Source organism: Paenibacillus woosongensis, from assembly GCF_030122845.1.
GTDB classification, from domain to species: Bacteria; Bacillota; Bacilli; order Paenibacillales; family Paenibacillaceae; genus Fontibacillus; species Fontibacillus woosongensis_A.
In genome coordinates this window covers 864,367-920,746 of record NZ_CP126084.1, presented here as the reverse complement: position 1 = coordinate 920,746, position 56,380 = coordinate 864,367, and the positions used below count along the sequence as shown (strand labels likewise).

General features: G+C 51.7%; 63 protein-coding genes, 1 pseudogene and 1 riboswitch (1 of these 65 cut by a window edge). Of the genes and pseudogenes, 12 read left to right on the top strand and 52 right to left on the bottom strand.

Going from position 1 to position 56,380, the window contains the following annotated elements; translation table 11 throughout:
- Positions 1-82: 82 nt before the first annotated feature.
- From QNH46_RS04075 to QNH46_RS04060, 4 genes are all read right to left on the bottom strand, one after another.
- Positions 83-1,150 carry a bifunctional 3-deoxy-7-phosphoheptulonate synthase/chorismate mutase gene (locus tag QNH46_RS04075; protein ID WP_283927035.1) on the bottom strand — a complete coding sequence of 356 codons (1,068 nt, stop codon included), beginning with the start codon at positions 1,148-1,150 and terminating at the stop codon, positions 83-85.
- Positions 1,151-1,556: 406 nt separating this feature from the next.
- Complete coding sequence (locus QNH46_RS04070) at positions 1,557-1,880, bottom strand: DUF418 domain-containing protein (protein ID WP_283928345.1); 324 nt, start codon at positions 1,878-1,880, stop codon at positions 1,557-1,559.
- Positions 1,781-2,179 carry an acyltransferase family protein gene (locus tag QNH46_RS04065; protein WP_283927034.1) on the bottom strand — a complete coding sequence of 133 codons (399 nt, stop codon included), beginning with the start codon at positions 2,177-2,179 and terminating at the stop codon, positions 1,781-1,783. The genes QNH46_RS04070 and QNH46_RS04065 overlap by 100 nt, the downstream gene beginning before the upstream one ends.
- Positions 2,176-2,427, bottom strand: coding sequence for a hypothetical protein (locus QNH46_RS04060; RefSeq protein WP_283927033.1), 252 nt, complete (start codon positions 2,425-2,427; stop codon positions 2,176-2,178). The genes QNH46_RS04065 and QNH46_RS04060 overlap by 4 nt, the downstream gene beginning before the upstream one ends.
- Before the next feature lie 343 nt (positions 2,428-2,770).
- Between QNH46_RS04060 and QNH46_RS24530 the strand changes: the two genes are divergently transcribed.
- Together QNH46_RS24530 and QNH46_RS04050 are read left to right on the top strand one after the other, a co-directional pair.
- Positions 2,771-2,980: a hypothetical protein gene (locus QNH46_RS24530; RefSeq protein WP_430691877.1), complete on the top strand. Its 210-nt coding sequence runs from the start codon at positions 2,771-2,773 to the stop codon at positions 2,978-2,980.
- A complete protein-coding gene (locus tag QNH46_RS04050; RefSeq protein ID WP_347342990.1) occupies positions 2,917-3,213 on the top strand; it encodes an ATP-binding protein in 297 nt (98 codons plus the stop codon). Before QNH46_RS24530 ends, QNH46_RS04050 begins: the two co-directional genes overlap by 64 nt.
- A gap of 135 nt (positions 3,214-3,348) precedes the next feature.
- Here the strand turns inward: QNH46_RS04050 and folE are convergent, their stop codons facing one another.
- The 7 genes and pseudogenes from folE to QNH46_RS04015 all read right to left on the bottom strand — a co-directional run bounded on the left by folE (position 3,349) and on the right by QNH46_RS04015 (position 9,007).
- Complete coding sequence (folE, locus tag QNH46_RS04045) at positions 3,349-3,942, bottom strand: GTP cyclohydrolase I FolE (RefSeq protein WP_213595010.1); 594 nt, start codon at positions 3,940-3,942, stop codon at positions 3,349-3,351.
- Between the two features lie 71 nt (positions 3,943-4,013).
- Complete coding sequence (locus QNH46_RS04040) at positions 4,014-4,247, bottom strand: YneF family protein (protein WP_155611913.1); 234 nt, start codon at positions 4,245-4,247, stop codon at positions 4,014-4,016.
- A 116-nt stretch (positions 4,248-4,363) separates the two neighbouring features.
- Positions 4,364-5,398: an HD-GYP domain-containing protein gene (locus QNH46_RS04035; RefSeq protein ID WP_283927032.1), complete on the bottom strand. Its 1,035-nt coding sequence runs from the start codon at positions 5,396-5,398 to the stop codon at positions 4,364-4,366.
- 23 nt (positions 5,399-5,421) lie between these two features.
- Positions 5,422-7,181: pseudogene (gene queG / locus QNH46_RS04030) on the bottom strand (tRNA epoxyqueuosine(34) reductase QueG).
- Positions 7,182-7,245: 64 nt separating this feature from the next.
- Entirely contained in the window at positions 7,246-7,686 is a 441-nt protein-coding gene (gene rnhA / locus QNH46_RS04025; RefSeq protein ID WP_213595002.1) for a ribonuclease HI, read from the bottom strand.
- A 27-nt stretch (positions 7,687-7,713) separates the two neighbouring features.
- Positions 7,714-8,376 (bottom strand): signal peptidase I, encoded by a 663-nt coding sequence (gene lepB / locus QNH46_RS04020; protein ID WP_283927031.1) that lies wholly within the window; start codon positions 8,374-8,376, stop codon positions 7,714-7,716.
- A gap of 199 nt (positions 8,377-8,575) precedes the next feature.
- Positions 8,576-9,007, bottom strand: coding sequence for a GNAT family N-acetyltransferase (locus QNH46_RS04015; RefSeq protein WP_155611909.1), 432 nt, complete (start codon positions 9,005-9,007; stop codon positions 8,576-8,578).
- Between the two features lie 497 nt (positions 9,008-9,504).
- On the opposite strand from QNH46_RS04015, the gene QNH46_RS04010 reads away from it, so the two are divergent.
- On the top strand, positions 9,505-9,720 hold the full coding sequence (locus QNH46_RS04010) for a hypothetical protein (protein ID WP_230873862.1): 216 nt from the start codon (positions 9,505-9,507) through the stop codon (positions 9,718-9,720).
- 162 nt (positions 9,721-9,882) lie between these two features.
- On the opposite strand, the gene mutY is transcribed toward QNH46_RS04010, so the two are convergent.
- Positions 9,883-11,073 (bottom strand): A/G-specific adenine glycosylase, encoded by a 1,191-nt coding sequence (mutY, locus tag QNH46_RS04005; RefSeq protein ID WP_283927030.1) that lies wholly within the window; start codon positions 11,071-11,073, stop codon positions 9,883-9,885.
- 19 nt (positions 11,074-11,092) lie between these two features.
- Positions 11,093-11,485 (bottom strand): holo-ACP synthase, encoded by a 393-nt coding sequence (acpS, locus tag QNH46_RS04000; protein WP_283928343.1) that lies wholly within the window; start codon positions 11,483-11,485, stop codon positions 11,093-11,095.
- A 178-nt stretch (positions 11,486-11,663) separates the two neighbouring features.
- Between acpS and QNH46_RS03995 the strand changes: the two genes are divergently transcribed.
- Positions 11,664-12,488, top strand: coding sequence for an alpha/beta fold hydrolase (locus tag QNH46_RS03995; RefSeq protein WP_283927029.1), 825 nt, complete (start codon positions 11,664-11,666; stop codon positions 12,486-12,488).
- A gap of 82 nt (positions 12,489-12,570) precedes the next feature.
- Here QNH46_RS03995 and QNH46_RS03990 read toward each other — a convergent pair whose 3' ends face one another.
- The 7 genes from QNH46_RS03990 to QNH46_RS03960 all read right to left on the bottom strand — a co-directional run bounded on the left by QNH46_RS03990 (position 12,571) and on the right by QNH46_RS03960 (position 19,577).
- On the bottom strand, positions 12,571-13,770 hold the full coding sequence (locus QNH46_RS03990; RefSeq protein ID WP_283927028.1) for an ABC transporter permease: 1,200 nt from the start codon (positions 13,768-13,770) through the stop codon (positions 12,571-12,573).
- Positions 13,767-14,456, bottom strand: coding sequence for an ABC transporter ATP-binding protein (locus QNH46_RS03985; protein ID WP_155611904.1), 690 nt, complete (start codon positions 14,454-14,456; stop codon positions 13,767-13,769). The genes QNH46_RS03990 and QNH46_RS03985 overlap by 4 nt, the downstream gene beginning before the upstream one ends.
- Entirely contained in the window at positions 14,453-15,445 is a 993-nt protein-coding gene (locus QNH46_RS03980) for an efflux RND transporter periplasmic adaptor subunit (RefSeq protein ID WP_283927027.1), read from the bottom strand. The genes QNH46_RS03985 and QNH46_RS03980 overlap by 4 nt, the downstream gene beginning before the upstream one ends.
- 92 nt (positions 15,446-15,537) lie before the next feature.
- Positions 15,538-16,185, bottom strand: a complete 648-nt coding sequence (locus QNH46_RS03975; RefSeq protein WP_283927026.1) for a Yip1 family protein — start codon at positions 16,183-16,185, stop codon at positions 15,538-15,540.
- A gap of 200 nt (positions 16,186-16,385) precedes the next feature.
- Complete coding sequence (gene nadE, locus QNH46_RS03970; protein ID WP_283927025.1) at positions 16,386-17,195, bottom strand: NAD(+) synthase; 810 nt, start codon at positions 17,193-17,195, stop codon at positions 16,386-16,388.
- Positions 17,196-17,311: 116 nt separating this feature from the next.
- The gene (locus tag QNH46_RS03965; protein ID WP_155611901.1) at positions 17,312-17,746 is read right to left on the bottom strand and encodes a BrxA/BrxB family bacilliredoxin; all 435 of its coding nucleotides are present in this window, start codon (positions 17,744-17,746) and stop codon (positions 17,312-17,314) included.
- Positions 17,747-17,864: 118 nt separating this feature from the next.
- Positions 17,865-19,577, bottom strand: a complete 1,713-nt coding sequence (locus tag QNH46_RS03960) for an ATP-binding protein (RefSeq protein ID WP_283927024.1) — start codon at positions 19,575-19,577, stop codon at positions 17,865-17,867.
- A gap of 147 nt (positions 19,578-19,724) precedes the next feature.
- Between QNH46_RS03960 and QNH46_RS03955 the strand changes: the two genes are divergently transcribed.
- Complete coding sequence (locus QNH46_RS03955; protein WP_283927023.1) at positions 19,725-20,987, top strand: BaiN/RdsA family NAD(P)/FAD-dependent oxidoreductase; 1,263 nt, start codon at positions 19,725-19,727, stop codon at positions 20,985-20,987.
- 347 nt (positions 20,988-21,334) lie between these two features.
- Positions 21,335-21,802 (top strand): MarR family winged helix-turn-helix transcriptional regulator, encoded by a 468-nt coding sequence (locus QNH46_RS03950; RefSeq protein WP_283927022.1) that lies wholly within the window; start codon positions 21,335-21,337, stop codon positions 21,800-21,802.
- A 160-nt stretch (positions 21,803-21,962) separates the two neighbouring features.
- Here QNH46_RS03950 and QNH46_RS03945 read toward each other — a convergent pair whose 3' ends face one another.
- The 6 genes from QNH46_RS03945 to QNH46_RS03920 all read right to left on the bottom strand — a co-directional run bounded on the left by QNH46_RS03945 (position 21,963) and on the right by QNH46_RS03920 (position 27,477).
- Positions 21,963-22,304, bottom strand: coding sequence for a hypothetical protein (locus QNH46_RS03945; RefSeq protein WP_283927021.1), 342 nt, complete (start codon positions 22,302-22,304; stop codon positions 21,963-21,965).
- 46 nt (positions 22,305-22,350) lie between these two features.
- Entirely contained in the window at positions 22,351-23,835 is a 1,485-nt protein-coding gene (locus tag QNH46_RS03940) for an MDR family MFS transporter (protein ID WP_283928342.1), read from the bottom strand.
- Between the two features lie 88 nt (positions 23,836-23,923).
- On the bottom strand, positions 23,924-25,459 hold the full coding sequence (locus QNH46_RS03935) for an ABC transporter ATP-binding protein (protein ID WP_283927020.1): 1,536 nt from the start codon (positions 25,457-25,459) through the stop codon (positions 23,924-23,926).
- Positions 25,460-25,476: 17 nt separating this feature from the next.
- On the bottom strand, positions 25,477-26,022 hold the full coding sequence (locus tag QNH46_RS03930; protein ID WP_213595101.1) for an ECF transporter S component: 546 nt from the start codon (positions 26,020-26,022) through the stop codon (positions 25,477-25,479).
- 127 nt (positions 26,023-26,149) lie between these two features.
- Positions 26,150-26,908, bottom strand: coding sequence for an energy-coupling factor transporter transmembrane component T family protein (locus QNH46_RS03925; RefSeq protein ID WP_283927019.1), 759 nt, complete (start codon positions 26,906-26,908; stop codon positions 26,150-26,152).
- Positions 26,902-27,477 carry a GNAT family N-acetyltransferase gene (locus QNH46_RS03920; RefSeq protein WP_283927018.1) on the bottom strand — a complete coding sequence of 192 codons (576 nt, stop codon included), beginning with the start codon at positions 27,475-27,477 and terminating at the stop codon, positions 26,902-26,904. The genes QNH46_RS03925 and QNH46_RS03920 overlap by 7 nt, the downstream gene beginning before the upstream one ends.
- 184 nt (positions 27,478-27,661) lie before the next feature.
- Between QNH46_RS03920 and QNH46_RS03915 the strand changes: the two genes are divergently transcribed.
- The gene (locus QNH46_RS03915) at positions 27,662-28,609 is read left to right on the top strand and encodes an alpha/beta hydrolase (RefSeq protein ID WP_283927017.1); all 948 of its coding nucleotides are present in this window, start codon (positions 27,662-27,664) and stop codon (positions 28,607-28,609) included.
- Here QNH46_RS03915 and QNH46_RS03910 read toward each other — a convergent pair.
- Positions 28,510-28,797 (bottom strand): aspartyl-phosphate phosphatase Spo0E family protein, encoded by a 288-nt coding sequence (locus QNH46_RS03910; RefSeq protein ID WP_283927016.1) that lies wholly within the window; start codon positions 28,795-28,797, stop codon positions 28,510-28,512. The genes QNH46_RS03915 and QNH46_RS03910 overlap by 100 nt on opposite strands.
- Before the next feature lie 170 nt (positions 28,798-28,967).
- On the bottom strand, positions 28,968-31,007 hold the full coding sequence (locus QNH46_RS03905; RefSeq protein ID WP_430691917.1) for an endonuclease MutS2: 2,040 nt from the start codon (positions 31,005-31,007) through the stop codon (positions 28,968-28,970).
- A gap of 534 nt (positions 31,008-31,541) precedes the next feature.
- Here QNH46_RS03905 and QNH46_RS03900 point away from each other — a divergent pair.
- Positions 31,542-33,416, top strand: a complete 1,875-nt coding sequence (locus tag QNH46_RS03900) for an LTA synthase family protein (protein WP_283927014.1) — start codon at positions 31,542-31,544, stop codon at positions 33,414-33,416.
- 120 nt (positions 33,417-33,536) lie between these two features.
- On the opposite strand, the gene QNH46_RS03895 is transcribed toward QNH46_RS03900, so the two are convergent.
- Complete coding sequence (locus QNH46_RS03895) at positions 33,537-34,898, bottom strand: MATE family efflux transporter (protein WP_283927013.1); 1,362 nt, start codon at positions 34,896-34,898, stop codon at positions 33,537-33,539.
- A gap of 306 nt (positions 34,899-35,204) precedes the next feature.
- On the opposite strand from QNH46_RS03895, the gene QNH46_RS03890 reads away from it, so the two are divergent.
- The 4 genes from QNH46_RS03890 to QNH46_RS03875 all read left to right on the top strand — a co-directional run bounded on the left by QNH46_RS03890 (position 35,205) and on the right by QNH46_RS03875 (position 38,624).
- Complete coding sequence (locus QNH46_RS03890) at positions 35,205-36,098, top strand: AraC family transcriptional regulator (protein WP_283927012.1); 894 nt, start codon at positions 35,205-35,207, stop codon at positions 36,096-36,098.
- Positions 36,099-36,216: 118 nt separating this feature from the next.
- A complete protein-coding gene (locus QNH46_RS03885) occupies positions 36,217-37,077 on the top strand; it encodes a DegV family protein (protein ID WP_283927011.1) in 861 nt (286 codons plus the stop codon).
- A gap of 232 nt (positions 37,078-37,309) precedes the next feature.
- On the top strand, positions 37,310-37,717 hold the full coding sequence (locus QNH46_RS03880) for a hypothetical protein (protein WP_283927010.1): 408 nt from the start codon (positions 37,310-37,312) through the stop codon (positions 37,715-37,717).
- A gap of 199 nt (positions 37,718-37,916) precedes the next feature.
- Positions 37,917-38,624 carry an AIM24 family protein gene (locus QNH46_RS03875; protein WP_283927009.1) on the top strand — a complete coding sequence of 236 codons (708 nt, stop codon included), beginning with the start codon at positions 37,917-37,919 and terminating at the stop codon, positions 38,622-38,624.
- Between the two features lie 904 nt (positions 38,625-39,528).
- Here QNH46_RS03875 and QNH46_RS03870 read toward each other — a convergent pair.
- From QNH46_RS03870 to QNH46_RS03760, 23 genes are all read right to left on the bottom strand, one after another.
- Positions 39,529-39,915: a rhodanese-like domain-containing protein gene (locus QNH46_RS03870; RefSeq protein WP_283927008.1), complete on the bottom strand. Its 387-nt coding sequence runs from the start codon at positions 39,913-39,915 to the stop codon at positions 39,529-39,531.
- A gap of 27 nt (positions 39,916-39,942) precedes the next feature.
- Positions 39,943-40,305 carry a rhodanese-like domain-containing protein gene (locus QNH46_RS03865; RefSeq protein WP_283927007.1) on the bottom strand — a complete coding sequence of 121 codons (363 nt, stop codon included), beginning with the start codon at positions 40,303-40,305 and terminating at the stop codon, positions 39,943-39,945.
- A gap of 101 nt (positions 40,306-40,406) precedes the next feature.
- Positions 40,407-40,718: a rhodanese-like domain-containing protein gene (locus tag QNH46_RS03860; protein WP_283927006.1), complete on the bottom strand. Its 312-nt coding sequence runs from the start codon at positions 40,716-40,718 to the stop codon at positions 40,407-40,409.
- Between the two features lie 41 nt (positions 40,719-40,759).
- Complete coding sequence (locus QNH46_RS03855; protein ID WP_055106565.1) at positions 40,760-41,026, bottom strand: metal-sensitive transcriptional regulator; 267 nt, start codon at positions 41,024-41,026, stop codon at positions 40,760-40,762.
- A gap of 148 nt (positions 41,027-41,174) precedes the next feature.
- Positions 41,175-41,969 carry a sulfite exporter TauE/SafE family protein gene (locus QNH46_RS03850; protein ID WP_283927005.1) on the bottom strand — a complete coding sequence of 265 codons (795 nt, stop codon included), beginning with the start codon at positions 41,967-41,969 and terminating at the stop codon, positions 41,175-41,177.
- Between the two features lie 320 nt (positions 41,970-42,289).
- Positions 42,290-42,484: a sulfurtransferase TusA family protein gene (locus QNH46_RS03845; RefSeq protein ID WP_033403679.1), complete on the bottom strand. Its 195-nt coding sequence runs from the start codon at positions 42,482-42,484 to the stop codon at positions 42,290-42,292.
- A gap of 112 nt (positions 42,485-42,596) precedes the next feature.
- The gene (locus tag QNH46_RS03840) at positions 42,597-43,748 is read right to left on the bottom strand and encodes an MBL fold metallo-hydrolase (RefSeq protein WP_283927004.1); all 1,152 of its coding nucleotides are present in this window, start codon (positions 43,746-43,748) and stop codon (positions 42,597-42,599) included.
- Positions 43,749-43,782: 34 nt separating this feature from the next.
- The gene (locus tag QNH46_RS03835; protein WP_283927003.1) at positions 43,783-44,178 is read right to left on the bottom strand and encodes a DsrE/DsrF/DrsH-like family protein; all 396 of its coding nucleotides are present in this window, start codon (positions 44,176-44,178) and stop codon (positions 43,783-43,785) included.
- Positions 44,179-44,236: 58 nt separating this feature from the next.
- On the bottom strand, positions 44,237-44,758 hold the full coding sequence (locus QNH46_RS03830; RefSeq protein ID WP_283928341.1) for a sulfurtransferase TusA family protein: 522 nt from the start codon (positions 44,756-44,758) through the stop codon (positions 44,237-44,239).
- Positions 44,759-45,079: 321 nt separating this feature from the next.
- Complete coding sequence (locus QNH46_RS03825) at positions 45,080-46,303, bottom strand: FAD-dependent oxidoreductase (RefSeq protein ID WP_283927002.1); 1,224 nt, start codon at positions 46,301-46,303, stop codon at positions 45,080-45,082.
- A 32-nt stretch (positions 46,304-46,335) separates the two neighbouring features.
- The gene (locus QNH46_RS03820; protein WP_283927001.1) at positions 46,336-47,115 is read right to left on the bottom strand and encodes a thiazole synthase; all 780 of its coding nucleotides are present in this window, start codon (positions 47,113-47,115) and stop codon (positions 46,336-46,338) included.
- Between the two features lie 4 nt (positions 47,116-47,119).
- Entirely contained in the window at positions 47,120-47,335 is a 216-nt protein-coding gene (thiS, locus tag QNH46_RS03815) for a sulfur carrier protein ThiS (RefSeq protein ID WP_283927000.1), read from the bottom strand.
- A complete protein-coding gene (thiE, locus tag QNH46_RS03810; RefSeq protein ID WP_283926999.1) occupies positions 47,313-47,960 on the bottom strand; it encodes a thiamine phosphate synthase in 648 nt (215 codons plus the stop codon). The genes thiS and thiE overlap by 23 nt, the downstream gene beginning before the upstream one ends.
- 73 nt (positions 47,961-48,033) lie before the next feature.
- Positions 48,034-48,143: riboswitch (TPP riboswitch) on the bottom strand.
- A 54-nt stretch (positions 48,144-48,197) separates the two neighbouring features.
- Complete coding sequence (locus QNH46_RS03805) at positions 48,198-49,403, bottom strand: TraB/GumN family protein (protein WP_283926998.1); 1,206 nt, start codon at positions 49,401-49,403, stop codon at positions 48,198-48,200.
- A 48-nt stretch (positions 49,404-49,451) separates the two neighbouring features.
- A complete protein-coding gene (locus QNH46_RS03800; RefSeq protein ID WP_283926997.1) occupies positions 49,452-50,747 on the bottom strand; it encodes an ABC transporter permease in 1,296 nt (431 codons plus the stop codon).
- Positions 50,740-51,645: an ABC transporter ATP-binding protein gene (locus tag QNH46_RS03795; RefSeq protein WP_283926996.1), complete on the bottom strand. Its 906-nt coding sequence runs from the start codon at positions 51,643-51,645 to the stop codon at positions 50,740-50,742. The genes QNH46_RS03800 and QNH46_RS03795 overlap by 8 nt, the downstream gene beginning before the upstream one ends.
- A 54-nt stretch (positions 51,646-51,699) precedes the next feature.
- Entirely contained in the window at positions 51,700-52,599 is a 900-nt protein-coding gene (locus QNH46_RS03790; protein WP_283926995.1) for an ATP-binding cassette domain-containing protein, read from the bottom strand.
- Positions 52,600-52,601: 2 nt separating this feature from the next.
- Positions 52,602-53,009: a GntR family transcriptional regulator gene (locus QNH46_RS03785; RefSeq protein ID WP_213594925.1), complete on the bottom strand. Its 408-nt coding sequence runs from the start codon at positions 53,007-53,009 to the stop codon at positions 52,602-52,604.
- A gap of 48 nt (positions 53,010-53,057) precedes the next feature.
- Entirely contained in the window at positions 53,058-53,696 is a 639-nt protein-coding gene (locus QNH46_RS03780; protein WP_283926994.1) for a hypothetical protein, read from the bottom strand.
- Between the two features lie 295 nt (positions 53,697-53,991).
- Entirely contained in the window at positions 53,992-54,456 is a 465-nt protein-coding gene (locus tag QNH46_RS03775; RefSeq protein WP_283926993.1) for a DUF420 domain-containing protein, read from the bottom strand.
- A 27-nt stretch (positions 54,457-54,483) separates the two neighbouring features.
- Positions 54,484-55,410, bottom strand: a complete 927-nt coding sequence (gene ctaG, locus QNH46_RS03770; RefSeq protein WP_283926992.1) for a cytochrome c oxidase assembly factor CtaG — start codon at positions 55,408-55,410, stop codon at positions 54,484-54,486.
- A 101-nt stretch (positions 55,411-55,511) separates the two neighbouring features.
- Positions 55,512-55,832: a cytochrome C oxidase subunit IV family protein gene (locus QNH46_RS03765; RefSeq protein WP_283926991.1), complete on the bottom strand. Its 321-nt coding sequence runs from the start codon at positions 55,830-55,832 to the stop codon at positions 55,512-55,514.
- A gap of 3 nt (positions 55,833-55,835) precedes the next feature.
- Positions 55,836-56,380 carry the 3' portion of a cytochrome c oxidase subunit 3 gene (locus QNH46_RS03760; RefSeq protein ID WP_283926990.1) on the bottom strand. Its footprint extends 85 nt past the window's final position, so only the last 545 of its 630 coding nucleotides appear in the window; its start codon lies off the right edge, out of view — the gene reads right to left on this strand; it ends in the stop codon at positions 55,836-55,838.

The window sequence follows — 56,380 nt, the reverse complement described above, 5'->3', positions numbered from 1 at the left end:
AATGGCTGCCTCTCGGAACGTCATCCGAAAAGCAGCCGTTTTCTTCATACTCTCATATCTTACTTTTTCAAAACTACAATGTTTACAGCAATCCCGACTTCCTCACGCTGGCCAGAAAATCATGAAATTCCGGAATATTCAGCTGCTGCGCCGCATCGGAGAGCGCTGTTGCCGGATCAGGATGCACCTCAACCATGACACCATCTGCGCCTGCAGCTAGAGCCGCTCTGGCACAAGGGGCCAGGATGTCTTTGCGCCCTGTAGAATGCGTCACATCCACGAGCACCGGAAGATGCGTTTCTTGTTTCAGAATCGGCACCGCCGAGATGTCCAAGGTGTTTCTCGTAGCCTTTTCGTACGTCCGTATACCGCGTTCAATTAGCATGACCTGCGTATTGCCGCGGGAAACGATATATTCCGCAGCGTGCACGAACTCATCGATCGTTGCCGCGAGACCACGCTTCAGCAGCACTGGCGTCTGAACGTTGCCTGCAGCTTTTAACAACTCAAAGTTCTGCATGTTGCGCGCGCCGATCTGAATGACGTCAATGTATTCGCACGCAAGCTCAATATGCGCTGGGTCCACGATTTCGCTAATCGTCTTCAGCCCGAACTCGGACGCCACGTCCTTCAGAATTTTCAAACCATCCATGCCCAAGCCCTGAAAATCGTAAGGCGATGTTCTCGGTTTAAACGCACCGCCGCGCATGACCGTCATGCCCGCTTGCTTCAGGGCCGCTGCAACCTGGCGCACCTGTTCATAGCTTTCAACCGAGCATGGCCCTGCAATCATCACCGGTGTGCCGCCGCCAATCACCGTGCTGCCCAGTTGAACCAGCGTATCTTCCTGCTTCTTCTTCCGGCTGACCAGCAGATGCTTCTTATGATCGACCTGCTGCAGCTTCAACGATGCTTGAAAAATCTGTTTAAATAAATGACGTACTGTTTCATGATCGAAAGGACCTTGGTTATGCTCCACCAGAGCATCCAGCATTTTTTTCTCGCGTACCGGATCAAATGCAGGGACGCCCTGTTTTTGCTTCTCCTGACCGATCTCCTGGGCGATCCGCGCCCGCTCCGACAACAGTTCCAGCAGCTGCAGATTCACGGAATCCAGCTCTGATCTTAATTGTTCCAAACGTTGACTCATTTACATTCTCCTCTCCACATTTTCCAGTGTATAAAACAAAAAGACCCCCGTCCGGAAAGGGACGAGGAGTCGTGGTACCACCCTTATTAGATATGCCGAAATAATCAGGCACATCTCACTTGAACCTCTTAACGCAAGGGTTACGGGTAAACCTACCCTCTGCACGAAGCATGCAGATTATCAGCCTACCAGCTCCGGAATGAACTTCAGCGGAGAACCTTCGCCCGGGCGCTCTCAGTCGGTGGCAGCCCTTTCCTGTCAGGAACGTTCTTTCGCTTACTCTTTCCATCATCGCTTGCTTGAACATATTGTATTGATTAATTTAGAAGCATTGTATTACACCCCGGATCAACATTGCAAGGCTATGTTTTAAAGCTCAGGTGCATTGATGCAGTGAAGATTTAAATCATTGTGCTTCATGAACAGGAGCAGCCTTCCCTCTCTCGCCTCGATTCAGCGGATTTCCCCAATAGGTGAACAGGCGCCAAACATATTCGAGGGGTCCGATCGGAAACCAATTGAACCAGACCCGGCTAAATACCGCTTGCAGAGCAAAAATGCCGACAGCAATCAACATTTGCAAGACTGGCTCGATCTTTCCATACCATCCCAGACCATAGCTGTAAAAGATCAATCCGCAAAGGACCGATTGAAGCAGATAGTTCGTGAAGGCCATTTTTCCAGGGTAGAAAAACCAATGGAGTACCTTCTTCCATAGTTGTTCTGGTATAAAAGTGCAAATATTCCGATATAAGCCAGATCTAAGAGCGGTGCCCCTACGAACAAAGCTGCCGCCTCGCCCCAGAACGGAAGCCCTTTCGCCAGCGATAGAATGAGCTGAAGCACAAGACCGGCGCTTCCGCCAAGAATGACCAGCCGTAAGATTCCCTTCCGGTTCTCCTGAACCTGATGCAAGAATCGGCGTTTGCAGAAGTAGGCGCCCATCAAGAACATGCCTAGAATTTGCGGGTAAAAGAGCAGCATATTAAAGATGGAGCCAATAAAATCATTCACCCGCTGAATGGTCATCTGGGGAATGGTCCCCTTGCCATAAATGGCGGCCTCCCGCTCTTGATAAGCATAAATTTGCCGTCAATGACAATCCCGCGCAGCAGCATTGCCAGCTCATGATACCAGCCAGACCATAAATCAACCCCATATGAGATCGTCTGAAGCGACGTTGTGAAAAAGGTGACGTTGACCAGAATGATTCCTAATAGTGCAAATCCCCTTAAGCTGTCTATCAGCTCTATTCTTGATTGTGATTTCATTGCCATCCTCGTGCCTCCTTATCATGATGCCTTCAGGTTAAAGTACAATCATAAAGAAAGGATAAAGATGTACATATTGAACGAATAAATACAGTAGCTTAAACACCACTACGCATGCGGATCATTCTTCCGATCGCTGTTGCCCCCAGATTTCTATCAATCAATTAAAACTGTTGAAATCCGGGGGCAAAGGCGACCGCTGCCGCTTCTCCAGATTGATTCCGCCTTCTCCGTTGAAGTATGGGCAATTATTAACTTCAAGTAATTAGACTTTCTTTATTTATTCTTTAGAATTGACGTGTACAATAACAAGATGGACCTTTTTATAGCTAGTTCTTGGAGGGTGCAATTGAATATGGCAAACGAAACGATCCTATTGGTGGATGATGAAGAAGAAATCATTGCTTTTATACAAGATGCGCTGGAGCTTGAAGGCTATCGCGTACTTACGGCCGGTAACGGGCGGGATGCCTTAATCCAGAGCAAACAAACAGCATCCGGTATACGCCTGAAGGCGGACGGATTCAATGGCGCATCGAAATTACCGAGCAGCAGGTGATGATGTCTATCACGGATAATGGAGCAGGGTTTGCACAGCCGCAGGATCTGCAACAGGCATTCAAGCAGTTTTATCAGGGGAATCACTCATCCTCCAGGCAAAAAGGACACTCGGGGCTTGGTTTATATATCGCCAAGCCGCTGATTCAGCATCATGGAGGACAGATTTGCGCCGAGAACAATCCAGCTTGCGGGGCGACGGTACGCTTTACCATCCCGCTTCAGGACACATAAGCTATCCAAACTAAATGAAGAAGGCATCCTGTACAGGATAACGGGATGCGTTGGATTAACAAATTTAAAAGTAAATAAAAACACGCCATGAAGGCGTGTTTTGTTTTTAGGGTTTGAGCTAGAGCAACCCGTTCACTATTCCTTAATCAGCGACAAAAACTCTGCTCTAGAAGCTGCATCGGAACGGAACGTTCCCCGTACGGCCGAGGTCACCGTCTTGCTTCCCGGCTTCTTGATGCCGCGGGCACACATGCAGAGATGCTCGCCTTCCACGACGACCATCACACCTTGCGGCTTAAGAACCTCGTCCATAATGTCGGCGATTTGCGACGTAATGCGCTCCTGTACCTGCAGTCTGCGGGTGACCGCCTCCACCAAACGGGCCAGTTTGCTAAGTCCGGCGATTCTGCCGCTCGGGATATAGCCGATATGCACCTTGCCGAAGAAAGGGGCCGTGTGGTGCTCGCATTGACTGTAGTACACGATATCCTTTACGATTACGAGTTCTTCATGGTTCTCCTCGAACGTAACTCCAAGCACATCGCGAGGATCCACTTCGTAACCGCCGTATATTTCTTCGTACATCCGGGCTACCCTTGCCGGTGTATCGATAAGGCCTTCCCGCTCAACATCTTCACCAATCAGCTTCAATATTTCGCGGACATGGTGTTCAATCTTCTCCCGGTTGGCTCCAACCTGAGTATTTACATAATCTTTGACGCCTGCCACTCGCGCCTCCTCCTTCCTGTTCTCCCTATCCAGGGAGCAGAGTGTGTCTGTCGAAAAAAATAGACTACCTATTATTTCTTCTTCCGGCGGCCTTGCGGCTGCGTCATGCCCTGCTTCTTCATCATTTGCTGAGCGCGCTGCATTTGCTGCCCGTTCAAATTGTAGCCCATTTGCTTCGCCATCTTCTGAAGCATTTGCGGATCATTCTGCATCTTCATCAATTGTTGGCGCAAATAGATTACGCCAATGAAGAAACCGCCGACCAAGCCGACGATAAGTGTAATAATAGGAATTACGTAATTCATGGTTCAGCCACCCCTGTATTGTGATCAAATGTTTCATTCTTGTTGTGGTATGCTTTCAGTACCTCAAGATATAATATCATTTCCGCAACATACCTAGCAAATGAATCTTTAAAAATTCAAGCCAATACCGCTTCGATAAAAGTCGTCGTCTCTACGGCAAGGTCAACTTCTTTGACCTCGATATCTTCTCCTGAGCCGAAAATGACGCGAACAACCGGACGTCCGGGCAATCCCCGATGCTGCCGCACTACGACGCCAGTCTCCTTCGTCGATAGGCGCACGGAAGTTCCGTTCGGATAAACCGAGACGATTCTTGTAAATTCGACAAGCACCTCATGATCCAGCTCCTTCTCGGAGTAGGCCATCAGTTGCTCACATGCTTCATGAGGAAGCATAGGGCGGCCATTGCTGCCGCCACCGCCAATCAGATTATCATACCGGTTTGCCACAGCTACAATTTTAGGAAAAAGATGAATGTCGTCGCTTTCCAGCCCGCGCGGCAGACCGCTGCCGTCCAAGCATTCGTGATGCTGAAGAGCGGTGTGCGCGATCAGCAGGCTGAACTCGCGCTTATTTTTCAACACCTCGAAGCCTCTCCAGGTATGGTGATCTTCCATTCCACTCCCGAATGCCCCTTCCGCCAATGGATTCGCTTTACCGATATCATGCAGCAAAGCGCCGATCGCCAGGTCCTTAAGCTGGGAGTAATTCAGCCCCATATTAAGCCCGATCATTGAGGACATCAGGCACACATTCACCGCGTGAATGTAATCGTTATTATCCGCAGTGCGAATATCCGTTAACTGAAGCAGCACGCCCCGGTGATTCAAAATATCCTCCAGCAGTGCGTCCACGCTGACGCTGACTTTTTTCGTACTCCAGTCCTTGCCGGACCTTACCGCCTCCAGCGTATGGCTCATTTCCTTGAAGACCGCGCTTTTCGTCGATTCGCTGAGCACTTCTTCCGTCTCAATGTCCTCGAAATTCGGATCTTTGATGTAGATCATGGTTACACCGATACGCTTCAGTGTCGTAATCATGTAGACCGTAAGCTGGATTCCAGCCGACAGTAGCACCGTCCCGTTAGAGGAATATACTGTCTTGCCAAGATACTGCCCCGGTTCGATATCCTCAACACTCATGAATCTCATGAATTAATCCCCCTTAGCGATCGCTATTCGCCTGATGTCGTCAATGTACAATCATGATGCTGGCGCTCTAAAGAGAGCAGGCTTTCTTTGATGGATAATCCCCCTCCGTATCCGACAAGCGCTCCGCCTGAGCCTATGACGCGATGACAAGGAACAACGATAGGCAGCGGATTTTTATTATTTGCGCCGCCAACAGCCCGAACAGCCTTGGGCTGGCCGATCTGCTCGGCAATCAACTTATAAGAGACGGCTGCGCCATACGGAATATCCAGTAAGGCTTTCCATACTTTTTGCTGGAATTCTGTGCCTCGCATGTCCAATGCAAGGTCGAAGCTATGCCGTTTCCCGGCGAAGTATTCGCCAAGCTGAGCCATGGCCGGAGCCAGCGGCTCCGCGACATACACATACTCAGCACCCGAATAGTAGCGGTTTGCCCATGTTCCGAGAAAATCCGCCCGGTCCGCGTACGAGCCAAATTCAATATGGCACAGTCCCTGTTCGCTTCCGCAAAGGGTAAGCATGCCGATGGGCGAGTCCATCTCCGCATAGTACAAGCTCTTCACTGCGTCCGAATTCACTCCATCCCATCCTCCCGTTTTACTTCGTGCTCCTGCAGCACTGTCAAAGCTTTCTGCAAGTATGCAAGCACCTCTTCGTCCTTCTCGGCAGATACGGCCTGGCTGATTGCTTGAAGCGCTTCCTCTCCGCCGATCCGGCTCAAAGCCCAAGCTGCCGTTCCCCTTAATACCGGCCTTGAATCATTTCGCATGATATCTATTAATTTCGGCACGGCGGCCTGATCTTTGAAGTTACCCAGCGCGATCACCGCGTTCCGCTGGATCGGCTTCTTTCCTCTCCAGGCGGCGGCGCTGGAGCCGAAGCGTTCCTTGAACTCCCGGTTGCTCAAATCAAGGATCGGGAGAAGCAGCGGCTTCACCGTTTCCGGATCAGGCTGCAGCTCTGGCCGGTGATTCCACGACTTGCCCTTGTTCTTCGGGCAAACCATCTGACAGGTATCGCAGCCATACAGGCGGTTGCCGATCTTCCTCATGAACTCATCTTCAAGGAAGCCCTTCGTTTGGGTCAGAAAAGATATGCACCGCTGCGCATTCAGCTCGCCGGGTCCCACCAGGGCGCCCGTCGGACAGGAGTCGATGCACTTCGTGCATTCGCCGCAGTCCTCGGTTACAGGGGTATCCGGCTCAAACGGAATATTCGTAATCAGCTCGCCAAGGTAGATCCAAGAGCCCCATTTCGGCGAAATGACCATACAGTTCTTCGCCTTAAAGCCGATACCGGCCCGCTCGGCCACGGCACGGTCCACCAGCGCTCCCGTATCTACCATGCTTTCGATGCGGGCTCCTTCTACCCTCTCCTTGATGAACTCCTCCAGCCGGGCCATTGCCTCACGCAGCACGGTGTGATAATCCTGGCCCCAAGCTGATCTGGCCAGAATCCCCCGGCGAAGGCCTGGCTCCGACTTCGGTGGATTGTTGAGCTTGGAAGGATAGGCTACCGCAATAGAAATCAAGGAAGCCGGCCGTTCCAGCGACAACTCAGGATATATCCTTTTATTGATGTCAGGTTCCTCAAACCCGGATTCATAACCTTTAGCCCGGCGATCGAGGAGCACATTTTTTAATGATAGGAACGGATCGGCCGAGGCGAATCCGATATCATCGATTCCCATGGAATATGCAGCGTCCTTAATCTCCTGCTTCAGCTTGGCCCAGTCCTGTGAACTGTTCTGCTTCCCTTCAGCAATAGGTCGCGCTTCCGTCATCTCCGATCCCTCCTTAGATGTAATAGGCAAGTCCTCCGCACTCCCGCGTTCTGTCCCGCCCCGATTACCGGGACATCCGCTTGATCGCTTCCCTCGCCAAGAAGTCACAGTGGTTATTCAGCTCATTATCGCTGTGTCCCTTGACCTTGATATATTCAACCTGATGAATCTGCATCAGGCGCCATAATTCCTGCCACAGCTCCTGGTTCTCGACCGGCTGGTTTTTGCTGTTCTTCCAGCCATTTCTCAGCCAGTTGCGAATCCATCCCTGCTTAAAGCAATTGACAACATAGGCAGAATCGCTGTATACCTTTACAAGGCACGGCTCCTTCAGCTGCTCCAATGCCGAAATGACCGCTTGGATTTCCATGCGGTTATTCGTCGTCATCGGCTCGCCGCCAGATAGTTCCTTACGATGGCCGTTATACATCAATATGGCTCCCCAGCCCCCAGGGCCTGGATTTCCGGAGCAGGCTCCATCGGTATAAATCGTAATCTCCTTCACGGGATATCCTCCAACCTACTGTATTTTTTACAAACCTCTTATTTTAGTCACCGGCCAGTACACGAATTCTGCGCGGCCGACGATGTCCTTCTTCTGCACACTGCCGAAGCTGCGGCTGTCCTTGCTGCGACCGTAGCGGCGATTGTCTCCCATCACGAAATATTCGTTCTCGCCCAGCCTTATTTCCGCGAAATCCCGATCCTCGATCTGCACATCGGTATAAGGCTCGTTCAGAGCTTGTCCGTTCACGTACAGGACATGGTCGCGAATTTCCACCGTTTCGCCAGGGGCAGCAACAACCCGTTTGACAAGGTAATGCTTCTTATCAGGCCCGGTGCTGGGATCTTTGAGCACAACGATATCCCCGCTGCGTGGTGATGAGAAGTAATAAACGATTTTGTCGACGAATAACCGCTCCCGCTCTTCCAGTGTCGGCTGCATCGATTCGCCCTTCACCATCGACAGGTTAAACACGAACATATTCAGCAGAAGCATAATGATAAATGCAATTGCGGCCGTCTTGCCCAATTCCCACAGCTCACGAACCCATTTGTTCTGAAGAACGGGCGGAGCAGATTCCTCAGCTACACGCCCCTCGGCTTCCGCGTAATCCTTGTCAACCTCAGCTCGCTTGCGAACATACTCTGGATGGTCCGTATCCCGGTGCTCCGGTAAATTGACTGGCTTCATACTGCACCTCTTCTATATCGTAATCCATTGAATTCATGTAAATCCATGCCTAAAAACGACCTGCTTATCAAAAATAAGGCATAATAATAGAAAAGCATATCTATCGCCCAATTGCAACGGACGGAAGATATGCTTCATCATCACATGAGATCATTATCCAATTTAACCGCAGCGCGGCATTGGATTTATTTATAGAACCTTACAGCGAACGGACTGCTGCGATACCCAAATTATGGAACGCTTCCAGAAACTTGCTTGCTCCGTATCCCATCGCTTCGTACAGCGGCATAACAGCCTTATTGTGTTCATCGCCAGCTACAACGATTCGGCGAACGTTGCGCTGCTGGAACCGCTGCTCCATAGCGCTAACCAGCCTCTTGCCATACCCTTGACGACGGTATTCGGGATGAACCGCAGTCCGATAAATGCAGCCTAGATTTTGATCGATGGTCCCGATTAAGACCCCCACGATTTCCTCTTCGGCTTCCGCAACCATGATTAATTCCGAATCCCAGGACAATTGTCTGGCAAAAGCCCGCTTAGTGTCTTCGTAGCACTGCTCCGACAAGGATACCTGCAGAAGCTCCATCACTTGATTGGCATCACTCAACTGGAAGGAACGAATACGCATGCTATGATCTCCCTTTTCCTTTGCTTTGATAGAATCATGTAAAACACACGGTCCATTTTTAACATCCAACGAATAATTAAATCTAGACAAAAACCGAGGAAAAACTCCTTACTTGTCCATTAAACCATAATAATCAGGGAAATACACCATTTTTCTTCTGAAAGCGCTTTATATTAAGCGTTTACATTATTTATCGATAAAATTAATGCTAGTACTGGAAATGTAAGTGCATAAAAAAAGGGGCCTGCCAAAAATAGGGTTTGTTAAAGCGGGGGTAATTCCAAGGGGGATATTGCTATTTTCAGAGAGTTCTTAAACGGAAAATTAACAAAGGAATTATAAACAAGTTCAATTCAGGAAAGACCTGCCACACATTATATCATATTGGCAAGGATAACGGGGCATTTTGCAGCCTTTTTTCCTTCGCCTGAAACACCGATTGAAAAACGGCGCTTCGGGTAATCTTAAAATATATGACCCTGAAAGGAGGTATTACATTGACCGATGACACGTTACAACCGTTGACCAATGACCCGCAGGAGCTGCTTGCGGCCAAGCAGGAGGCTGACAAGCAAAAGTTGCAATTCACCAGCTTTGTACGCAGCGTTAGCGGCGATGCTCCAACGGAAAAAGGACAGGTCGTTGAGCCGCAGCACCGGGAAACCGACCAACAGAACAATATGAAGGACGTCGAGAACCGGATGCTTGAATAGCCGGGTTTGCCAGAACATGCAAGCTCAGACATCATTCGACACTAACTGGCACATATACTGCTGCCCACAGCCGAACCAAGAAATGGCTAACGTTCACCATCAATAACCCGCATACACAAAAGCAGGCCAAGAACGTTCCCGATTCCTGGTCTGCTTTTATAGTTACCTCTGCTGTTTATCATTGAAATATTGATGAAGAATCTTTAAGAATACGTTGGGAAAAGCGAGCTCCTCCATATCCTCAAGCGTAATCCAGCGATATTCCTCAGCCCGCTCCCCTTTATCATATGCAGCCTGGGACTCCGCCACCGCCAGCTCGGCAAAGCCGGCCAAGGCGCTCAAGGCGGCGGCTTCCTGGAAGCGGAACACGCGCATATACCAATGGATATGGCTGAAAATATGCTCCGCCGTCATAAACGGCCCTTCTGGCCGGACGTACGTGCCCTCCTCGGCCAGCGTTCCCGCCAGACGGCTCATCGCCGCGCCATCCGGCAAATCGGCGCCCTCGCCGGGCTTCGCGGCAGCCAGCACATGGGGCAGCTCCCACATCCGCGCGAGCAGCCCCGTGTCCGGCCGCCGGCGCACGAGCACGCGTCCCTCTCGATCTCCTTCGCCCTCCACGAGGGCGACGATCCGATGCTCGGGACGCGGCGGCTTCGCCTTGCTCTTCACCGGCAGGCGAAGCTCGGCGCCTTCCAGGCGCGCCGAGCAATGCGCCATGACCGGGCATGTCAGGCATTGCGGAGCCTTCGGGGTGCATACCAGCGCCCCCAGCTCCATTAATGCCTGATTGAAATCAGCGGCCCGGCCTGCCGGAATAAGCGACGCCGCGAGCCCTTCCATCAGCGCCCGCGTTCCCGTCTTCATGATATCCTCTTCGATGAAGAAATACCGGGAAAGCACGCGCATTACATTTCCGTCGACGGCGGGCTCCGGCTGATCGAAGGCGATGCTAAGTATCGCCCCGGTCGTATACGGGCCGACTCCTTTAAGCGCCGCGACAGACGCCTTGTCGCGCGGCACCTGGCCGCCGTGTCGCTCCATCACCTGGCGGGCGGCCGCCTGCAAGTTCCGGGCCCGGGAATAATAGCCGAGCCCTTCCCAGCATTTCAGCACGTCCTCCTCCGGCGCTTCGGCCAAGCTCGCTATCGTCGGAAAACGCTCAATGAACCGGAGGAAATACGGAATGACCGTATCCACGCGGGTCTGCTGCAGCATAATCTCCGATATCCAAATATAATAGGGATCGCGATGCCTGCGCCACGGCAAATCCCGCTTCGACCGTTCATACCAGGACAGCAGCTCCGTGCTGAAATACGTTCTGCTCTCCATGCTCCATTTTTCTTCGAACATCCAGTAGCTCTCTCCTTCGTTACACTCTCTCTACAACGACGAATGCCGAAGCCAGCTGGCGCTCATGCGTGATGCTGAGATGCACGGCATAGCCTGCCCGACCTTCAGCCAGACCGAGCCGCTGCCATGCTTCCTGCGTCAATACGACATGAGGTTTCCCCTGAGCATCCGGCAGAATGGACATGTCCGCGAAGCCAAGCACACTGCCGATACCGCAGCCAAAAGCTTTGCTGATGGCCTCTTTGGCCGCGAACCGGCCGGCCAGAAATTCCGCAGGACGCGACATGCTGCCAGGCAGCTTCTGCTCATCCGGCGTCAGCACGCGCTTCAGCAGCCTGTCCCCCGAGGCTCCGTCTAGTATTTTACGAACCCGATCTATTTCAACCACATCATGACCTATGCCATATATCAACGACATCACTTCCTTCAAAAAAGGCTGTATTCGCATTCCGTTCAGCGGTCTCACGAATCCCTTCCCAATTGTAACAGGGAACATCCTGTGAAGCGAGAGCCTTCCGATTCAGTATGGTATAATAGCACAAAATAAGGATTTACCGTCTCAAACCTGTCACGAAAGGATGCGTTTGATCATGCCGATGGATTTCAACATTCCGCTGGAAGGCGGCCATTTGCTGCGCTGTACCCGATTCCCCGCCCAGGAAGAAGCAGCAAGCCTTATCATTATCGCTCATGGATACAAGGGCTTTAAAGACTGGGGCATGTTCCCTTACGTCGCTGAACAGCTGAGCAAGCAGCACGAGGTAGTTACGTTCAACTTCTCCCATAACGGAATCGGCGACGACCCCTTTGAATTTACGGAGCTCGAACGGTTCGCAACGAATACATATGAGCGGGAGCTAACCGATCTCGGCGCACTGATCGCCCGCCTGAACCAGGAAGAGAATCTGCGTTCCCTGCCGTTATTCCTGCTTGGACACAGCCGCGGAGCCGGCGTGTCGCTCGTGTATGCGCTCGATCATCCGGACAGCGTAACCGGCGTTCTGTCCTGGAACGGAGTGACAAACCTCGATGTGTTCACGGAATCCCAGAAGCGGGAAATGCGCGAGAATGGACGAAGCTATGTGATGAACGGCCGAACAGGACAGCAGATGCCGCTTGACGTTGCCATCCTGGAGGATATGGATCGCCATAAGGAGCGCTACGATATCCTTGGCCGCATTCCCTCGGCTGCTTTTAAGGTCGCCCTGATCCAGGGCTCGGATGACGGAGCGCATCTGCGCCAAGGCTCCAGCCGTCTCGTATCCATCAGACCGGATATTCCCTGGATTCATATTCCGGGAGGCAATCATACATTCAATACCGTCCATCCCTTCCAGGGACCAACTCCACCGCTGGAAGAAGCCATTAAGGCAAGCCTGTTGTTTATATCCCAAACGTTGTCCACCGTTAAATAAATCGCAAAGAAGCCGGGTTATCCGTTCCATACGGATAACCCGGCTTCTGCGTATACCCTCGAATCCATCGTTTAAACCCCTCTTACTCATAACGCAGAGCTTCAATCGGATGCAGCTTGGATGCTTTATTGGCCGGGTACAAGCCAAAGAAAATACCTACGGCTGCAGAGAATCCGAACGCCAGCAGAATGGCCCATAACGATACGACGAACGGCCAGCCGGAAATGGTCGAGAAGAGAAAGGCTGCTCCGAGTCCCAGCAGCGCGCCGGCAGTTCCACCAATGAAACACAGCACGACCGCCTCAATCATAAATTGCAGCATGATTGTACCTGGCGTAGCTCCGATCGCCTTGCGGATCCCGATTTCCCGTGTCCGCTCCGTGACGGAGACGAGCATGATGTTCATGACGCCGATTCCGCCGACCAGCAAGGAAATGCCGGCAATCGAACCGATGATCGTCTGAAGGATCGAGAAGGTGCTGGATACCATCTGCTCCGCTTCCTTCCCGGTCTGTGATGCATAAGCACTAGTATTCACATTATTCAGATTAGCGAGCCACTTCTTTACCGTCTGCACCGTTTCATCCGTTCTTTCCGGTGACGCAGCAACCACTTCGAGTGCCTGAAAACGCTCGCCCTCTCCATTTTTCCCCGGAGGCATAGCCGTAATCGGCGCAAAAGCAGAATATTGCTCCCCCTGCATCCCGCTCAGAATGGAATCCTGCGGTTTATAGACGCCAACGATGCGGAATGTTCCATCCGAAAGCACCAGCTTCCGCCCGATGGCCGCCCTCTCCGAGCCATACACCTTTTCGGCAAACTTACTGTCCACCACAGCAACCTTCTGCCTGCCCCGCTCCTCTTGAGAAGTAAAGAAACGTCCCGCAACGATGTCGATTTTTTGCATCCTGCTCGTTTGATGAGTCGTAGCCGTTATGGTAAAACGGAGCGTGTCCTTCTTATATTTCATGGTCATGGAATAAGGCAGTGACGAAGAGGCGTAACGCACGCCATCCAGCTTCCGGATTTCCGTCAGATCCCGCAGGCGAAAATCGGTGTTGCCGTCGCTGCCGCTCTCCATCGGATTCTGGTAAATGACAAAATACCCGTCTTCATAAACAGACACAATGGACAAAATGGAGCTTTGGCCGGCCTGGCCAATCGATACGACGGTGACTACCGCCGCGACGCCAAACACAATACCGATCATCGTAAGGAACGAGCGCAGCTTGTTCAGCCGCAAATTATCAAGCGCGACCCATATACTCTCCCATATGCTCATGTGACCACACTTCCTTTGCGCGTATCTTTGAGCATTTGCCCATCGCCGAACAGCAGAATTCGGTCCGCGTGTTCTGCGATATCAGGCTCGTGGGTTACCAGCACGATGGTTGTTCCTTCCTGATGAATCTCTTTGAACAGCTGCATGATTTCATGAGATGATTTCGTATCCAGGTTACCGGTCGGCTCGTCCGCAAGCAGGATTGGGGCATTCATGGTCAGGGCTCGGGCAATGGCTACCCGCTGCCGCTGTCCCCCCGACAGCTCGGTCGGCCGATGCTTGACGCGCCCCTCCAACCCAACCTTCTTCAGCAGCTCGAGCGCCCGCTCATTCCGCTGCTCGCGGCCGATCCCCGCGTACATCATCGGCAGGGTTACGTTCTGGAGCACCGTCTGTCTGCCGAGCAGGTTGAAGCTCTGGAAGACGAAGCCGATTTTACGGTTGCGCACCCGCGCAAGCTGCTCTTCATCCAAAGTATGGACTTCTTCGCCGTCCAGCACGTACTCGCCGGAAGACGGCACATCGAGACAGCCTATAATGTTCATTAGCGTAGATTTGCCGGATCCAGACGAACCCATAATCGCGACGAACTCCCCCTGCTCTACCTTCAGGTTAAGCGGTTGCAGGGCCTGTACTTCCAACTCGCCGTTCTTATAAGTTTTTGAAATGTTCTTTAGAGTAATCATTGCAGTTTCACCTTATCGCCGTCCCGGAGCTGTCTGGCCCCTTCCGATACGACACTTTCCCCCTTAGTGACCCCGGATACGATCTCGACGTACTCCTCGTTCTCTTTACCCGTCGTCACGTCGGTTTTGACTGCGACTCCATCTTGAATTTTGAATACATAGGCTTTGTCCCCATCATATTGAACCGCGTCCAGCGGCAGCAGCAGCCGCTCCTTATCCGGGATTTCCAGTTCGATCGTCACGTTGTAGCCGGGACGAAGCTCTGGAGAAATGCGGCTTAGCTCCACCGTCATTTCAACGGAAGCATCTTTAGAAGTAGGATCGGCCAGAACGGCGATCGGCGACAAATAAGTGACTTCGCCCTCATAGCTCTCCTCGATCGACTCCCCGGTAATTACTGCCTTCATGCCTTCGTATACTTTACCGGCATCCAATTCGTTCAGATTTGCTTTGACTTTGTAAGACGATAAATCTACAACGGTGGCAATGTGGCCGCCCTCCGCAATCATTTGGCCAGGATTGACGAGCACCTGCGTAAGAACGCCCTCATCCTTGGCGCTGACAACGCGATTGTTCAAGCGTTTCTCTAGAGAGGCGATCGTCAATTTGCTGCTCTGAATCCGCAGATCATAGGATGACAAATCCAAATCCTCGATTTCCGCTGCTGGATCCTCCGTCACCTTCTGCTTGAACATTTCAAAATGCTGCTTCTTCGCATTCAGGCGCTCCGTTTCGATCATTTCAATATTGAGACGCTCCTTCTCAATCTGGTCCTTAATGTCGTCAATCTGCAGCGTCATAAGAACCTGCCCTTTGGTGACCGTGTCGCCCTGCTTCACTTCAACCGACTCGACAACTCCGCTGGTCGGCGAATAAATATCCGTACTGTTACCTGCTTCCAATTTGCCGCTCGTATAGATTTCCTCCGTAATCAGGCCTTCAAATGCCTCGGTCGTCTCTACGGCAACAGCGCGATTCATGTTCGACATATTGACGACAACTAAGACAATAATCACTAAACCCAGTATGGCACCCCAAAACCATTTTTTCCTTAACAAAATCATCACCCTATCCTATGTACTTAGACTGCTGGAGCCGAAAGAACCGTAACGAGCGAGTAAATTAACCAGACAGCCACGATCCAGATTGCAACCTTCTTCCGGGGACGTTTCATCATGGTTGCCGCACCCACAATATACAAATACAAGCCCCATATCGTGAAAGGGTTAATTAGCGATAGTATGCGATAAGCCATACTCGTCTTGTCGGCTACAAGCGCCCCCAGGCTCAGCGAAACATCGGTCAGGGATTGCGCATTCATGGCTACCAGCAATACAGCTGTCAACAATCCGCCAATGACAGACGGCAAGTTCGCATAAGCAACCACGTTGACGAATTGCATGTACTTTCCTTCGCCCCGTACGATGAGATTCAATAACACGAGCAGGAGCGCCACCAAGAAGAGCATGATGATGATCCCGACAATACCCCCGACATAAGTTGTTATAGTGGTCATGCCTAACATCTGCTCGATTTGCGCTGGATCTATCGTCCCCATCTTCAGCCATGCTTGTCTGGTGTAATCCAGCAAATAAGGCATCTGCAATACAAGCGAAACAAGACTAATGAGGATTACAAGAATTGTCGGCAGGATCCAGGCTACCTTACTGCCTCTTACTCTTTCGAAGGTGTCTCTTGGTGAAGAAAATACCGTCACTAAGTTTTTCATACTACTCCTCCCATTTCTATGAATTTATTTTTGTTAAAATATACCACACAGTCTTTGAACACTCTAGCTATATATACGACTTAATCCAAAAGAAAGATTCAACAAATTTTCATACGAGCCAGCCTCGCCCCTCCTACAGAAGCAGGAAGAAGCCCTGTTCCTTAGAGGATGCAGAGCTTCTTCTCGCTTGTTCCTTCACGCTATATGCGAGGAATCGGATTGCGCTTATGATTTGTTTTCATATAATAGGACTCCAGCCGCTTCTGTACCCTTGAATCTATCACTTTACCCTCCAAATAATCGCAGTTATCTTCGTAACTTACGCCCATTTCCTCCTCGTCATTCTGCCCCGCCCACAGACCGGCAGTTGGAGCTTTATTGATAATGCTGTCCGGGATGCCAAGGGCCACAGCGATCTGACGGATTTGGCGCTTGGTCAATGACCCTAGCGGCATAAGATCGGCAGCACCATCGCCCCATTTGGTATAGAACCCGGCGACGGCCTCCGAGGCATGGCCAGTGCCAACGACAAGCAGATTGAGCTCTTGGGACAAGGCATATTGCATAACCATTCGCGCCCGGGCTTTGACATTTCCTTTGCCGGGTATGCTTAAATGCCTGTATTGACCGATGCTTCTCATCCCATGCTCCACTTCTAGAGCGATCTCGTCCACCGTATCTTCGATATTCGTCTCCACCGTATGCGCAAGCCCAAGCGACCTCGCCGTCTCATAGCTATGTTCAATGTCCTCCTGCTCCCCATAAGGCTGAAAGACGCCCAACGTCATGTAGTCCATTCCCGTCTCCCACGTCAATTCATCCGTTGCCCGTTTGCAGAGCCCTGCAGCTGCGGCACTGTCCAATCCGCCGCTGATGGCGATCAGCAGTCCGGTTGCCCGCGAGCTCGTCACGTGATTTTTCAGAAACTCGACACGAGCCGCAATTTCCTCATCTGCATCAATGCTCGGCTTGACCCCTAACGCTTCAATGATTTCCTGCTGCATCCCCATGGTCTGATCCCTCTTCCCCTCTATAATCACGTGGAACAACTGTCGGTGTCCCTTATCCTAAAAAAGCCCCGCCAATCGGCAAATTTGCCGAAATCAGCGGGGCTAGACGATGCTCCTTAGCGGCAGAAACGGTCGAAAGCGCTGGTCAAATCAGCAGCAATCTCCTCAGCCGAACGGTCCTCAATTTGATGGCGCTCGATAAAGTGAACAAGCTCGCCATCCTTCAGCAGCGCAATGGAAGGAGATGAAGGCGGGTATGGCGCAAAATATTCGCGAGCCTTGGCTGTCGCTTCCTTATCTTGTCCGGCGAATACCGTATAGAGGTGGTCCGGCGTCAAATCATGCTGCAGCGCTCTGGCTACGCCCGGACGGCATTGCCCGGCGGCACAGCCGCATACTGAGTTCACGACAACAAGTGCCGTTCCTTTCGCTGCAGGCAGCTTAGCCTCGACATCCTCCGGCGTTCTCAGCTCCTGGATTCCCAAGACAGTTAATTCATCTCTCATCGGCTGAACCATATCGCGCATATATTGGTCAAATGACATGGACATTACTTTCACTCCTTAAACACTGATTGGCACAGATTTGTGACTTTTATCTCATCTGTGTTTGGCTATACTTTATTATACATTCATAAAGGAGGAAAGCAACTTAAAGTCTGGCGGCTCCTCAATTCCCCCCTTGCGAAGAGCTTACATCTACCGGAAAAACAGAAATAAAAGTCGTGCCAATTCCTTCCTTCGACCGAACGGTAATTTCCCCGCCATGACGCTCCATAATGCTCAGGCATAACGGAAGGCCCAATCCGGTTCCTTTTTCCTTCGTCGTATAAAAAGGGGCAAACAGCTTCTGCTGCTGTGCGGGAGAAATCCCCGCCCCCATATCTGTAATGTACAGCTTGACGCCGTCTTCGTCCAAACGCGTGCTCACCGTCAGAAGTCCCTTCTCCCCCATCGCTTCCATGCCGTTTCGGGCCAAATTAAGGATCAGCTGCTTGATTTCCTTCGGATTTAGGTAGAGCATGGGAACGCGCTCATCCAGTTTGACCTCGATGCTCTGCCCGCGCAAATTGGCATCCGCCCATAACAGCGGTTTCAGCTCTTCGATAATGTGATGCAGGCTGCACAGCTCCTTCGTAACGATCCGGTTTTGTGCCAAAGCCAGAAAATCATTGATGATGCTGTTAGCCCGGTCAAGCTCCTCCATCACAATCCGGTAATAATGATCCAGATCATTTGCGCTCTTCTCGCGCATCAGCTGCAGGAAACCTCTGACCACCGCCATCGGATTGCGGATTTCATGGGTGATTCCGGCCGCCATTTGGCCGACAAGACTCAGCCGCTCTACATGGATCAGCTCCATCCGCAGTGTCTCGAGTTCGGTAATATCCTGCACGATAATTACTACTCCGGTTACATCGTTGGTGCGCCCATCCATGATCGGGGAGGTGCTCGTGAAGAATACTTTCTCCTCTTTTTGCAGCAGCTCCGTCGTCTTGACGCCCGCCATCAACGTCTTCTCAACCCGCGAAGCGACCATGCCTATATCGAGTCCGCCGCAATTCCCGCCGAGCTTCCTGCCAATTAAGTCCTCCCTGGTCGCAGAAGGATGTTCATTTCGGTATAATTGAAGAAATGTGTCATTCACTGAGACAAGGCAGCCCTGACGATCGATCAAAATAATATTTAGCGGAGCGGCATCCATGATCTGCTGCAATTTGTCCGTTTCTCCGATATATTTCACCGTTAGCTCCGCCAGCTGCCCCCGCAGCTGCTCCATCTCCATTGCGCTCTCCACGTAATAGTTATACAAGCAGCACACGATGGCTGCGGCAGCCAGATGGAGAATGACAGCAAAAATGAGGTCGGAAACACGAGGCTGCTGAATGCTGCCGGACAACAGCGGAGAGACCACAGCCGCCATTTGACCCGCAGCGAACCATAGAAACAGGACGACTGCCTTGTCGTGACGCTGCATGCTTTTAAACCGCCTGGACAGTATCAAGATGAAGGGATACAGCGCCAGTCCCGATTCCAGCAGCAAGCCCGTCAAATTGTCATTAACGGCATACAGCGGGAATAAGGCTACCCGAAAGACAGCCACAGCGAGGCCCGTACGCAGTCTGCCGTATAACAATAGTGCAAATAAGGGCAGGCTGCCAAATTCCATGGGAATGACATCATGATATGGGCGGGAGAACAAGGCGCAAAACAGCACGCTCGCAGCGCAAAGAACCGCTAGCATGATAGAACGGGTCGTTTCCGGGTCCTGTCTTGGGGACAGCAGTCCGGGTTTACTCCCTTTCCGGGATATTAACGGAAACAGGAATGCTGGCAAACCGGCAATTAGAACTTGCATCACAATCTCTTTTACTGCATCCAAGTTCTCCCTCCTCAGGCGGGAAATACTATACTAATTTCGATTAAAGCATAGCCGACAAAGTTTTACAATATTTCATGTTTAATGAAAATCATTTCTGTGCTTTTATTCGAAAAATAGTCTAAAAAGTACAAATGAAAGGAACGTCCTATGAGCAAATATGATGTCATCGTGATCGGAGGGGGCCCTTCGGGGCTCATGGCCTCTATCGCCGCAGCGGAGCAAGGCGCAGCCGTAGCGCTCCTGGACAAAGGGGACAAGCTGGGGCGGAAGCTGGGAATTTCCGGCGGAGGGCGCTGCAATGTAACGAATGCAAAGGAAATCGACGAGCTGATTACCTACATACCGGGAGGAGGGCGCTTTCTGCACAGCGCCTTCTCCCTGTTCAGCAATCGCGATATTATTGCTTTTTTCGAGGGGCTCGGCATTGCGCTTAAAGAGGAGGATAACGGAAGAATGTTCCCCGTGTCCGACAAAGCGAAAACCGTGGTCAACGCGCTGATCGGCAAGGCCAGATCGCTGGGTGTTGAACTGCTCGTGCACCATCCGGTTCAGGAAATCATTTATGCGGAAGGCCGCGTACAGGGCGTGAAGCTGAGCTCCGGAACAATATTCAAAGCCCCGGCCGTCGTCGTAGCCACCGGCGGCAAGTCGGTGCCGCATACCGGATCGACTGGGGACGGCTATCCATGGGCCGAGGCGGCAGGACATACGATTACAGAGCTGTATCCAACCGAAACACCGATCGTCTCCAAGGAACCGTTCATTACGAGCCGGGAGCTCCAAGGGCTCTCGCTGCGGGATGTGAAGCTGTCGCTCATCGATCCGAAAGGCAAAACCGTCATCGCTCACCAGGGCGATATGATTTTCACCCATTTCGGCTTGTCCGGACCGATCGCCCTGCGCTGCAGCGGTTTTATCCGGGGCGTCAAGAAGAAGCACAACGTATCCCAGGTCACGATGTCCATCGATTTGTTTCCGAACAAGAAGGCAGGAAGCTTGGAGCAGGACCTGCGGCAGCTGGCCGCAGCTGAGCCGAAGAAAGCGCTCAAAAACGTGTTTAAAGGCACTATTCCCGAACGAATGCTTCCCCTGCTTTTTGAACGGGCCGGCCTTCCCGGGGAAACGACCTATGAGCATTTGCCGAAGGAGGCATGGCTTGCCTGGATTCAGCAGCTCAAAAACTTCACCCTGCAGGCCAGCGGAACCCGACCCTTTGAGGAAGCCTTCGTGACGGGAGGCGGCGTGCATCTAAAGGAGATCAACCCGAAGACAATGGGTTCCAAGCTTATGCAAGGCCTGTACTTCTGCGGAGAGGTGCTGGATGTTCACGGTTATACCGGCGGCTACAACATCACCGCAGCCTTCGCCACCGGCTATACCGCGGGCCATCATGCAGGTAAAAGGGAGTGAGCCTTGGCTCGCTCCCTTTTTTTGGCGTCCCATGCTTCGAACATACGCATACTGACCGCTGCCACACACGGACAACCCCATTGACCTCACCTTGCAGAACTTACTTATAAAAAATTTCGGCGACAACAATCGAAGCCAACAATATAATAAGGACATATCCCGCCCAAATTTTGGATAAACCATGAACTTTTCTGTTTTTATTCAAGTTTTAAATATGAAAACCGTAAATTGTGATAAATTATATTTTTAAAAAATCGGCAGTCCTCTAACATGATAAGTGTGAAGCAATCGCGAAGTGATTCTACTTTCTATGGCTTTATGAAAATATAGATTAAGGCGGGATGATGATGTTGAAGACCGAGGAGCGCGGAACCGATTTATCACTGCACTTGTACCGGGTATTTGCCAAGTCTTTCAAAAGTGTCAATGAACATGCCGTAACGGGAAGCAAAATTCAAGGCTTCAATCCGACAGCCTTTGCCGTGCTGGAGGTACTCTACTACAAAGGGCCCCAGCCCATTCAGCAAATCGGGGCCAAGCTGCTGCTGCAAAGCGGCAACGTCACTTATGTCATCGACAAACTGGAGGCGGCGGGGTACTTGCAGCGTCAGCCTTGTCCGCGGGATCGGCGGGTCATCTTTGCCGAACTGACTCCGAAGGGAAATGAACTGATGAACAGGCTGTATCCGGAATTTTCCGAGCGGATTGATTATGCCCTGAGCGGTCTGAATCAGGAAGAGAAGCAGCTTATGATTACGCTGCTGAAGAAAATGGGCCGAGAGGCCGAGAAGCTCGCGCCTCTTGCCCGCAAATAATTGAACTGTGCGGAGTTCGGGCGTAAGTAGTTTGACACTGCACTGAGTTCGAGCGCAAATAGTCGGCACTGCGCAGCGCTTGAACCAAGCACAAAAAGGCTGCATCCGTCCGCCAGGCGGGGAGCAGCCTTTTTTGTACCCTTCAGCAATCGTTCCTAGATTATGGATTGGTAATGCGTTGAAGCGCCTGTGCGCACTCGTGAATATGCCGAACGTAATCCTCGGTCAGATTCTGGACTTGCTCGGACTGCTCATTCACCGTCGCTCCCTCTCGCTCCACATCTACCAGCTCCACCTTCACTTCCCGCCGGTCCATATAGGTGCACTGAAAGTCAAAAGAGTAATCCTGACGCCCTTCCGCGTTGATATGTATCCGCAAGCCGTAAGGGTCGGCAAGATCAGCCTGGACGATGGATGTATCTCCCGGACTCAGATACTCCGGCAACTGCTGCTGCCAGGCCTTGACTAATGTTCCTTGATCGACGAGCATTTCCTCATTCATCCTAACACCTCCCCTTTCAGTTAAGGTGTGTCAGATGCCGCCTATTTTATGCATGATCCTCTTCGGCAGCTTGAGGCGCGCGGTTTCTCAGCCCGAATACCGAGAGCACCCCGGCAACCGCCAGCACGGCCATGACGATGAACAGCGTGTGCAGGCTATTTTGCAGCACATGCTTGAGCTCGCTCCACAGCTCCGGTGACAGCCCATGGACCTTCTCCGGAGACAGCAGGTTGTTGATGTCGTCTTGGGATACCTCAAGTCCGGACGGTGTTCCAGCCGAAGTCTGGGCCACAATGCGCAAGTTGATCAGCGTGCCGAACACGGCAACCCCGATCGTCTGCCCGATCGATTTCGTAAACGTGTTGAGGGCGTTCGACGCTCCCCTCAAGCTGTAGCCGACCGATGACTGTGCAATGATCGTATATACCGTAAAAGATAAGCCGAAGCCGACGCCGTACATTGCGTTGAAGAACAGCAGCAGGTAAAGCGGCGTATTCTCCGTCATAAACGCGATTCCTGCCGCTCCGATGGCAATCATCACCATGCCGCTCAAAGAGGTGTAGCGGGAGCCTTTGCTGATAATCCAGCGCGCGCCATATACGGAGCCAAACAGCCAGCCAATCGACATCGGTGCTAGTATGAGCCCGGACATCGTGGCATTCTTCCCCAGCACTCCCTGAACCCAGAGGGGCAGATAGGAGGTCAGGCCGATTAGCAGGGCGCTGCCTACGAGACTCGCGAGATTAGAGTAAGCGATGTCTTTGACTTTAAACAGCTTCAGCGGCACAAGCGGCTCTTCCGCCCGGTTCTCTATGATCAGAAACAGAGCAAGAGAGATGACCGCGACAGCCATGATAGCCAATAGCCACGGCGAAGTCCAGGCAAACTGCTGTCCGCCCGTAGCCAGCCCGAACAAAAGTGCCGTGACCCCTACCGTAAAGGTGACCGCACCGCTTATATCGATTTTGACCTTGCGCTTCTCAATGTTCTCATGCAAAAACTTCATTATAAATATTAACGATAGCAGACCGAACGGGACATTAAAGCCAAACACCCACCGCCAATTGAAATAATCGACGACGTACCCGCCCAGCAGCGGGCCGACGAGCGAGGAGATTCCCCATACCGAGCTGATCATGCCCTGAACCTTCGCTCTTTCCTCGATGGAATAAATGTCGCCGATGATCGTAAACGTGACCGGAATCAGTGCACCGGCTCCGATCCCCTGCACCGCACGGAACAAAATCAGCTGTTCCATGCTCTGCGAGAGTCCGGATAACAACGATCCCGCCAAAAACAATACGGAGCCGATAATAAAGACGGGCTTTCTGCCATAAAGGTCGCTCATTTTGCCGAAAATCGGCGTGGAGACAGCCATCGTTAGCAGATAGGCAGTAAATACCCAGCTCAGCAGCGCCACTCCGCCCAATTCGCCGACAATCCTAGGTCCGGCCGGCCCGATCACGGTGCCTTCGATGGCCGCAAGGAACGTGGACAGCAATAAGCCGCCCAAAATATAATTTCGTTTCAATGGCTTGTTCAAGGGGAAGACTTCCTTTCAAGTGAAAGTATGTAATCTAATAGTATATAGGAAGCCCCTATAAATTGAAAGAAGCAGGCTACGCCCGCAGCCTGCCCTTCTCCATCGTCCAGATCGATAAATCCTCACCCGCAAAGCATTCGGGCTCATGGGTAATGATAATGACAGATGCTCCCTCATCCACTGAGCGCCGGCATAATTCAGCCAGAATCCTGGCTCCCCTGTAATCCGCCCCGGCGGTAGGTTCATCCAGTATATACAGCTTCTTCGGCACAATCATCGCTGCAGCCGCGCTGAGCAGGCGCTTCTCTCCGCCGCTGAGCAGATACGGGGAATCATCGGCTCGCCCGGCAAGCCCGATCAGCTGCAGAAGCTCCGCGGCACGTTCGGCGACATGCTGCGGCAGCTGCTCCCCCGGCTTCAGGCGGAGCTGAAAGCGCGGGCCGTACAGAAGCTCCTCCAGCACCGTAGCAGCCACGAACTGGTGCTCCGGCTGCTGAAAGACATATCCGATATCTGCGGCGAGGTCGTACAGCTTCAGCTTCGCAGCGTCCTTCCCTCCCCACCATATCGTTCCACGGGGAGGAGATAGAAGACCCATAAGCAGCCTGGACAATGTCGTCTTGCCTGAACCATTGTCCCCGCAGAGCAAGCGCCACTCCCCGGCGCCTAGCGTCAGGTTCACATCCTGCAGCACCGCCGGCCCGGCTTTGCCATAGGCAAAGGACAGGCCTTGGATCTGAAGCAGCGGCGCGCTTGCCGATTCGTGCTGGCGGCGGTAAGCTGCGGCTGGGCTTATGGCGACGGGGGCTGCCCTTAATGGCAGCTCCTCTGCTTGCGGCAGCGCCCCTGGCGCAGCTCCCAAAGCCTCCTGCGGCAGCACGCCCAGCTCGGCCAGGCGCGTACGCTGCGTGCTCAGCAGCGCTGCCGTCGGCCCGTCGAGCGCGACGCTGCCGCCGTCCATCACAATGAGCCGCGGCGCCGCCTGCGCCAGCTCGTCAAGCCGGCCGGACACCGTAACGATCGTCCGGCCCTCCCCATGCAGCTGGCGCAGCAGAGCCAAAAACCGCCGCCGCGCTGTCGCGTCCAGACTCGCCACCGGCTCGTCGAACACGAGCACCGGCGGCGCCAGCGCCAGCACGGCCGCGATGGCCGTCCGCTGCCGCTGGCCGCCTGACAGCGCATGAACGCTGTCATGGCGCCGCTCAGCGAGATCCACCGCGGCAAGCGCGTCCGTGACCCGTTCATCGACCTGGGCCACGTCCAAGCACAGATTCTCGGGGCCGAAGGCGACCTCGTCCTCCACCCGGCCCTGCACCAGCTGAGCGTCGGGATCCTGGAACACGATCCCGATACGCTGTACCACCTCAGCAATGGTGGCCTCGGCCGGATCAAGCCCGTCCACTAGCAGAACGCCTTCGCGGCATCCCCCGCCCGCCCGCGGCAAGTAGCCGCTGAACAGCTGAGCGATCGTCGATTTCCCGCTCCCGCTGTGGCCGGTAATCGCAACCCACTCCCCGGTGCGGATTGCCAAAGTAACATTCTCTACCGCCGGCTTCCCGCCCGCCTCATAGCGAAAGGTGACGCCCCGCAGCTCCAATGCCGCTGTATCCATCGCTGCCCCCAATTCCATCAGCCCTTGCTGGCAACAGCAAAGCGCCGGAGCAACCCGCTTCGAGCCAAGGCGTCTCCCAACAGCTTAGTGAGCAAGCCGCACAGCACTACGCCGCTAAGCGTGCGGACAACGAGGGCGATCAGCAGAATATTCATTCCCCATTTCGTGTATCCGTACATTTGCGCGGCGACAAAAAACCAAATCGGCACCATCGCTCCCCCGGCCAGCAGCATCACCGGCCAACCCCAATTGCGGTATTTGAAAATCGCGAAAATCAACTCCGCAATAACCATGTAGCAGGCCGCAGCCGCAAAACATGAAACGATCCCGTAGGCGGTTCCCATGAAGGATTGAACAACCGCACCAATGCTATATGTAATGACCGCGGTTCCCGGTTTACGAATAATATAATAAGCAAGAAGCCCGTAAATCATATATAGCCCGGTTATCGTGGAGGTCAGCACCGGCCCTCCAATACTGTTCAGCGCCTGATTGACGGGAGACAAATATACCGTCATGACCGCATTCGCTGCGGCCAGCATCGCCATGAGCACGATATCCATCGTCGTAAAGGCGGCGAAGACTGTTCTTGCTGCATTCCCTTTGTTCACTGCAATCTTCCTCTCGTTTTCTAATTGTTAACCACATACATGAATTTAGGTTAACAATTAGAATTCGTCAAGACTTTTTTTAAACGAGCATCAGAATCAGCAGGGCTGCAACGCTGGCTGCGGAAACGACATAGCCGCTTACCCCCATCTCCACCTCACGAAGATAAGTGCGGTTTCTATAAGCCCCAAAACCCTTGCCATCCATTGCCCCAGCGGTCTGCTGCACGCGGCGAATCGCCCCGGCAAAAATCGAGAACAAATGGCTGCGCCACATTTGCATACGTTCCGACATACCGACGGGGGCACGTCCGCCGCGAATCCGGCGTGCAGCCCCGGAAATTTTAGCCTCAGCCTCCAGCAGGGGCAGGAACGTAAGCGCCATCGACACGCCAAACAGGAAGCGGTAAGGCAGCTTTAGACACTGGGCCATAATGACGATAAAATCCTTGGGGTCCGTGGATTCAATATAAATAAGCGACGAGAGGAATAAAACCATCATGCGCAGTGTAATCGCCGCCCCATACAGCACCCCGCCTTCCGTAACCGGAATCGGCCCCAGACTGAAATAGACTTGTCCTTCCGCTGCAGATATCGAGGTTAGAATAAACAGCGGCAGTCCGAAGCCTGCGATAAATAGGGCCCGCCGCCCAAGCCGCGCAGCATTCATGCCCGCTCCAGCCAAAGCCGCCGCCAGTACGAACAGCAGCATCACGGCCTGCGGAAACGGCCGATCGATGCTCATCGCCAGAATAGCCAGGCAGAACAGGGCGATCAGCTTGCTAAGCGGATCGAGCCGCTGTAACGGGAATTTGCTGTCCCTGTTGTGTTGCGTCACCATGCTTTCCCCCCTGAATAGTATTCCTGCCTAAGCAGCGAGAACATCAATAGATCCACGAAGCCTTCCTCCGTTTTCTGGTACTGCCGCAGCAGCCCTTCCTCAGTGAAATCAAAGGCTTGCAGCAGTCTTTTGGAAGCGGCATTGCGCGGATCCACCAGCGCTTCGATCCTATTCAGGCCTATCGTCTGATAACCGTATGACAGCAGCATGCGCATCGCTTCGGACATATAGCCGAATCCCCAATATTCGCGGCCGAGATCATATCCGATTTCCCCGCGGTAAGCCCCCGACAGCTCCCAAACGTTAAAACCGCAGCTGCCGATCAACTGTCCTTCCTCCTTCAGTTCGATTCCCCAGCGCAAGGTGTCCTCGCTTTCCGACAGCCCGTTAAGCAGTTGAATCATTTCCAGAGTATCCTCCACCGAAGCAAACGGCGGAACGTTCATGTATTTAACAACCTCAGGATCGCTCCAGAATAGGAACATCCGCTCCGCATCCGACTGCTCCATCCTTCTCAGGCGAAGCCTTTCGCTCTCAATGACAGGGATATGCCCCCCGCATCTGTACATCCATAACCCTCCTTTAGTGACCCGTATATAGCTAATCACAAACTGGGATGACGAGTCAAAGATATTTTATTCCCCCTATCCTTTGTAAAATTTTTGGAGGTTCTTCGATTTTCTTGGCCTCGTTTCGGTGATACTATAGTGACAAAGAGATCAAACAGGAAGGAATATAGGAGGATACCTGCACATGGTTTACACCGTACTAGTCGCTATTGTACTGGTAGTTATACTGGCTGCCAGTTTCTTGACGCGTTTTGGCTTTCGCCAAATTACGCAGATGAAATTGCAGACATACGAGAATATATTCGATTACCTGGAGAAGACAGGAATTTATTCGCGGGAGCGTTTTGAAACACTCGACAAAAAGGAAGTGAAAGTCACCTCCAAAGACGGGCTTTCCTTGAGCGGCTACGTTCTAGACACCGATCCTGATTCGAAAAAATGGGTGATTATTGTCCATGGCTACACCGTATCTTCGCATGTATCTGCGCAGTACGTGGACATGTTCCAACAGGAGGGGTTCAATGTCCTCCTCATTGACCAGCGCCGGCACGGCAACAGCGAGGGAACATACACCACCTATGGATACCACGAAAAATACGATGTGCAGACCTGGGTCAACTGGCTGCTGGACCATTACGGCCGCAACATTACGATCGGCCTGCACGGCCAATCCTTTGGCGGAGGTACCGTTCTGGAGTATCTCTCCATTGCGCATCCCAACGTCAAATTCGTAATCGCGGATTGTCCATACTCCGATTTAACGGAGCTGATGCGCTATCAATTGCAGGTACTAAACAAAATCCCCGCCTTCCCGCTCCTCTCCCTGATTGACAGGCAGCTGGAACGGAAGGCGGGGTTTAGGTTAAAACAGGTAAGTCCGCTTAAAGCGGTTGAGCAAAGCTCTCTACCCGTTATGTTCGTGCATGGTACGGAAGACCGGTATGTACCTACCCACATGAGTAAAGATCTCTATGAACATAAGCCGGAGCCCAAAAGATTGCTGCTTGTGGATGGAGCAGTGCATGCGGACGCCTACAGCGTCGATCCGAAACGGTATTCGGAGGAAGTGCATTCCTTTATCCGCGAAGCGCTGGCTACTCCAGCCGCAAAATCCTGTTTGCCAAGCATTTGATTCTGAGCTTGTACGATATATTTATCGAGGCGCTGGCTTAATTCCAGCACCGCTTCACTGCTAAAATTGCTATTTCCAGCAGCATTCATTAACTCCGCTCGCAGGTGCTCGATGGTGTCCATCAGTTCCCCGCTGACTTTGGGGCGATTGGTGGCCCGGCCCATGCTCTTCAGTGCCTCGTAAGCCATAAGTTCACCTTCTCTCTACTGGTCTACACCATCATAACCCATGATGACAAAAAACATATATTGAAAAATAGAAAAATTTTAACAGTATTTGTCGATCTTTAGGAGATGAGAGAGGCCAGGGGACGCATCATCCCCTGGCCTTTCAAATTGAACTTTCTATGCCTGAATCGTTAATCATCCTCCGGCCGGCGGACAATCTCCAGCCCCTCCACATGCCTCTTCCGCATCAGTTTGCTTTTCTTCCTGTTCTCCTTCGTCTCAAAGACAATATCCATATCATAGTCTTCCGGATACAGCTCCTCCTTCTTGATATACGGCTTCAGGCGCTTCCTGTTCACTTTGCACTTCTGCTTTTGAATCATGACGCCGACCTGCCCCCGGCTATCCTCTGCCGCGAAGACGATGCCAATTTTACCGTAAGCGGTGACCCACACAGCGTCCCCAACTTCAAACACGGAGCGTTGCGGTTTTTCAGCAGCGGCTTCATCTGAGGAGGATTTGCCAATTGCGCTACAATTTTCTTCCGTATATCCTGCATTTGTCTCTTGCCGGTCTTCTTCTGCCTCAGAATTCGTATACCCGTCCTCATGGTGCTCTGTCTCTGCTTCGGATTCTTTCTTGGTATTTTTATTACACGGCCAGTATTCCTGTCCATCTAGCAATCCCCCAGCTGATGCAGCGCCTTCCTGCTGAGCCGCCATTTCCCTTGCACGCTCAATAACGCCGGAATAGATTCCGAGGTTACTGGCGATTTCGATCGCATAGCTCTGTCCCGCCTGGCCAATCGTCAGGCGATACAGCGGCATCAGTGTCTCCGGGTCAAATTCCATTCGCGCGTTCTGGAAGCCTTCCGTATGCGAAGCGAACGTCTTCAGCTCGTTAAAATGCGTCGTAACCAGGACAGTCGCCCCCCTGCGGCTAAGCTCCTCGAGAATCGCCATCGATAAGGCGATGCCCTCTCCAGGGTCGGTTCCCGCAGCCAGCTCATCGATCAGCAGCAGCGCGTCCGGACCCGCTTCCTGTATCATATGGACGAGACTGCGGATTTGCGCGGAGAAGGTGCTTAAGGACTGCTCTAAATTTTGGCCATCGCCGATCACAGCCATAATGCGGCTGTAAATGGCAAAGCTGCTATTGGTCCCCACAGGGACAAGCAGGCCCGATTGCACCATTAATGCGAGCAGACCGAAGGTTTTCAGCACAACGGTTTTGCCGCCCGTGTTCGGACCGGTAATAATAAGCGTCCTGTAGGCAGAGCCGATTTCCAGATCCAGGGGCACCATCGTTTTGAGCAGATGCGGATGCCGGGCTCCGGTAATTCTGCTGGCTCCGTTTTCACTGATCCGGACCGCCGTTCCCCCGATGGCAACCGCATATTTCGCTTTGGCGAAAATGAAGTCATACGTCCCCGTGATCTCAATATTTTGCGACAGCTCGTGGGCCTCCCTCTCTACAAGCTCTGTCAAATACCCCAGTATTTTCGCTTCCTCACGCGCCTCGTCTCCTGCCAGCACCTCCAGCTCGGCCTGCAGCGATGCGACTTCATCCGGCTCCACGAACACCGTCTGCCCGCTCGTGGATTGATCCAGCGTCCTTCCCTTGACCTGTTTGTAGTAATCCTTCTTTACAGGGATCACATACCGTCCGCCCCGCATGCTGACCAGATTTTCTTGCAAAATGGAAGCATGCCTGGACATGACTGCCTGCAGCTTCTTCTGGACTTTCTCCTTCAGCATTCCCATCCTCCGGCGAATTCGGTCCAGGTCGCGGCTCGCCCCATCAAGAATGGCGCCATGCCGGATGCAGCGCAGTATTTCCTGCTGAAGCTGGGCCAGCTCGTACAGTGAGGCGGCATATAAGCCAATCCGCGGTGCGAGCGCTCCTTTGGAGGCCATGTACTTCTTTAGCTGGCCGCAGCTGTACAGAAACGTCTGAATCGCGGTAAAATCCTTCTCCGTGAACAGATAACCTGTACCGAGCAAGGACATGACCGTATCAATGCCCTCCAGCGAAGGCAGCGGAACGCTTGCCCCCGTCAAGAGCAGTTCCTTGGCTTCCGCCGTCTCCTCAATCGCCTGCTCGATTTGCGCTCTCCGTTCCATCGGAACCAGCTTTTGAATGCGCAGCCGCCCTTCATAGGAGACCGCGTAGCTGGCCATTTCCTCCTTAATGCTCTCGTATTCCAGCATGCCGAGTGTAAATTGTTCCACCATTGTGTCAACCTCCGTTACTTTCCCGTTCATGATTTGCACAACAAAAAAAGGGCGTAAGAATGCACATAGCGCATCCTTAGCCCTTGATTCCTCGCTGCTATATACCTTCCGAAAACAAAAAAACCGCGCTGAACTACAGCACGGGATTCATCCTCGATAGATACAAACAGCAAAAAGGCGCTGTATGATGTCCTGCGTGTTCTTAACTAAATTACCAGACTGCAATTTCGGGTGCACGAAACCTAGCGCACGCTGCGACAGCAACGGCACTTCTTCCGTTCGGATTACAGTCTATATGGAATTTATTAGTTAAGAACGGTCACCAACATCAAAATCTCTCCTTTTGCGAGGTTAATTCTAATTTACCAGCTATTACGGCCCGTAGTCAATGACCAGCCGCTTTCAGCGACATTTTCATCTCCCTGTAATATGAGGTATTATATTAAAGTATTTATACACTATGTTAACGGAATGTAATCGGCATGCAGCCGACTTGCACTTCCGTCTATATTTTGAAAGGAAGGGAACAAGGTGTCCTTAGTACATCGCATTCGTCGAATCCATACGAAGCCGTTTGTTTTTTTCTCCATTATTATGATTTTGAAAATCTATATCGCTTGGCTCGCCATCTTCGACGGGGTACAGCCCTGGGGGCCATTGCTGAAGGAAATCCCGTTCATTTGGGTCACGTTCTCGCTGATCGAATGGTTCTCATCCAAGCGCAAAATCGGCATTTATCTCGCCGTTAATCTCCTGATTACGGCCGTTCTGTTCGCTGCGATTATGTATTACAAGTATTACGGCGTCATCGTTACTTATCACGCGCTGCAGCAGGTCAATCAGGTTACCGCGGTCAAGAACAGCGTCTTTTCATTGCTCTCTCCGCACTACCTGTTAATTTTTCTGGACATTGCGGTTTTGGCCTTCTGGCTGATGCGCAAAAAACGAGCCCACAAACTTAAAAGCTTCTTCAATTTAAATCGGATCAGAGGAAGCGTGGCTGCCGTAATCTTTGCGGTCTCCTTGGCGCTTTGCATCTTTAATATTTGGCCAAACCGGGCCAGCATGAACGAAATCAAGCAGGCGGAGCAAATGGGGATTCTCAACTACGAAACGTACGCCATTTTCAAAAGCAAGGAATCCGAGCTCACCGACAAGAAAGAAATTACGCAGGCTAAAATCGATCAGATTAAGGGCGTTACCGCTCCGGTTGCGGAGCCTGCTCATTTTGGGGCAGCCCAGGGCAAGAATGTGATCATCATTCAAATGGAATCGTTCCAGAATTTCCTGATCGATTTCAAGCTGAGCGGCCGGGAAGTGACTCCAACGATGAACAAGCTCGCCAAGGAAAATACTTATTTCAAGCATTTCTATCAAATGGTCGGGCAGGGCAACACTTCTGATGCCGAATTCGTGGTGAACACATCCTTCTATATTCCTTACAACGAAGCGGCTACGCAGAATTACGCCTACAAACAGCTCCCAAGTCTGCCGAAGCTGCTGAAAGACCAGGGCTACGATACGGCCACCTTCCATACGAATGTGGTTGACTTCTGGAACCGCCGTGCTTTGTACGAAGCGCTCGGATTTGACCGCTTCTATGATAAAGCGTTCTTCGGAAGCGAGGATACGGTCTTCTTCGGCCCTTCCGATGAGGTGCTGTACAAGAAAACAGCCGATGAAATTCAAAAAATGCATGACGCAGATCGTCCGTTTTACGCTCAGGTGATATCCATGACCGCACACCATCCGTTCACCCTGCCGGAGGAGAAGCGCTTATTCCCGCTCCCTGAGCGGTATCAGGACAACATGGTCGGCGACTATATTCAGGCGCAAAATTACGCAGATCAAGCGTTGGGCGAATTTATCGACGATCTGAAGCAGCGGGGCATCTGGGAGGACAGCATCGTTATCATTTATGGCGACCATCTCGGGCTGCCGATGTACTCCCTGGACAAACAAGGCCTGGAACTGATGAAGGAAATCTACGGCAAAGAATACAGCTATATCGACATGATTAACATTCCGCTGATCATTTCGGCGCCTAACGTTTCCGAGCCGGCAGTCGTCAATACGATCGGCGGTCAGGTCGACGTATTGCCAACTTTGGCGAATCTGCTCGGCCTATCACTGGACCAGCATATCCATTTTGGCCAGGATCTGTTTAACCAGACCTATAACCTTTTGCCGCAGCGCTACTATTTGCCTTCCGGGTCATTCCTGAATGATAAAGCTTTGTTCGTGCCAGGCATCGAGTATCAGGACGGAATCCATTTCCCTTATGACGGTAACGGATCTCAAGCTGCGCAAAATTTATCTGCGCAAAAAGAGTATGACCGCGCGCTGCAGCTGCTGCATCTGTCCGACAGCTACGTGCGTCAGCTTCCAGACGTACCTGCAGAATAACTTGAACAAGCGGGCGATTCTTTCGCCCCTTCCTGATAAAACACAATAAGCGGCTGCACATTCGTGTGCGCCGCTTATTGTGTTGTGCAGATTATGATGCATTCCAGAGCTTTCCTGTATTTAGGCTGCCTGAAGCTCTGCTTCTTTCATCCGCAAAAATTTCCGTTTGCGCCAGCGGACGTAGCAGAAGATACTTCGGATATATTCATCCGCAATCATGCAGCCGTAAATGGCAACGATCCCCCAGCCGAGTGAAATCCCTAGCAGGTACGAGCAGCCGGTAGCCACGACCCACATGACCGTCAGCGACACGTACATCGTATATCTCGTATCCCCTACGGCATTCAGCGCGTTCCCGAGCGTCATGTTCAGGACTTTGGCCGGCTGCAGCGCCAGATTCAGCCAGAGCAGCGATCCGCAAATCAGCAATATTCCTTCATCCTGCGTAAACAGGCCTAATATATGTTTGCCAAACAAGACCAGTAGCCAGGTGTTGATAATGACCAGCGGCAGCCCTGCTGACAACGAGCGGTACACCGCCTTGTAGGCTTCCTTCGTCCGGCCTGCCCCGTATAGATGGGCGATCTGTATCTGTACGGCAAGCGCGAGCGAGAACCCAAGCAAAAAACAGAAGGTTTCCAGGGTGCTCATGTACGTTCTTGCCGCTAGCTCCATGGAGCCGAGCGTCGCTATGAAAGAATAAATAACGAGCTGCGAGAACACCCAGCTGCCTGAGTTGACCCCTAGCGGCCAGCCGATGACGAGCACTTCCTTAAACAGTTTGCGGTCGAACAGGGAGATGTCCCGGAAGCCGATTCTCCGTTCGAAGGCAACGAGGAAAATAAGGAACAGCATGACCGTCGCCAGCAGACGGCTTGTTACCGTGGAAATGGCCACCCCGGTCAGGCCGAGCTGCGGAAATCCAAGCTCTCCGAAAATAAAGCCATAGTTCATCACAATATGGATCATGTTCATTGTTACTGCAATGTACATTGGCCCCTTCGTATTGCCGGTGTTCCGAATCGCGGTGCTTAGCGCAGACATCAGCGCGGTCAGGATCATTCCACCGCCGACGATCGAGATGTACGGTATGGCTAGCCGCATCAGTTCCTCAGGCAGCTGCAGCATTCTCGCGATAGGGCCGGGAACTGCCACGAGCATCAGGCTCAGGCCCAGGCCGATCAATGCCGTCACTTTTACCGAAATGACAGCGACTGTTCTGGCGTCTTCCTCGCGCCTTGAGCCAAGCTTCTGGGCGATGACGATCCCGGCTCCGCTCGCGACGGTAGCAAATAGCGTCGTCAATGCATTGAACAGCTGATTGGAGAAGCCGACAACCGCTACGGCGTCATCTGAGATTCGGCTCACCATCAGCGTATCGACGGCGCCCAGCAGGAATTGCAGGAACATTTCAATGAAGATCGGCCAGGTCAGAACCCAAAGGCCAAATTTACCTTTCTCTCTACTCCGTATTTTTTTCATTATTACAACCTCCAGTATGGCGGAGAAGATATCAACCATCCGTAATATAACTTGTAAAAGCCGTTATAAAAGTCCCGTTTCGCTTTCGGACGGGGCTTCGCTTTAAGCTGGCGCAGGCTTCCAGCCGCAGCGTTCCTCCGTTCCTTCAAAAGCAATCCAGGATGCAGATGCCTGACAATCATACTTTTTAACTAACTTTTAGCATGAGACACATTATAGATGTTATATTGGAATGGATGTATCACTCAACCAACTGAATCTTTAAATATTCAAACTTGAATGCAATTGTACTAGGAGGTAGTTCGCATGTCTGTCATTCAATTTACGGTTCCTCCCCTGCCCCATTATATCGCCAGCGGCTTGTCTCTGCTGAGTGCGGGACAAAAGCATCCCAGCCGCCAAAATATCGATGTGTTCGATCTACTTTTCGTTGACAAAGGCTGCCTCTACATGGGCGAGGAAGGTCGCAGCTATGAAGTCAGCGAAGGGCATGCGCTTATTTTGCGGCCGGACAGCTATCACTATGCGGTAGCCGACTGCAAGGAGGATACGCTGTATCATTGGGTTCACTTTCAAACGAGCTCCAGCTGGTCCATCGAGACGGAGAGGTGCGGCGAGCATTTCTGCTCAGGCGACGATCGTCCGGGATATATGCCGGCATCGGCTTTCTCAACGTGGACATTCAGCGTGCCGATCCCGCAATTTACGAAGGTGGTTCAGCCGCAGAAGCTGAGCGACACCATTACGGAGCTGACCGATTTGAACCGGAGCCTGCATATCTCCGGCGCCAAGCTGCGACAGCAAATGCTGTTTCAGGAAGTGATCTCCCTCCTGTCCGCCTCTATCGGCATGAACGGACCGTCCCCCCAATCCATTTGCGCGGAGCGGGCCGCCTCGTATTTAAGGGAGCACTACAAGGAACAGTTCTCGGCCAAGCGGCTCGGCGAGAGCATCAACTTTCATCCGGTCTATATCGCCCGCTGCATGCAGAAGGTCTTCGGCTGCTCGCCTGCGGCCTACCTGCAGCGCTACCGGATCGAGCAGTCCAAGCTGCTGCTGCTGCAAAGCAATTATACGGTAGAGCGGATCGCTGAGGAGGTGGGGTTTAACCATCCCGCCTATTTTACCGCCAGTTTTACCAAAATAGAGGGGCTGTCGCCCCGCAAGTATCGTCAGCGCTTTGCCTGGATTAATCAGTAATGGCTCTGACGACAAAATGTGACACGATTCTTTGCTATAGCTGATTAACTCTACTATAATTCAAGTAGGTCTCTGCTATGATTCATTATGACCAAAACCTATTACTGGGGGAAATGCGTTGACACAAGTTAAAATATTCGCGGACAGTATTTCTGACGTACCGAACTCTTGGATCGAACAGCATGATATCGGTATCGTTCCGCTATATGTCGTGTTCGGTGAAATCGCTTATAAGGACAAGCTTGAAATCACCACAACCGACATTTACCGCAGGGTGGATGAAGGCGGAGAGCTGCCCGGGACGGCAGCGCCTTCGCCGGCTGATTTTGTCACAGCCTTCGCGCCCTGCATCGAGCAAGGACAGGACATCGTATTTATCAGCATGTCCTCGAAGCTCTCTTCCACCTATCAGAACGCGCTTATTGCTGCAGAGGAGTTCCCGGCTGGACGTGTAAGGGTCGTTGATTCGATGCACGTATCCGGCGGCGTCGCGCTCCTTGTCATCAAAGCGGCTTTGGCGGCAAAGGACGGCGCCAGTCCGCAGCAGATCGTCGAGCTCGTTGAGGAGTGGCGCGAACGCGTCGAGATGGAAGTGCTTGTGGACAGCCTTGATTATTTGCACAGGGGCGGCCGTGTCTCCAGCGTTCAGCATATGATCGGCAGCCTGCTCAAAATTCGCCCCGTGCTGCGAATCAAGGATGGCTTCGTCATTTCCGCCGATAAATATAGAGGCAAAACGGAGAAGGCTGTTCAGCGGATGCTGCAGCATCTCCTCGACAATTTTCACAAGATCGATCGTGATTTAATTATCGTGGCCCAGACGCTTGCCGAGAAAGCTGCGGGTTACATCCGGACAACGCTGCTGGAGCAGACGGATGCAAAAGAAGTGGCCATTATCGAAGGCGGCTGCGCAATTTCCTGCCATTGCGGCCCGCGTACCGTTGCCATTATGTACATGCGCAAAGCTGTCCATGCCTAGTATTCGCTTGGCGGATTTTGTGGAACTTTGCTGAATTTGATATTGCCTTGATGGACCGCTGTTTTCCCGGTTTGATTGTAATGGCCGGTAAATAGCGGTCTTTTTGCTATAATAGTACTCGAAGCGAAGCTGCTTCGACATTGCATATGGAAACTTTTCGAGCAAATACTACGTAATATCTCATAATAAGGAACTCCTATTTTGAACGGATGACACCGGAGGTGAAAAGAGAATGAAGCAAGGTTTAATGCGCATCTTCTCCGTCGTATTGGCGGCTGTTTTTTTCGCCGGATTAACCAATGCCTCCCGCACCGAGGCGGGATATTTCGACGATTTTTTCAAAGGTGTAAAGGTGCTGTCCGAACTCCCTAATGATATCCATGAAATAAAAGAAAACTATCAGGTCACCCTGGACAAGCTGGAGGAAGCGCAGGGGACATTGGAAGCCTACCGTCAGCAGAACGAAGAGCTCATGGCCAGCAACAGGGAGTTGGCCGCAACGGTATCCGCTTTGACCGAAGCCCAGGAAGTCCGCGATGCCAAAGCCCGCAAAACGCGGATCATGTTGATTACGGGCGCCGCTCTTCTTGCAGGTTATTTCATTCTCCTTCGCGTGATTCGCGTTGTGTTGCGGAGGTAATTCCCCTGGCAGAACTCAGGAGATGCACTGTTTTATGTTCAATAAGAATAGGAACGGATGCTGATATAGCGATCTAAGGGGTTGTAAATTTGTAAAACCTTGCAGATAAGAACGCGGTTCTGAGAGGCTTGGTATCCGGTTGTAGAGCTGCTTAAACTTGGTTTTCGCGAGTGCTTGAGGGGAGAAAGGGGGAACACGATTGAACATTGAGTATAATAACGAATCCGCCCTGCTGGCCGGGCAGGCGGTTACCTTTCATTTGCAAGACGGGGAGATCGCCCATGTGCTGCATCCGGGGCAAATTATCGCCTTTCGGGGAGCGAGCAGCCTGCGGAGCGACAAGCTGATGAACATGAAAGGAATGTACCGGAAACGCAAGCTGATCCGTGCAGATATCCAGGGCCCCTGCCAGTTCGTAGCCTCCCTCCCTCCTTCTGTTACGATGAAGCCGATTGCGCTTACAGCGGGGAGCGATTTGCTGTACGATTTCAAGCATTTGTTTTTTTATACTGAAGGCGTGCAAATGGAAACCCGGATTCTCAGCATGAAAAACATGCTGATCACCCGCGATGCAATCAAGATGAAATTCTCGGGGGAGGGCCTCATCGGAATCCTGACGCAAGGCCAGGTGCTGGAACTGCCGCTTGATCCCGTGGAACCGATCTACGTGGAGGCAGGCAGCGTCATCGCTTACCCAGAGAACGCCAAGCTGGAGCTGTCCGTTTACGGTAATCATCTCGCCAGCCAGCATATGCGCTACCAGTGGAAGATGACCGGACGCGGCCATGTTCTTATCCAGGCCGGCTCTGGCAATCGCGAGCTGGAACGCGATTTGCAGAACGAAGATGGCATCGTGAAGCGTTTCTTGCGCGAGGCCATCCCCTTCGGCGGTGTCTTTATCAAGTAAGAGGCTCAGACGGATGGGTGAGCTGCGCTAACAAGCTCTGGCCAAGCCGGTCAATGGCTGTACACTACCGTCGGTTTCTGCCTTAGGGCACAGAGAGTTGTTCGTAAGTACTGAGACGGAGTAAGTACCGTGAACAAGGTATTGGTGAAAAGAAACTGAGCAGGCGCTGGCGTGAGTAAATTTAGTAACTGTAGTAGCTGTACTTGAGTAACTGAGCATCGTAAACGCGGTTTGAGTAACTGGAGTTGCTGAGCATCATCGTAAACGCGGTTTGAGTAACTGGAGTTGCTGAGCATCATCGTAAACGCGGTTTGAGTAACTGGAGTAACTGTTGCAGATGTAACTATAGTGGGAACGGTATCTAGGTTACAGATGAGCTTTGCGAATGCTAACGGACATGAGATCCGCTATTTGTGAGGATACACCCGTTTGACATAGCCTAACGGACAGAGAGGCACCTATTTGCCATAAACCTCCTCATTTCCACTCTACTTTAGCGATATAGCGGAACCTGTGTCCGTTGACCTTAGTTTTTTCTGCTTTTTCGCCGAATAGCGGAACTACGGTCCGTTGTCCATCACAGACAGTTGTTTGACCCAACCCAGCCGCTTTCGTTAGCCATCTCAATGATTAGCACTAGCTACATTAGCCATCCGCAGCCGCTAGCATTGCCATTTAGAGAGGGATTGCGGCAGCTCCAATGATGAGGGAGCTTTTTCCAGCCGGTTAAGCCATAGCGTGCTGGTACAGACATAGCGTGCTGGTACAGACATAGCGTGCTGGTACAGACATAGCGTGCCGGTGTTGCTGGCTCTAGATCAGATCCATTATCACCAGCAGAAACAAGACTAGGGAAGTCCCTGACCCGGGAAATCCCTAGCCCTCTTTACTACCACGCCGGCGTCTACTTCGTGATCTTGCCTCTCCAGGCGCTAATTCCGCCGGCAAGGTGGAACAGTTTGCTGTAGCCGTTTTTGCCAAGGATTCGAGCCGCGTTCTTGCTGCGCATCCCGCTCTGGCAATAGAGCAAAAGGTCTTTATCCTGCGGAATTTCGCCAATCCGCCCTTGCAGCTGAGAGAGCGGAATGTTCTTCGCGCCGGGAATATGTCCTCTTCTGTATTCGCCCATTTCCCGGACGTCGATGAGTACCGGGTCGCTAGAGCTCTGCATTTTATTTCTGAACTGCTCCTCGCGGAGTGTCTTCAAACCGGGAGCAGGCCGTAAACGGGTATATGCGAACCAAACAACTAATAGAATGAATAAAATATTGATTAGTGTACCTGTCTCCATGATGGTTAACCACGCTTTCGCTGCTTATTACGCACAGAAGTGCCCACGGACAGCGTATATTCGCCGGAAGCCCCGGCTTTTTAATAGGCGCGCCGCCCGCTTGCTCTTGATGTTGCTGTCTGAGAGAATCAGAATCGGCTCACTCGGGGACAGTTCGTTGCTCCAAACGAAAGGAAGACGACCGATCGAAATGTTGATCGCCCCTTGTACGTGGCATTCCCGGTAGAACACCTCGTCCCGGACATCGAGCATCCTCGTCTCTTCCGGCAGCTCTGAAGCGTTATGCAGAATGTTGGCGTCGACATAGGCCAGCCCTTTTACAGGCAGCAAATTGCGAAGCAGCACGTATGCTAAACCGGCTATTATTAAACCAATGAGCCACATGTGCATTTCTTCCTCCCAAACTCTATTAGCTAAAACTAAACTTGATATCCAAGGTTTAAAGCAGTCTCGGCTAACCCACTATCCTTCACTCGCCTAAAAACATATGCTTAGACCAACTCGTCTTCCCAAGCCAGCAGCCCGCCGGTCATGTTGACGACATTGAAGCCCTTCTCCTCCAGCAGCTCGCAGGCTAGTCCGCTGCGGTTGCCGCTGCGGCAAATTACGATAAGCTCCTCGTCCGCATCCAGTTCACGCAGTCTCTCCAAGACTTGTCCAAGCGGAATATGCTTCGCTCCTTCAATATGGCCTGCCGCCCATTCTTCCGGTTCACGGACGTCCAGCATCTTGACCGCCTCGCCCTTCTTTAAACGTGCGGATAGCTCTTGCGGCGAAATTTCCTTGCTTACTCGTCCTGTCATCGTAATCTCTCTCCTGTCTATTTTAAAAAGTATCTGAATTATTACCGGCTTTTGACCAGCAGCTCGATCGCTTCCTTCACGACTTTATCGGTGTTCCCGCCTGCCGATTGCTCCTCCAGAATGCACTGCTGCAAATTTTCGGCTACGATTTGGGCGATAGCCCGGTCCGACGCATTGCGGACGGCTGACAGCTGGCTTACCACTTCCTTGCAGGATTTTCCTTCATCCATCAGACGCAGAACTCCCCGCACTTGTCCTTCTATTCTTCTCAGGCGCCGTTTTAAATCCTCATTATAATTGTAGTCCATTAGGGTTCACTCCATTTCATTCACTTAACCTATACACCTAAGGGTATATTATTCGAAAATAACAGCCAACGCAATCTTCAACCGCAATCCAGCTGAGGAAATAACCCCCATAAACCATTCAGCAAATGAAATAATGTGAATTCAAGCCTTACAATATCGACATCCACACCTTAATGGCGGTCAATGCGATTAAAACAATAAGCCCATACCGCAAATATTTGACGTTCATTCTCGCGCTGAGCCATGAACCAAACGGCGCGCCAAGCAGGCTGCCGATGACGGTGATCAGCGTAGCCTCCCAGGGGATCGCCGCTGTAGTCAATTTGCCGGCTACACCGCCGACGGCTGAAATGAACACAATTGCCAAGGAAGAAGCAATTGTAATGCGGGTCGGAATCTTCATGACCGTCAGCATGACAGGGATTAGAATAAATGCGCCGCCGGCGCCAACGATTCCCGAGACGATGCCGACCAGAAACGATATAATAACAGCGAACGCCCGATTAAATACAATAGGCTGGCCAGTTGCTTCCCCTTCTTTGCCTTTGCTTGGGATCAGCATCAGGATAACCGCAATGATGGCCAGCACCCCGTAAATAATGTTGATGATCCTGCCGTCCAGGTATCCGGAGACAAGCCCTCCGGCAAGGCTCCCGAACAAAATCCCGGCGCCCATATATACAACAAGGCCTTTACGAATGACGGCCGCTTGATTTTTGCTGTTTTTGAGATACGTCAGCACACCGGCAAGCGAGGCAAAGAACACCTGAAACATGCTGATCGAAGAGACTTCCTGACCCGTAAAATTCGCAACGCCAAACGCCGAAGGAACGAAAAGCAATAGTGGAAACGAAACGATCGCTCCGCCTATTCCGAGCAGCCCCGAAAAGAAGGAACCAATTAAACCGAGCATTAGCATGACGATGAATAACAGAAAATCCATAGCTCCCTCCTTTCCAATCGCTTAACCGAAGCTGTCTCCCAACATTTATGGCTGTACGAATTGAAAATAACAAGTTATACTCAAAACCAAGTAAACTTATATGAAAAAGGTGAGGTTATATGCTAAAAGCCCTTCGCGCCCTCTTCGCCGATCGCTGTCCCCAATGCCAGCGGACTATGCAATCCCGGCAGGATAGCCTGCGCGTGCTGAAGTACTGTCCACAAGGCCACTATAGAGAAGAGACTTATGCCACACTCGGCGTGCGCATCGTCTACGATTCGAAATAAGCAATCAGCGGACAAAGCCGTGTTCGCTGATTTTTATTCATTTTTTTTCACTAGAAAAGTGTAGACGCCGTCCTTCTCTGAATGCTTCAGCAGTTCGTGGTTCGTTTGCTTAACCCAAGCCTGAAAATCATTCAGGGAGCCCTTGTCCGTAGAGATGACTTCCATAATTTCGCCGGGATTCAGCTCATCTAACGCTTTCTTCGCCTTTACGATCGGCATAGGACACATCAATCCTGTTGTATCGACTTTTTTGTTGCTTTCCACTGGTTCATGACCTCCTAATGATCAATGAATGAATTTCGTGTTACTGGGTCATCGCGCTTCTCCGCAGGTTCGCGGGTTATTTATCATGCACGGCACAGCGGTTCGGACCGATCTCCATTTCACGCTGCTGCTCTTCATCCGGATGTATTTTGCCCATATTGGTCTGGCGGATTTCCTGATAGGAGTTGGGGTGCTGTGGTAAATTTTCGGTAACCATCCGTCTGAATTCTGCTTCGGCAGTAATTTGCAAGCCAGGATTGCGCTTATAGAGATCACCGAGCCGCGCGGAGACAGCTCCGCCCTCCCCCAGCTCCGTTATCTTGCCAAAATGGGCAGGAAGTACGATCAATTCATCCGGTAACGATTTATAGCGTTCATGCAAGGTAGTATACAGATCCCCCACCCAATCCTCTGCTTGGCCAGCTAAGTCCGGGCGTCCAATTGATTCGACGAACAGAATATCGCCGGTCAGCAAATACCGGTTATCTATGATGAAGGAAGTACTGCCGATTGTGTGTCCCGGGGAATATACCGGCTGAATTTCGATTTTAGTATTTCCCACGGTGACGACTTCTCCTTCCTCCAGCTGCTCGTAATCAAACGTTACTTCTCCCGCATCCTTTGGAGGAAGCCAGTACGTTCCTCCCGATTGCTCCGCCAGCTTACGGCCTCCAGAGATATGGTCTGCATGCAGGTGCGTGTCCAGCGCGTACTTGATCGCTGCACCTTGCTCTGCGGCAAAGGCCGAGTATATGTCAGTCATTCTTACCGCATCAATCACCGCGGCTTCCTCTGCAGAAACGACCATGTAGGACAGACAGCCTTTGCCGATTCGGACGAATTGGTACAACGAGCCGCCATCCTGCAGCTTGCCGATCAGCACGGGCTCCAAATGCTCGCTCCATGCCTTCATCCCGCCTTCCAAATAATACACACGGCTTCTACCCGCTTCCACGAGCTGCTCCGCCACGAACTTGGAGGAACCTTCCTTGGCACAGACGACGAGTACGTCTTTGTCCTCCGGCAGCTGTTCCAGAGCAGCGTCCACGCCTTCCAGCAAATCAAAATAAGGAATGTTGATCAGCTCAATGCTCTCCCCTTCGATTTGCCAATCGGCTGCGTCGCTATCGTTGCGGACATCGAGAATGAATAATGGCTCCTTGTTCAGAATCCGCCGGGTCAACTCGCCGGCCGTCATTGTTTGCAATGGTGAAATTGTTGCTGACATTCGAGTTATCCCCTTTCGATAAATGGATCGTTAATTAAAAGGACAAAGAAACATTTGCATCCTTCGCAAAATCGAGAAACGTTACAGCCCCTCCGACTTCAATACCGTCGACAAAATCTTCTTTCTTCAGATTCATAACATCCATCGTCATCTGGCAGGCGATCAATTTCACGCCCAGTTCCTGGGCCATGCTGACCAACTCCGGAATAGAAGGAACATTCGCATTCTTGAAGCCCTCGGCAAAATGTTCTTTCCCGGCCGGCAGCGGCAATTGCTGATTCCCTTGCTTGTGGATCAGGTTGAGCCCTTCAAACGTGAAAAAGATGGCTACCTCAGCTTCCGTTGCCGCCGAAGCCGTGGCAATATTGAATACTTTGTACGCGTCGAATAAACCGCCGTTGCTCGCAATGATGGCTACTTTTGTTGACATCGTAATACCTCCATGAATGTAGTCTTATTTAAATTTAAAAAATGGTGCGGGTTACTTCTCAACTGCCTGTTCCATAGGTCCCTTTCCAATCTGTCATCCCCGGTGTTACATTCTTCACCTGCTTGAAGCCTTTACTGGCAAGCAGTTGGCAAGCCAGGTCGCTGCGGCTGCCGGTCCGGCACACTACATAGATTTCCTCGTCCGGATTCAGTTCGCCCGCACGCAACTCCAGTTCTCCCAGCGGAATAGATCTCGCACCGGGAATGTGGCCGAAGGCATATTCCGCTGGCTCGCGCACATCAAGAATCGTGATGGCATCCTTCGCTGCGATTTTGACCTGCAGATCTTCATTCGAAGCGACATAGGGGTGCTTCTGCTCCGCTTTGATCTCGTCGGGACGCGATCTGCGAAGATAATGCCTGAGAATGTTATTCTCTTCAATCGTGCCTAAATATTGATGACCTGTATTTTTGGCCCAGCCTTGAATATCCGCCAGCGAACCGCGGTCTGTGGCCTGAACCTCGATCACTTGGCCAGGATTCAACTCATCCATGGCCTTCTTGGTTTTTACTATGGGCATCGGACACGAAAGTCCTTTACAGTCCAGCGTTTTATCGACTTGCAGCTTCTGCACTTGTGGTTCAGACAATTCGATTCCTCCCTTTCATCATTTAAGAACTTTCCACACGAGCCTAATTTTGATTCATCGCTTCATACATGGTACATATACCCCTATGGGTATAAATCTTAAAGCAGAATCTTTACGTTGTCAACAAAGATTGTCAAAAGCTTGGGGCGGTAATAATAGCCAGGACAAAAAACCTCTTCTTGCGAAAGGCGATGCCGCCCACAAGAAGAGGTTTTTCACTTGCGATTGCTTCCGATTTTCTAATTGCTGCGTCTAGCGCATCATCATATGATTGAATCTTTCCGGCGCAAACGCCGGATAATAGCTGGGCAATTTCAGGCCTTCGATGACATCCGCCACGATTTTGGCCGTAATCGGGCTGAGCAAAATCCCGTTGCGATAATGGCCAGCCGCAAACACGATCTGGTCCGAAGCTTCGAGGGCCCCCAGCAAAGGACGGCCATCCTGGGTGGAAGGGCGCAGTCCGGCCCATTGGTGAAAGGGGATTTCCCCTTCCAGAGAAGGAAACAGCCGTTTATTCCATTTGCGCAGCCGCTCGATGCCCTTCTCCGTTACCGAAGTATCGAATCCAGCAATATCCTCGGATGCGCCGCATACGACGGTACCGTTATTTTTGGCGACCACGTATCCTTGATTGTTGAACACCATACCCCTCACCGTATGCCGAGCGTTATCGTAAGCGCATATTTGCCCGCGGATCGGATAAATCGGAAGGGGAAGCGCAATCGTTCCGGAAAGTTCCTGGGCCCAAGCGCCGGAGCATACAATTAAGCGATCTGCCGGGAATTTTCGGCCATCCTTGGACTGCAAGACGATCTCGCGGCGCAGAGACTGCGGCTGCTCCTGCAGCAGACCGAACAGCTGTCCTTGACCCAGTGCCAGTGGTGCTTGCGTTTGCTCCGGCATTTTACCAGGGCCTGGCAGCCAATCGACAATGTCCACGCTCTCCAAATGCTCGAAAATACGGACGCCCATATTCCGGCAAACGTGCTCTAACGCCTGCACATAATGCGGCGCATAAATATGGCTCTCCTCCGGTGTATATAGTCCCGCCTTGACTTCGCTGGAGATCCCCGGCTCGATCCGCCGAAGCTCCTCCCCTTCGACAATCCGCCCGGAGGAACCGAATTCCCGCTGCCAGAGCAGCCTGCCCTCCAAGGCCAAAATATCCGCTTCATGGTATACCGCATAAAGGCTACCAGAGTTGGCATATTCAAAGGCTTCTCCCGACATCTGACTGATCTCCGCTTGCCATGTGGGATACAGCCGCAGGCTGTCCAGGCATAGTCGAAAGAATTCGTCCGGCTCCTCCAGGTTTTCGGAGTATGGCGCCAGCATACCGGCGGCTGCTCCCGAGGCTTGACCGCCGCATTTGCCGATTTCCAGCAGAGTTATGTTATGCCCCCGCTTCCGCAATTCAAAGGCGCAGGACAATCCGATAACGCCGCCGCCCATAATAACAATATTCTGCATCATGCTATCGCTCCCAAGCGCCATTTTTCATAGGGCTATTTCAAAATAAACTGTTCCAGGCCACTGCTCGCGGAAGCGTACTTCTTCCGGGCAATTCGTCCGGATAAATAAGCAAGCCGTCCCGCCTCTATCGCGTGCTTCATGGCGGTTGCCATCATGACCGGATCCTTCGCCTTGGCTACCGGAGTGTTCATAAGCACCCCGTCTACGCCCAGTTCCATCGCCTTCGTGACGTCACTGGCCGTCCCAAGCCCGGCATCCACGATAACGGGCACGCCCGCTTCCTCTACAATCAGGCCTAAATTGTAAGGATTCAATATGCCGAGCCCCGTGCCGATCGGCGCTGCTCCCGGCATGATCGCAGCAGCCCCGGCTTCTTCAAGCCGGCGGCAGATGACCGGATCGTCCGAAATATAAGGAAGCACCGTAAATCCTTCTTTGACCAGCATTTCCGTTGCCCTAAGCGTCTCAATCGGGTCGGGCAGCAACGTCTTCGCGTCCGCGCTGATCTCAACCTTGATCCAATCGCTGAGGCCGGAGGCTCTGGCAAGCCGCGCAATCCGGACCGCTTCCTCGGCCGTGCTTGCGCCTGATGTGTTCGGCAAATATTGAAAGGCGCCATCCTCGATATGCTGCAATATGGAATCATCCTCTACCGCGTCGAGATTAATGCGCCGAATAGCAAATGTAAGCACTTCCGCCCCGGAAGCTTGGATCGCTTCCTTCTGCACGAACGGGTTGGGAAACAGCCCTGTGCCAATAAAAAAACGCGACGACAGCGAGCGACCGCCGATACGCAAAACATCGTCCCGCATCCGTTTAACCCCCTCCCACAAAATGAACCAGCTCGATGACCATCCCTGCAGACACCGTGGTATCCGCCCACTGCTCGGGGGTCAAAATCACACCGTCCGCTTCCACGATAACCGGCTTGCCCGTCAAGCCGAAATGGGCGATCACATCCTGAACAGTTCCCGCCTGCAAGCTGTGCTTAACGCCATTCACCTTCAACTCAACGATTTGCGTATTTTCCATGATGCGCTCCCCCTTGCTCCAGTTTGCGAATAAAGGCCTCGCATGTCCCCTTTACGTCCGGACTGCCTACAATTTCGGTCACCGCGCAAATTCTCGTTGCCCCGGCAGCGATCACTTCATCCGCATTGTGCAGCTTGATGCCGCCAATCGCCACGAACGGAATCCGGATTTTCTCCGCCACCTCACGGACATAGGAGAGCGTCACCGGCGTTGCATCCGCCTTCGTAGCCGTCGGGTATATGGGACCAACGCCGATATAGTCTGCTCCCTGCTGCTCTGCCAGCAGCGCTTCCTCGATCGCATGCGTGGAAATGCCGATGATTTTCCCGCCGACCAGCTCCCTGGCCACGGGAAGCGGTGTGTCGCCCTGGCCCAGATGAATGCCGTCCGCATCCACCTCAAGCGCAATATCGATATAATCGTTGATGATTAACGGAACGTCATACCGGCGTGTCAATTCGCGAAGCCGCTTCGCCTTCTCCAGCACAGCCGCCCGCTCGCTGTGCTTGTCCCGAAGCTGCACGATATCTGCACCGCCAAGAATAGCCTCCTCCATCACTTCGGCAAGCTCCCTGCCGGGATGGCTTCTTTCATCGGTAATAGCGTACAAACGAAACTCTCTCATCTGCCAACTCTACCTCCGTTTTGTATTTACCGGCTGCAAGACACAAAAAAGCCATTCGAGAATACACGAATGGCTTTAAATTCGATATGTTCTCTACGCCAGCATTACCTGGATCAGATTAACGGTCAGGAACATCAGGTTCCAATCTCAGCCGGACTTTATCCAGCACCCGCACTCCATATTCAGTTACTCCCACTATAACTTACCTTAGTAACCTTGGCAAGATTATCCGAACCCTCATTTGCGAACGACGGAATAGCCTTTATCCTGCAACAGCTGAACGATGCCGTCTTTGCCGGCGAAATGCGCTGCGCCAACCACAATGAAATATTCCGCTTTCTTGTCGCTTTTCAGGTATCCATCGATTTTATCGGCCATAACGATATTCCGGTCGGTCAGCATCGCTTTGTAATACTCCGGATCCTCGATCATGCTCTCGGTGAACTCAAGCAGTTTCTGATCATCCCCTGATTTCCACATAGCGGCCATATCGTCCACAAGTTCAGCCGAAACATCGAAGTTGTCCAAGGCGGTATTTAGGTTTTTCTCCTGCAATTCGCTGGAGAACCCGTCGAGCATGCTCAGTTGGGACTCGTAGGTTTCCAGTTCCAACACCGGCAGCTTGCGTTCTATGGCTTTCTGGATGAAATACAGGTCGATTCCGGCAGAGGCTTCATAACCTGACTGCATCGATTTAAGCGTGCTGATGGTACTCTCGACGACCCATGGCTTGAAGACATCAAAGGCGTTTGGCTCCAGGCCGTTTTGCTGCAAAATATCCTCAAGCTTCGCATATGTCTCCTTGGACACATGATCCTTCAAAGTCGTACCGTCCTGATACATCCCCATATCCAGGATCAGCTTCTGATTGGCTTCATCAGCAGCCTTGCTAAGGTCAATTTCTACCCCCAAATAATCCGCTTCGGCAAAAGCATCCTCGAATTCCGAACGCAGCGGATAAAAGCTGTCGTCCGCAATATGCATCGATCCTACCAGATAGACCGTATTGCCGCCATGTTTGACTTCCCACATGAAGCCGCGGGCACCTTCCCCCGTAGCTTCGGAGATAAGAAACACTGTGCGGGATTGCTGATTCCAATGCACCTTGTAGCCTGCCGCTTCGCCAACGATTCTAATCGGAGCGTACGTCTCGCCGTTAATCAGCTCTGTCTTGCTGTTCAGCGCAATCTCCTTGCCGTCAATCACGACATGAATCGTATCATCCTGTACATCGCTTAGCTCCACATTCATCGCTTGCAGCGTTGATTTCAGCGGTACCAGCGTTGTTCCGTGATCAACAATAGGCGCATTCGTTGCGAATTCAACGTTTTGGTTGTTGATCTTGACCGAAGCTGGCTGTGGAGCAGCCATAGCCGGGGCCGCTGTGGCAAGCAAGCCTACAGAAATAAAGAGGGATAAGAGCGATCGTTTCCAATTTTTCATGTTCATCTTCTCCTTTGTTACAATGATATTTTTGAAATTCACACGGAGTTAAATCTTGTACGCCTTCATCGCTTTGCGCAGCTCCTTCATCGTCGGACGCTTGCCGTACAGCAGGACTCCCGTGCGGTAAATCTTGGCGGCCAGCCAGCTGAAGAAGACGATAGCGACAATAAGGATCAGCAGAGACAGCCCTACCTCCAGCAGCGTTGCATCCCCTGCGCCATACCGCAGCAGGATCGTGACCGGAGACACGAACGGGATGTAAGAGCACACCTTGAGCAGAAGGGAATTCGGAGACGATAAGCTAAACATCGCCACATAGAATGCTGCCAGAGAAAGCATCGTGATCGGCATCACCGCCTGGCCAAGATCCTCCGTGCGGCTGACAATGGAGCCGACCGCTGCGTACAAAGTCGCATAGAGGAAATAGCCCAGAATATAGAAGATAAGACCAACAAGCAAAATGGATAGATCCATTTGCGATAAATCCAAATTCAACTCGGCCAAGGATGCCTGATTGTATGGCAATGCAAGGTTGATGGCAACTACGGCGATGAAGATGGCGATCTGCAGCAGGCCGACCAGGAACATGCCTAGAATTTTGCCGAACATTTGCGTCAGCGGTGAAACGCTCGTTACCAGAATCTCCATGATCCGCGAGCTTTTCTCCGAAGTTACCTCTGCGGCAATCATGTTGCCGGTCATCATATTGGTCATGAAGAACAGAACGATCAGGCCGTATACAATAACGTAATTGATCGCCGCCGGCTTAGAGCCTTCATTTGCATCGGCAGCACTGCCCGTTCCTGCGGCCTGTTCGGCCTTCAGCTCTTCGATGATTACGGGAGCGCTTATCGCCGCGATTTGCTCCTCGGTTAGGGAGCTTCCACGAGTGACGTATTGCATTTTCACGTTCTCCAGTGCGGGCTGGAGCGTCGACTGAAGCGTTAAATCCATGCTGTTCTTCTTGGAGGTGTACATAACCTTCGGAAATTGCAGCCCTTCAGCCTCGCCGAACTCCAGGTATCCCTTGATCGTTCCGTTCTCCATATCGTGCATGAGCGCCTGATCATTCGCTTGCTCGTATTTCACGAGCTTGATTTTGCCATCCGGCTGCTTGTCGATAAACGCCTCCAGCGACGCTGCAATTTCAGGCTGGTTGCCATAGACAAGGCCAATTTGGGAACTTGTACCGCCCTCGTTTCCCGAGAACAATTGAATCAGATACGGCACATGAATACCGATGGATAGCAGCAGGGCAAAAATGACGGTAGTAACGACGAATGATTTCGTCTTGACCTTATTGGCAAAGGTAAAATTAATGATCGGCAGCAGCTTATTCATGCGACTCACCTACCTCTTTAATAAAGATTTGATTCAACGTCGGTTCCTTGATTTCAAAATGCTCAACTGTGCTCTCTTCCATGGCCCGGCGCAGAATGTCCTGCGCGGCCGCTACATCGGAAATCCGGATAGAATAGCCGCGCTCGCGGTGTTCAACCCGCACTACCCCCGGAATGGCCTCCAGGCCGGTAACCGTTCCCGTCGTATGAAGAAGAACCTCCTCGCGCGGATAGCGCTTCTTGATGTCCTGAATATTCCCTTGCAGTACTGTATTGGAACGCTGCAGAATCGTAATATTGCTGCACAGCTCCTCCACGTGCTCCATGCGGTGGGTAGAGAACAGGATGCTCGTCCCTCCATCCCGCAGCTCTTTTACAGTCTCTTTAAGCAGTTCGACGTTAACCGGATCGAGTCCGCTAAAGGCTTCATCCAGGATCAGCACCTTGGGCTTATGCACGACAGCTGCGATAAAGCCCATTTTTTGCTGATTCCCTTTGGAGAGCTCTTCAATTTTCTTGTTATAATAATCCGGCACCTCGAAGCGTTCCAGCCAGTAACGCAGACTTTTGTCCGCCTCTTGGGCCGACATTCCCTTCAGCCGGGCCAAATAAATGATTTGATCACTGACCTTTACTTTCGGATATAAACCGCGTTCTTCCGGCAAATAACCCATCTTGTGCTGCAATTCGCCACTGTATTCCTGCCCATGGTAGAGAATTCGCCCAGCATCAGGGTAAATTAACCCGAGCACCATCCGCATTGTCGTTGTTTTACCTGCTCCATTGCCGCCAAGGAGCCCGTATATTTCTCCCTCCTCCACTTGGAGGGAAATGCCGTTTACGGCCGTTTTCTCCCCAAACTGCTTCGTTACCTGTTCCAATACCAATGGTTTAGCCATCGTTTCAGCCTCCTTGTTCCATGCTTCTATTTCTACCAAGTCCATAAATAAATATCATCTATGTTCCGGAGCGTGCCCTTGGATCCAGAGTTGAAGCACATCTTCCAACTCAAGGGCGCGGGTCCGCAATACCTGAAGATCCTTGGACTGCTGCAGTTCGCTCATAAAAGCTTCATCCCGGACGATCAATTTATGCATCAACGGCTCATCCTCTTCGCACCGAATGAGCTCAGGTCTTCCCGTCCATTCGCTTAAATCACCGCGAACCCATACCTCACAGCAGCTTCCGTAGAGCAGGTCTTTCTCCGCCATGCCCAGCACCTTGCCCTGATGCACCAATACGATATAGTCGGCAAGCCGTCTTACTTCTTCTACGACATGGGTCGCCATGATGATGGTAACATCCTCTTCCAGCATGCTATTCTGAAGCTCTGCGAGCATATCCTTCCAGATAAATGGATCAAGCCCGGACGATAGTTCATCGAGAATAAGGAGCTTAGGGCTTGCGGCCAGGGCAGCAGCAACCTCAAATTTACGGCGCTCCCCCTTGGACATGCGGTTCAGCCGTTCATTCCGCGGCACCTCAAATTGTGTCATCAAGCGTTCAAATTTCTTTTGATCCCAGGATGGATACCAGTGAGCCCGGAAGCTCGCGGCCTGCTCCGCGGTCTGGTAGTTTTCCTCTACTAGCGGATTCTCCGACACATAGGCAATCCTGCTTCTGATTTCCTGCGGTAAATCGCCGGCGCTCTTGTCCCCAAACCACCTGATTTCCCCTTCATCCGGAATAAGGCTTCGAGTCAGCATGTGGAGAATCGTACTTTTCCCTGAACCGTTCGACCCAACCAGCGCGACGATGTGTCCCTGGGGAATCTGGAGATTGACTGGCCCAATCGTTCTACGCCGCCGTTTCTTTATGACGTCTTTAAGCTCCAGCGCCAAAGTTTCGTTCATTCCTAGCTCCCCTCCCCCGTATGCGAACGGTATTTATTCTTAATGATTTCCAGAAATAGAGCCTTCAGCTCCTCCTCGCTATATTGCACGGATAAGCCCGCTTCAACCGCGGCCTCGACGGCTTCCTGCACGACCATTCGGCGGTATTCACTCCTCTCGTTATGTCCAACCCGGGCTACAAAGGTGCCCGTTCCTTGTTTGGTAAGCAGCAGCCCTTCATTCTCCAGGTCCTGGTATACCCTCCGGACGGTAATGACGCTGCACTTTAAGCTGCTGGCGAATTCCCGAATAGAGGGCAGCAGCGTTCCCTCTTCAATTTGCCCGCTTACGATGAGAGAGCGCAGCTGTGTCTCAATTTGAAAATATAAAGGCTCCGCACTATTCTCATTGATTTGAATGGGGATCCACACCTTTCTGTCTCACCTCCGGCTTATCCCTGTCGGAAATCATTTCCGCGATCATATCAAGTCCCTCTTTCCCAGCTTGCTTAACGTCATTTTACAAAATAGAGCCAAGGATAACCCACCCAGGATCAACATTCCCCACATCAAAGGCGACAGGAGTGAATACCGCTTGGACTGCTCCAGGGTGTATGTGAGTGCATTCCCGTCAAACCAGTGAATCAGAAAGGCCAGGATGCCTGCCGCGAGCGCCATAAGAATATTAACTATGAGATATCCGCGGCCTGTACTGAGAAATTCAAAGTAAATATATATTCCGTTGATGAATAGGAGGTATCCGGTCCATGTCAAAGCGAAGGCGAGCATCCTCCCCACATCGGTAAGCCAGTCGCTGGTGAATCCCGAAAGCCAATAATAGGCCGGATAAAACAGCAGGCCATTAAACAGCGTTGCCGTAAGCAACTGAATGATCCGCCCGCGCATCACCGTAATCGCAGGGATGGGAAGCGTCCGGTAGTATTGCAGCATGCGGGTATACGAATCTTCCTTAAGGTAGTTAAAAGACCTTCTGGAGAAATAGAACCCGGTGATAGGAATTAATACGAAAAACATAAAATCCTGCAATGGATCCAAGTATGCTCCTGCTTTGGGCGATGGAGTCGCCAACGCACCGATTGCAACTGCCATATATATCATAAAAAGAACGTTCCAAAACAAGTAGAGCCGATCCAGCCTTAAATCTCTCTTAAAAATGACCCATGCGTCTTTCCAGGTGTTGTTCACCCTCATCAACCTTTCTTCGCCGTTTAGAATTATATTGCGATCTTGACGATCCTTCTTGTTCAGTGTGTATATATGTGTGCTTACTGTGTATATCTTTATACACAGTATATACGGGTCATTTTCATGCGTCAATCCCTTTTTTGGAAAAAAATAAAGACCTCGCTCTTAAGCGCATACCGCTCAAGATCGAGGTCTTGCCATTTATTCCTTATGTGCCAAGCAGAATATCCCATACCGGCTTCGTATGACCGCCCGGATACAGCATGTACAGCAATACATACACAGCTACCCCGGTGATGGCTGTGAAGAACCAGATGATCGACGTAACTTTGCCCCACTTGCGATGCTTTGCATACTTCTCCTTGAAGCCGAGCGTCAAGGTCGTGATACCGAATACGGCAGCCACTGTCGCCAGAACAATGTGGAAAATAAGAAACGTCTGGTAATAAGGCTTAAGCGACTCCGGGCCGCCCCAAGCAGTGTTGCCGATAAAGGCCGTACGTGACGTATAGATAATAAAGAAAATGATTGCCGCGATCGCTGCCGCGATCATCGTTTTCTTATGGGCTTCTCTTTTGCCCTTAATAATCTGTCCCCAGCCAATGGCTACCAAAATAGCACTAATAACGATAAAAGAGGTGCTTAGCGTAGGGAATAGAGTAAACAGGTCCATTTCCATCCTCCAATTGTCTTATTGATCTTACGCCTGATTCAATTCATGCGGTGGAACATCAGCGATGAGCTCATCCTCTTCGTCCTCTTTATTCTCCTGCCGGTACCACTGGAAAAATACATAGGCCAGCATCGACGCAAAAATAAGCTCCTGTATAAATTTCATCAGGATTCCGCCCACTTGCTGATCCACTCGGGTCTCCAGAAACCCGAAAAACTCCGGCCCGCCGAATTGGCTTAGCAGCGCCGCCGGGTCTCCGCCGGGTACGCAGTAGCCCATCGCTTGGGCCCATATATTAGGATCGCTGTACGTAGCGTAAAGCGGCTCGCTGGCGAAGATGATCAGACCGCAGGCCGGCGTCAGCAGCACCATGTTCAAATAAATGAAGCCAAGCTTCTTCAAGCCCTGCGGAGTCGCGCGTTCCGGGATCGGACTGACGAACGTCCACCACATCAGTACCGCTGCAATGAACAGGACTACATAATACAGGCGGTGAACCCCAAAGTTAAGCATAACATAATCATGAACTACGGGGAGATGGTAGATTGAGAACAATCCGTTAAATAAGACGGCAGAAACGACGGGATGAACCATGAATTTCAGCTTCTCCAGCGGAGTCCGTTCAAAAAAACGTACGAACGAACGCCAAATCCATGGCGGTATTCCTAACATGAGCAGCGGCGGAGCAACGATATAGGACAAGGCCATGCTCAGCATATGGAAGCTGAACATCGTATGTCCAAGCAAATTGACGGGTCCCCCCTGGGCCAAGTGCATCAAGAACATCCCTGCAACGAACATCACTTTGCGGCCCGCCGAAGTCGGTTCGCTATGAGGGAACTTTTCGCTAAGCGGGCCTACAATCAAGAAATAGCCAGCTGTAATTAACAGCATGAATGACATGAATACGGGACTCCAAGCATCACTAAAACTAAAATATTGTAATCCCAGCAATTTAAAAACTCCCTCCGCCGCTTGGAAATCTGTCCAAATTGTGAACTAACCCCATAATATACAAAAGAGGGGGCTTATATACAAGCCCGCCTCTTTTTATTTTACCACCACATCCAGTAAAGCGCCGCAATAATACACAACCCGGCGACAAAAAATCCTCCAGCCATGAATATGATCGGAATCATATGTCCCTTATCCTTCAAGTGCATCCAATAGCCAAGCTGAACGAGTACTTGAAGAACAGCCATCGCGATCAGCAGCATGACCGTAAAAGCTGTGTTCACGCCCCCTGCTGCGACCGTCGCAAATGCGATTGCGGTCAATACGATCGAGAATATGAAGGCCACGACATGCTTCTGAGGTCCTTCATGCCGGTGTCGATGCTTCACCATTGAACCTTCGTTGTTATGCTGATTGACCATCGTTTAGCCTACCACCTTTCCAAGCAGGTAAACTACCGTAAAGACGAATACCCAAACGACGTCAACGAAGTGCCAGTACATCGCCGAGACATAAATCTTCGGTGCAGTAACTACCGTCAGTCCTTTTCTCGCAACTTGCCCGATCAGAAGCGAAATCCAGCAGATACCGAAAGTAACGTGCGCTCCGTGGAATCCGACGAGTGTGTAGAACGAGGAACTGAAAGCACTTGTCGTCATGCCATATCCATAATGGGTAACATACTCATAGAACTCATAGATTTCCAAGCCCAGGAAGCCTAGACCCAGCAATACCGTAACCGTCAGCCAAGTTAAGAGCGACTTCACGTTGCCCCGGTGCATGGCCTGAATCGAGAATACGCTCGTCAAGCTGCTCACCAGAAGGATCAGCGTCGCAACAGCGGTAATCGGCAGGCTGAACAGCTCGGAGGCTGATGGACCATCAGCCACTTGATTCCGCAGCGTCAAAAATGTTGCGAATAACGTACCGAACAGAACCGCTTCCCCTGCAAGGAACAGCCAGAAGCCTA

What these genes read in the sequence shown, in the direction of transcription:
- thiE (WP_283926999.1), bottom strand. Translation starts at nt 47,960, where the DNA reads ATGAGAGAGTTTCGTTTGTACGCTATTACCGATGAAAGAAGCCATCCC.
- QNH46_RS03975 (WP_283927026.1), bottom strand. Translation starts at nt 16,185, where the DNA reads ATGAAAAACTTAGTGACGGTATTTTCTTCACCAAGAGACACCTTCGAA.
- QNH46_RS03830 (WP_283928341.1), bottom strand. Translation starts at nt 44,758, where the DNA reads ATGCCCATAGTAAAAACCAAGAAGGCCATGGATGAGTTGAATCCTGGC.
- QNH46_RS04060 (WP_283927033.1), bottom strand. Translation starts at nt 2,427, where the DNA reads ATGGCAATGAAATCACAATCAAGAATAGAGCTGATAGACAGCTTAAGG.
- QNH46_RS03965 (WP_155611901.1), bottom strand. Translation starts at nt 17,746, where the DNA reads ATGTCCATGTCATTTGACCAATATATGCGCGATATGGTTCAGCCGATG.
- QNH46_RS03860 (WP_283927006.1), bottom strand. Translation starts at nt 40,718, where the DNA reads ATGACAGGACGAGTAAGCAAGGAAATTTCGCCGCAAGAGCTATCCGCA.
- QNH46_RS03925 (WP_283927019.1), bottom strand. Translation starts at nt 26,908, where the DNA reads ATGGTGACGCAACACAACAGGGACAGCAAATTCCCGTTACAGCGGCTC.
- QNH46_RS03915 (WP_283927017.1), top strand. Translation starts at nt 27,662, where the DNA reads ATGGTTTACACCGTACTAGTCGCTATTGTACTGGTAGTTATACTGGCT.
- QNH46_RS03985 (WP_155611904.1), bottom strand. Translation starts at nt 14,456, where the DNA reads ATGATTACTCTAAAGAACATTTCAAAAACTTATAAGAACGGCGAGTTG.
- QNH46_RS03790 (WP_283926995.1), bottom strand. Translation starts at nt 52,599, where the DNA reads ATGAACGAAACTTTGGCGCTGGAGCTTAAAGACGTCATAAAGAAACGG.
- QNH46_RS03780 (WP_283926994.1), bottom strand. Translation starts at nt 53,696, where the DNA reads ATGATATATATGGCAGTTGCAATCGGTGCGTTGGCGACTCCATCGCCC.
- QNH46_RS03845 (WP_033403679.1), bottom strand. Translation starts at nt 42,484, where the DNA reads ATGTGTCCTATGCCGATCGTAAAGGCGAAGAAAGCGTTAGATGAGCTG.
- QNH46_RS03910 (WP_283927016.1), bottom strand. Translation starts at nt 28,797, where the DNA reads ATGGCTTACGAGGCACTGAAGAGCATGGGCCGGGCCACCAATCGCCCC.
- nadE (WP_283927025.1), bottom strand. Translation starts at nt 17,195, where the DNA reads ATGGGGATGCAGCAGGAAATCATTGAAGCGTTAGGGGTCAAGCCGAGC.
- QNH46_RS03855 (WP_055106565.1), bottom strand. Translation starts at nt 41,026, where the DNA reads ATGGACTACAATTATAATGAGGATTTAAAACGGCGCCTGAGAAGAATA.
- QNH46_RS03920 (WP_283927018.1), bottom strand. Translation starts at nt 27,477, where the DNA reads ATGTACAGATGCGGGGGGCATATCCCTGTCATTGAGAGCGAAAGGCTT.
- QNH46_RS04075 (WP_283927035.1), bottom strand. Translation starts at nt 1,150, where the DNA reads ATGAGTCAACGTTTGGAACAATTAAGATCAGAGCTGGATTCCGTGAAT.
- thiS (WP_283927000.1), bottom strand. Translation starts at nt 47,335, where the DNA reads ATGGAAAATACGCAAATCGTTGAGTTGAAGGTGAATGGCGTTAAGCAC.
- QNH46_RS03765 (WP_283926991.1), bottom strand. Translation starts at nt 55,832, where the DNA reads ATGGTCAATCAGCATAACAACGAAGGTTCAATGGTGAAGCATCGACAC.
- lepB (WP_283927031.1), bottom strand. Translation starts at nt 8,376, where the DNA reads ATGAAGCCAGTCAATTTACCGGAGCACCGGGATACGGACCATCCAGAG.
- QNH46_RS03825 (WP_283927002.1), bottom strand. Translation starts at nt 46,303, where the DNA reads ATGATGCAGAATATTGTTATTATGGGCGGCGGCGTTATCGGATTGTCC.
- QNH46_RS03895 (WP_283927013.1), bottom strand. Translation starts at nt 34,898, where the DNA reads ATGAAAAAAATACGGAGTAGAGAGAAAGGTAAATTTGGCCTTTGGGTT.
- QNH46_RS04065 (WP_283927034.1), bottom strand. Translation starts at nt 2,179, where the DNA reads ATGACCATTCAGCGGGTGAATGATTTTATTGGCTCCATCTTTAATATG.
- QNH46_RS03795 (WP_283926996.1), bottom strand. Translation starts at nt 51,645, where the DNA reads ATGGCTAAACCATTGGTATTGGAACAGGTAACGAAGCAGTTTGGGGAG.
- QNH46_RS03935 (WP_283927020.1), bottom strand. Translation starts at nt 25,459, where the DNA reads ATGGATACAGCGGCATTGGAGCTGCGGGGCGTCACCTTTCGCTATGAG.
- QNH46_RS03870 (WP_283927008.1), bottom strand. Translation starts at nt 39,915, where the DNA reads ATGGAGACAGGTACACTAATCAATATTTTATTCATTCTATTAGTTGTT.
- QNH46_RS03835 (WP_283927003.1), bottom strand. Translation starts at nt 44,178, where the DNA reads ATGTCAACAAAAGTAGCCATCATTGCGAGCAACGGCGGTTTATTCGAC.
- QNH46_RS03890 (WP_283927012.1), top strand. Translation starts at nt 35,205, where the DNA reads ATGTCTGTCATTCAATTTACGGTTCCTCCCCTGCCCCATTATATCGCC.
- QNH46_RS03945 (WP_283927021.1), bottom strand. Translation starts at nt 22,304, where the DNA reads ATGAATGAGGAAATGCTCGTCGATCAAGGAACATTAGTCAAGGCCTGG.
- QNH46_RS04015 (WP_155611909.1), bottom strand. Translation starts at nt 9,007, where the DNA reads ATGCGTATTCGTTCCTTCCAGTTGAGTGATGCCAATCAAGTGATGGAG.
- QNH46_RS03820 (WP_283927001.1), bottom strand. Translation starts at nt 47,115, where the DNA reads ATGCGGGACGATGTTTTGCGTATCGGCGGTCGCTCGCTGTCGTCGCGT.
- QNH46_RS03865 (WP_283927007.1), bottom strand. Translation starts at nt 40,305, where the DNA reads ATGCACATGTGGCTCATTGGTTTAATAATAGCCGGTTTAGCATACGTG.
- QNH46_RS03980 (WP_283927027.1), bottom strand. Translation starts at nt 15,445, where the DNA reads ATGTCGAACATGAATCGCGCTGTTGCCGTAGAGACGACCGAGGCATTT.
- QNH46_RS03955 (WP_283927023.1), top strand. Translation starts at nt 19,725, where the DNA reads ATGAGCAAATATGATGTCATCGTGATCGGAGGGGGCCCTTCGGGGCTC.
- QNH46_RS04040 (WP_155611913.1), bottom strand. Translation starts at nt 4,247, where the DNA reads ATGAATTACGTAATTCCTATTATTACACTTATCGTCGGCTTGGTCGGC.
- mutY (WP_283927030.1), bottom strand. Translation starts at nt 11,073, where the DNA reads ATGTTCGAAGAAAAATGGAGCATGGAGAGCAGAACGTATTTCAGCACG.
- QNH46_RS03850 (WP_283927005.1), bottom strand. Translation starts at nt 41,969, where the DNA reads ATGGATTTTCTGTTATTCATCGTCATGCTAATGCTCGGTTTAATTGGT.
- QNH46_RS03990 (WP_283927028.1), bottom strand. Translation starts at nt 13,770, where the DNA reads ATGAGCATATGGGAGAGTATATGGGTCGCGCTTGATAATTTGCGGCTG.
- QNH46_RS03930 (WP_213595101.1), bottom strand. Translation starts at nt 26,022, where the DNA reads ATGGATATCGTGCTCATGGCGATGCTGGCCGCAGCGAATGCGGTCATG.
- QNH46_RS03800 (WP_283926997.1), bottom strand. Translation starts at nt 50,747, where the DNA reads ATGAATAAGCTGCTGCCGATCATTAATTTTACCTTTGCCAATAAGGTC.
- QNH46_RS03995 (WP_283927029.1), top strand. Translation starts at nt 11,664, where the DNA reads ATGCCGATGGATTTCAACATTCCGCTGGAAGGCGGCCATTTGCTGCGC.
- QNH46_RS03950 (WP_283927022.1), top strand. Translation starts at nt 21,335, where the DNA reads ATGTTGAAGACCGAGGAGCGCGGAACCGATTTATCACTGCACTTGTAC.
- QNH46_RS03840 (WP_283927004.1), bottom strand. Translation starts at nt 43,748, where the DNA reads ATGTCAGCAACAATTTCACCATTGCAAACAATGACGGCCGGCGAGTTG.
- QNH46_RS03880 (WP_283927010.1), top strand. Translation starts at nt 37,310, where the DNA reads ATGAAGCAAGGTTTAATGCGCATCTTCTCCGTCGTATTGGCGGCTGTT.
- QNH46_RS04035 (WP_283927032.1), bottom strand. Translation starts at nt 5,398, where the DNA reads ATGAGATTCATGAGTGTTGAGGATATCGAACCGGGGCAGTATCTTGGC.
- QNH46_RS03775 (WP_283926993.1), bottom strand. Translation starts at nt 54,456, where the DNA reads ATGGACCTGTTTACTCTATTCCCTACGCTAAGCACCTCTTTTATCGTT.
- QNH46_RS03805 (WP_283926998.1), bottom strand. Translation starts at nt 49,403, where the DNA reads ATGAAAAATTGGAAACGATCGCTCTTATCCCTCTTTATTTCTGTAGGC.